This window comes from Aeromonas sp. 603079 (assembly GCF_049172135.1).
GTDB lineage: Bacteria > Pseudomonadota > Gammaproteobacteria > Enterobacterales > Aeromonadaceae > Aeromonas > Aeromonas veronii.
Map to the genome: position 1 here is coordinate 1 of NZ_JAAKPX010000013.1, position 57,250 is coordinate 57,250.

The 57,250-nt window shown below is 58.5% G+C and carries 50 protein-coding genes and 3 tRNA genes (1 of these 53 cut by a window edge); 22 read left to right on the forward strand and 31 right to left on the reverse strand.

Annotation, left to right across the window (positions count from 1 at the left end; all coding sequences use genetic code 11):
• Position 1 precedes the first annotated feature (1 nt).
• The 3 genes from G5287_RS11135 (at position 2) to G5287_RS11145 (ending at position 269) form a co-directional block, all read left to right on the forward strand.
• Positions 2–77 (forward strand) — tRNA-Val (locus tag G5287_RS11135).
• A gap of 23 nt (positions 78–100) precedes the next feature.
• Positions 101–176 (forward strand) — tRNA-Lys (locus G5287_RS11140).
• A 17-nt stretch (positions 177–193) separates the two neighbouring features.
• Positions 194–269 (forward strand) — tRNA-Val (locus tag G5287_RS11145).
• A 306-nt stretch (positions 270–575) separates the two neighbouring features.
• Here the strand turns inward: G5287_RS11145 and G5287_RS11150 are convergent.
• Complete coding sequence (locus G5287_RS11150) at positions 576–1,889, reverse strand: sodium-dependent transporter (protein WP_421206853.1); 1,314 nt, start codon at positions 1,887–1,889, stop codon at positions 576–578.
• Positions 1,890–2,320: 431 nt separating this feature from the next.
• Here G5287_RS11150 and G5287_RS11155 point away from each other — a divergent pair, with 431 nt between their 5' ends.
• Positions 2,321–3,040, forward strand: coding sequence for a substrate-binding periplasmic protein (locus G5287_RS11155; RefSeq protein ID WP_069529694.1), 720 nt, complete (start codon positions 2,321–2,323; stop codon positions 3,038–3,040).
• A 3-nt stretch (positions 3,041–3,043) separates the two neighbouring features.
• On the opposite strand, the gene G5287_RS11160 is transcribed toward G5287_RS11155, so the two are convergent.
• Complete coding sequence (locus tag G5287_RS11160; protein WP_421231284.1) at positions 3,044–4,357, reverse strand: sodium-dependent transporter; 1,314 nt, start codon at positions 4,355–4,357, stop codon at positions 3,044–3,046.
• Between the two features lie 212 nt (positions 4,358–4,569).
• The gene (locus G5287_RS11165) at positions 4,570–5,409 is read right to left on the reverse strand and encodes an isopenicillin N synthase family dioxygenase (RefSeq protein ID WP_216979488.1); all 840 of its coding nucleotides are present in this window, start codon (positions 5,407–5,409) and stop codon (positions 4,570–4,572) included.
• Between the two features lie 206 nt (positions 5,410–5,615).
• Here G5287_RS11165 and G5287_RS11170 point away from each other — a divergent pair, with 206 nt between their 5' ends.
• Positions 5,616–6,179 (forward strand): DUF2799 domain-containing protein, encoded by a 564-nt coding sequence (locus tag G5287_RS11170; RefSeq protein ID WP_245099133.1) that lies wholly within the window; start codon positions 5,616–5,618, stop codon positions 6,177–6,179.
• 51 nt (positions 6,180–6,230) lie between these two features.
• Here the strand turns inward: G5287_RS11170 and G5287_RS11175 are convergent, their stop codons facing one another.
• Positions 6,231–7,049: a Cof-type HAD-IIB family hydrolase gene (locus G5287_RS11175; RefSeq protein ID WP_421231285.1), complete on the reverse strand. Its 819-nt coding sequence runs from the start codon at positions 7,047–7,049 to the stop codon at positions 6,231–6,233.
• A 110-nt stretch (positions 7,050–7,159) separates the two neighbouring features.
• Positions 7,160–8,389 (reverse strand): MFS transporter, encoded by a 1,230-nt coding sequence (locus tag G5287_RS11180; protein ID WP_421231286.1) that lies wholly within the window; start codon positions 8,387–8,389, stop codon positions 7,160–7,162.
• Between the two features lie 106 nt (positions 8,390–8,495).
• Here G5287_RS11180 and G5287_RS11185 point away from each other — a divergent pair, with 106 nt between their 5' ends.
• Both G5287_RS11185 and G5287_RS11190 read left to right on the forward strand, forming a co-directional pair.
• Positions 8,496–9,119 carry a helix-turn-helix transcriptional regulator gene (locus tag G5287_RS11185; protein ID WP_040068240.1) on the forward strand — a complete coding sequence of 208 codons (624 nt, stop codon included), beginning with the start codon at positions 8,496–8,498 and terminating at the stop codon, positions 9,117–9,119.
• 311 nt (positions 9,120–9,430) lie between these two features.
• A complete protein-coding gene (locus G5287_RS11190; RefSeq protein WP_005304871.1) occupies positions 9,431–9,907 on the forward strand; it encodes an Lrp/AsnC family transcriptional regulator in 477 nt (158 codons plus the stop codon).
• A 130-nt stretch (positions 9,908–10,037) separates the two neighbouring features.
• Here the strand turns inward: G5287_RS11190 and G5287_RS11195 are convergent, their stop codons facing one another.
• A complete protein-coding gene (locus G5287_RS11195; RefSeq protein WP_005343224.1) occupies positions 10,038–10,355 on the reverse strand; it encodes a hypothetical protein in 318 nt (105 codons plus the stop codon).
• A 145-nt stretch (positions 10,356–10,500) separates the two neighbouring features.
• Positions 10,501–10,728 (reverse strand): hypothetical protein, encoded by a 228-nt coding sequence (locus tag G5287_RS11200; RefSeq protein WP_005335715.1) that lies wholly within the window; start codon positions 10,726–10,728, stop codon positions 10,501–10,503.
• Between the two features lie 207 nt (positions 10,729–10,935).
• Between G5287_RS11200 and G5287_RS11205 the strand changes: the two genes are divergently transcribed.
• A complete protein-coding gene (locus G5287_RS11205; protein ID WP_421231287.1) occupies positions 10,936–11,382 on the forward strand; it encodes a nucleotide triphosphate diphosphatase NUDT15 in 447 nt (148 codons plus the stop codon).
• A gap of 67 nt (positions 11,383–11,449) precedes the next feature.
• Positions 11,450–12,616 (forward strand): chromate efflux transporter, encoded by a 1,167-nt coding sequence (gene chrA / locus G5287_RS11210; protein WP_421231288.1) that lies wholly within the window; start codon positions 11,450–11,452, stop codon positions 12,614–12,616.
• Positions 12,617–12,690: 74 nt separating this feature from the next.
• On the opposite strand, the gene msrB is transcribed toward chrA, so the two are convergent.
• The 4 genes from msrB to malQ form a co-directional block, all read right to left on the reverse strand.
• A complete protein-coding gene (gene msrB, locus G5287_RS11215) occupies positions 12,691–13,077 on the reverse strand; it encodes a peptide-methionine (R)-S-oxide reductase MsrB (RefSeq protein WP_042079988.1) in 387 nt (128 codons plus the stop codon).
• A gap of 68 nt (positions 13,078–13,145) precedes the next feature.
• The gene (glgX, locus tag G5287_RS11220) at positions 13,146–15,302 is read right to left on the reverse strand and encodes a glycogen debranching protein GlgX (protein ID WP_421231289.1); all 2,157 of its coding nucleotides are present in this window, start codon (positions 15,300–15,302) and stop codon (positions 13,146–13,148) included.
• Complete coding sequence (gene glgB, locus G5287_RS11225) at positions 15,302–17,479, reverse strand: 1,4-alpha-glucan branching protein GlgB (protein ID WP_421231290.1); 2,178 nt, start codon at positions 17,477–17,479, stop codon at positions 15,302–15,304. Before glgB ends, glgX begins: the two co-directional genes overlap by 1 nt.
• A gap of 82 nt (positions 17,480–17,561) precedes the next feature.
• Positions 17,562–19,751: a 4-alpha-glucanotransferase gene (malQ, locus tag G5287_RS11230; protein WP_128816048.1), complete on the reverse strand. Its 2,190-nt coding sequence runs from the start codon at positions 19,749–19,751 to the stop codon at positions 17,562–17,564.
• A gap of 347 nt (positions 19,752–20,098) precedes the next feature.
• Here malQ and gap point away from each other — a divergent pair, with 347 nt between their 5' ends.
• On the forward strand, positions 20,099–21,094 hold the full coding sequence (gene gap / locus G5287_RS11235) for a type I glyceraldehyde-3-phosphate dehydrogenase (RefSeq protein ID WP_158112746.1): 996 nt from the start codon (positions 20,099–20,101) through the stop codon (positions 21,092–21,094).
• A gap of 86 nt (positions 21,095–21,180) precedes the next feature.
• Positions 21,181–22,047, forward strand: coding sequence for a D-hexose-6-phosphate mutarotase (locus tag G5287_RS11240; RefSeq protein WP_216979481.1), 867 nt, complete (start codon positions 21,181–21,183; stop codon positions 22,045–22,047).
• Positions 22,048–22,117: 70 nt separating this feature from the next.
• On the opposite strand, the gene nadA is transcribed toward G5287_RS11240, so the two are convergent.
• On the reverse strand, positions 22,118–23,191 hold the full coding sequence (gene nadA, locus G5287_RS11245) for a quinolinate synthase NadA (protein ID WP_005343233.1): 1,074 nt from the start codon (positions 23,189–23,191) through the stop codon (positions 22,118–22,120).
• A 140-nt stretch (positions 23,192–23,331) separates the two neighbouring features.
• Between nadA and G5287_RS11250 the strand changes: the two genes are divergently transcribed.
• Positions 23,332–25,437: a methyl-accepting chemotaxis protein gene (locus G5287_RS11250; protein WP_216979480.1), complete on the forward strand. Its 2,106-nt coding sequence runs from the start codon at positions 23,332–23,334 to the stop codon at positions 25,435–25,437.
• Between the two features lie 69 nt (positions 25,438–25,506).
• Here the strand turns inward: G5287_RS11250 and G5287_RS11255 are convergent, their stop codons facing one another.
• Positions 25,507–25,962, reverse strand: a complete 456-nt coding sequence (locus tag G5287_RS11255) for an NfeD family protein (protein ID WP_005335704.1) — start codon at positions 25,960–25,962, stop codon at positions 25,507–25,509.
• On the reverse strand, positions 25,959–26,882 hold the full coding sequence (locus G5287_RS11260) for an SPFH domain-containing protein (RefSeq protein WP_159164778.1): 924 nt from the start codon (positions 26,880–26,882) through the stop codon (positions 25,959–25,961). Before G5287_RS11260 ends, G5287_RS11255 begins: the two co-directional genes overlap by 4 nt.
• A gap of 197 nt (positions 26,883–27,079) precedes the next feature.
• On the opposite strand from G5287_RS11260, the gene cysG reads away from it, so the two are divergent.
• The 5 genes from cysG to cysC all read left to right on the forward strand — a co-directional run bounded on the left by cysG (position 27,080) and on the right by cysC (position 33,532).
• Positions 27,080–28,516, forward strand: a complete 1,437-nt coding sequence (gene cysG, locus G5287_RS11265; RefSeq protein ID WP_421231291.1) for a siroheme synthase CysG — start codon at positions 27,080–27,082, stop codon at positions 28,514–28,516.
• A gap of 72 nt (positions 28,517–28,588) precedes the next feature.
• Positions 28,589–29,521: a sulfate adenylyltransferase subunit CysD gene (cysD, locus tag G5287_RS11270; protein ID WP_323670614.1), complete on the forward strand. Its 933-nt coding sequence runs from the start codon at positions 28,589–28,591 to the stop codon at positions 29,519–29,521.
• Positions 29,522–29,533: 12 nt separating this feature from the next.
• On the forward strand, positions 29,534–30,961 hold the full coding sequence (gene cysN, locus G5287_RS11275; protein WP_421231292.1) for a sulfate adenylyltransferase subunit CysN: 1,428 nt from the start codon (positions 29,534–29,536) through the stop codon (positions 30,959–30,961).
• Between the two features lie 4 nt (positions 30,962–30,965).
• Positions 30,966–32,690 (forward strand): SLC13 family permease, encoded by a 1,725-nt coding sequence (locus tag G5287_RS11280; RefSeq protein ID WP_421231293.1) that lies wholly within the window; start codon positions 30,966–30,968, stop codon positions 32,688–32,690.
• 248 nt (positions 32,691–32,938) lie between these two features.
• Positions 32,939–33,532, forward strand: a complete 594-nt coding sequence (cysC, locus tag G5287_RS11285; RefSeq protein WP_421231294.1) for an adenylyl-sulfate kinase — start codon at positions 32,939–32,941, stop codon at positions 33,530–33,532.
• Positions 33,533–33,726: 194 nt separating this feature from the next.
• On the opposite strand, the gene G5287_RS11290 is transcribed toward cysC, so the two are convergent.
• From G5287_RS11290 to G5287_RS11340, 11 genes are all read right to left on the reverse strand, one after another.
• Positions 33,727–35,883, reverse strand: coding sequence for a DEAD/DEAH box helicase (locus tag G5287_RS11290; protein WP_236272266.1), 2,157 nt, complete (start codon positions 35,881–35,883; stop codon positions 33,727–33,729).
• A complete protein-coding gene (locus G5287_RS11295; RefSeq protein WP_421231295.1) occupies positions 35,880–37,526 on the reverse strand; it encodes a dsDNA nuclease domain-containing protein in 1,647 nt (548 codons plus the stop codon). Before G5287_RS11295 ends, G5287_RS11290 begins: the two co-directional genes overlap by 4 nt.
• Before the next feature lie 583 nt (positions 37,527–38,109).
• Entirely contained in the window at positions 38,110–39,747 is a 1,638-nt protein-coding gene (locus tag G5287_RS11300) for a PAS domain-containing methyl-accepting chemotaxis protein (RefSeq protein ID WP_421231296.1), read from the reverse strand.
• A 276-nt stretch (positions 39,748–40,023) separates the two neighbouring features.
• Positions 40,024–40,884 (reverse strand): TIGR03899 family protein, encoded by an 861-nt coding sequence (locus G5287_RS11305; RefSeq protein ID WP_421231297.1) that lies wholly within the window; start codon positions 40,882–40,884, stop codon positions 40,024–40,026.
• A gap of 104 nt (positions 40,885–40,988) precedes the next feature.
• Complete coding sequence (locus tag G5287_RS11310; protein ID WP_421231298.1) at positions 40,989–41,462, reverse strand: DUF3299 domain-containing protein; 474 nt, start codon at positions 41,460–41,462, stop codon at positions 40,989–40,991.
• Between the two features lie 32 nt (positions 41,463–41,494).
• Positions 41,495–42,742: an ABC transporter permease gene (locus tag G5287_RS11315; RefSeq protein ID WP_421231299.1), complete on the reverse strand. Its 1,248-nt coding sequence runs from the start codon at positions 42,740–42,742 to the stop codon at positions 41,495–41,497.
• Positions 42,736–43,425: an ABC transporter ATP-binding protein gene (locus tag G5287_RS11320; RefSeq protein ID WP_005335686.1), complete on the reverse strand. Its 690-nt coding sequence runs from the start codon at positions 43,423–43,425 to the stop codon at positions 42,736–42,738. The genes G5287_RS11315 and G5287_RS11320 overlap by 7 nt, the downstream gene beginning before the upstream one ends.
• A gap of 4 nt (positions 43,426–43,429) precedes the next feature.
• Entirely contained in the window at positions 43,430–44,026 is a 597-nt protein-coding gene (locus G5287_RS11325) for a DUF2796 domain-containing protein (protein WP_421231300.1), read from the reverse strand.
• A gap of 32 nt (positions 44,027–44,058) precedes the next feature.
• Positions 44,059–44,358 carry a hypothetical protein gene (locus tag G5287_RS11330; RefSeq protein WP_421231301.1) on the reverse strand — a complete coding sequence of 100 codons (300 nt, stop codon included), beginning with the start codon at positions 44,356–44,358 and terminating at the stop codon, positions 44,059–44,061.
• Between the two features lie 44 nt (positions 44,359–44,402).
• Positions 44,403–44,945 (reverse strand): YtfJ family protein, encoded by a 543-nt coding sequence (locus tag G5287_RS11335; protein WP_005343253.1) that lies wholly within the window; start codon positions 44,943–44,945, stop codon positions 44,403–44,405.
• Between the two features lie 220 nt (positions 44,946–45,165).
• Complete coding sequence (locus G5287_RS11340; RefSeq protein WP_167557564.1) at positions 45,166–46,056, reverse strand: hypothetical protein; 891 nt, start codon at positions 46,054–46,056, stop codon at positions 45,166–45,168.
• 139 nt (positions 46,057–46,195) lie between these two features.
• Here G5287_RS11340 and G5287_RS11345 point away from each other — a divergent pair, with 139 nt between their 5' ends.
• Positions 46,196–46,543: a hypothetical protein gene (locus G5287_RS11345; RefSeq protein ID WP_421231302.1), complete on the forward strand. Its 348-nt coding sequence runs from the start codon at positions 46,196–46,198 to the stop codon at positions 46,541–46,543.
• A 28-nt stretch (positions 46,544–46,571) separates the two neighbouring features.
• Here G5287_RS11345 and ppa read toward each other — a convergent pair whose 3' ends face one another.
• The 3 genes from ppa to G5287_RS11360 form a co-directional block, all read right to left on the reverse strand.
• Positions 46,572–47,102 (reverse strand): inorganic diphosphatase, encoded by a 531-nt coding sequence (gene ppa / locus G5287_RS11350; RefSeq protein WP_005335667.1) that lies wholly within the window; start codon positions 47,100–47,102, stop codon positions 46,572–46,574.
• A gap of 216 nt (positions 47,103–47,318) precedes the next feature.
• The gene (locus tag G5287_RS11355; protein ID WP_421206897.1) at positions 47,319–48,899 is read right to left on the reverse strand and encodes a DUF3369 domain-containing protein; all 1,581 of its coding nucleotides are present in this window, start codon (positions 48,897–48,899) and stop codon (positions 47,319–47,321) included.
• 110 nt (positions 48,900–49,009) lie between these two features.
• Entirely contained in the window at positions 49,010–49,891 is an 882-nt protein-coding gene (locus tag G5287_RS11360) for a LysR family transcriptional regulator (protein WP_216979467.1), read from the reverse strand.
• A gap of 158 nt (positions 49,892–50,049) precedes the next feature.
• Here G5287_RS11360 and G5287_RS11365 point away from each other — a divergent pair, with 158 nt between their 5' ends.
• Together G5287_RS11365 and G5287_RS11370 are read left to right on the forward strand one after the other, a co-directional pair.
• On the forward strand, positions 50,050–50,436 hold the full coding sequence (locus G5287_RS11365) for a DMT family transporter (RefSeq protein WP_179902532.1): 387 nt from the start codon (positions 50,050–50,052) through the stop codon (positions 50,434–50,436).
• Complete coding sequence (locus G5287_RS11370; RefSeq protein ID WP_005335659.1) at positions 50,433–50,753, forward strand: SMR family transporter; 321 nt, start codon at positions 50,433–50,435, stop codon at positions 50,751–50,753. Before G5287_RS11365 ends, G5287_RS11370 begins: the two co-directional genes overlap by 4 nt.
• Positions 50,754–50,832: 79 nt before the next feature.
• Here the strand turns inward: G5287_RS11370 and G5287_RS11375 are convergent, their stop codons facing one another.
• The 3 genes from G5287_RS11375 to hrpB form a co-directional block, all read right to left on the reverse strand.
• Positions 50,833–51,234: a VOC family protein gene (locus G5287_RS11375; RefSeq protein ID WP_421206899.1), complete on the reverse strand. Its 402-nt coding sequence runs from the start codon at positions 51,232–51,234 to the stop codon at positions 50,833–50,835.
• Positions 51,235–51,293: 59 nt separating this feature from the next.
• Positions 51,294–53,612, reverse strand: coding sequence for a penicillin-binding protein 1B (gene mrcB / locus G5287_RS11380; RefSeq protein ID WP_337073486.1), 2,319 nt, complete (start codon positions 53,610–53,612; stop codon positions 51,294–51,296).
• Positions 53,613–53,685: 73 nt separating this feature from the next.
• Complete coding sequence (gene hrpB, locus G5287_RS11385) at positions 53,686–56,133, reverse strand: ATP-dependent helicase HrpB (RefSeq protein ID WP_337073487.1); 2,448 nt, start codon at positions 56,131–56,133, stop codon at positions 53,686–53,688.
• A 178-nt stretch (positions 56,134–56,311) separates the two neighbouring features.
• Here hrpB and thpR point away from each other — a divergent pair, with 178 nt between their 5' ends.
• Together thpR and sfsA are read left to right on the forward strand one after the other, a co-directional pair.
• On the forward strand, positions 56,312–56,854 hold the full coding sequence (thpR, locus tag G5287_RS11390) for an RNA 2',3'-cyclic phosphodiesterase (protein ID WP_337073488.1): 543 nt from the start codon (positions 56,312–56,314) through the stop codon (positions 56,852–56,854).
• Positions 56,851–57,250, forward strand: partial view of a DNA/RNA nuclease SfsA gene (sfsA, locus tag G5287_RS11395; RefSeq protein ID WP_421231303.1) — the 5' portion only. The gene runs 344 nt beyond the window's last position; 400 of the gene's 744 nt are visible here — the first part of the coding sequence; its start codon is at positions 56,851–56,853; the stop codon falls past the right edge of the window. The genes thpR and sfsA overlap by 4 nt, the downstream gene beginning before the upstream one ends.

The following is a 57,250-nucleotide window of genomic DNA, read 5'->3' on the forward strand; positions in this document are numbered from 1 at the left end:
AGGTCGTTTAGCTCAGCTGGGAGAGCACCTCCCTTACAAGGAGGGGGTCACTGGTTCGATCCCAGTAACGACCACCAGTTTGTAGAAAAATGATTTAGATGGGTCGTTAGCTCAGTCGGTAGAGCAGTTGACTTTTAATCAATTGGTCGCTGGTTCGAATCCAGCACGACCCACCATCATTTCAAGAATCCCAGGTCGTTTAGCTCAGCTGGGAGAGCACCTCCCTTACAAGGAGGGGGTCACTGGTTCGATCCCAGTAACGACCACCATATTCGCAAGCGAGGCTGAGATATCAGCTGCGGTTGCAGAGAAAGTCCCCATTCAGATGGGGATTTTTTTGCCCGCAATTCAGTACTTCAACTTCTTCTGTTGCCGGTGTGGCGAGCCGAACGCCACCTCTTAATGTGCCACTCTGCCACTCCGATCCTTCTTCATCCTGCTCTTCCGAGATTGTTCGACGGCCACTGACTTCACTCCTGTCCATCGTGATGCTGCTTATATGAACGCCTGTAATAAAGCAAACGCCAGCAATAAAAAGGGCAGGCCAAGGCCTGCCCGCACGGATTCGCAAAGCGTTACATGATCCCGCGGATCAGGATCCCGCTGATCAGCAGCGGCGCCACCACGCGCCAGCACCAGAGCAGCGCCAGACGCAGGGCGGGTGACAGGCCCGCAGGCAATATGGCATGACCCAGTCGCCAGCCCAGCAGCAGGGTCAGCACCAGACCAAACAGCGGCATCATCAGGTTGGAGGTGAGATAGTCGAGCAGCTCGAAGATGGTCTTGCCAAACAGGGTCAGATCACTCCAGGGGCCGAACGACAGACTCACCGGAATGCCGGAGGCCATGATGAGCAGGGTCAACACCCGGCAGGCGCCACGACGCGACCAGCCCCACTCCTCGGTGGTAAAGCGCACCAGATGCTCAAGCATGGAGATAGAGGAGGAGAGGGCAGCGACCAGCAGCAATAGGAAGAAGACCACCCCCAGCCCCTGACCGAACGGCAGATGACTGAACACGGCAGGCATGGTCATAAAGGTGAGCCCGGGCCCTGCGGTAGGGTCGATACCGGTGGAGGCCAGCGCCGGGAAGATCATCAAGCCCGCCAGCACCGAGATCAGGCTTGCCAGGGTGACGACCCAGACCCCAGAGCGCAGTACCCCTTCGCTATTGGGCAGGTAGGCGCCATAGGTCGTGTGTACCCCTAGCCCGATGGAGAGGGAGAAGAAGGCCAGTCCCAGCGCGTCCAGCACGCTCTGGCCGGTCAGCATGGAGAAGTCCGGCAGCAGCAGCTGGCGTACACCCGCCATGGAGCCCGGCATGGAGAGACCGACCCCAACCAGCAGCAACATCATGATGAAGAGCGCGGGCATCATCCAGCGCAGTGCCCGCTCAACCCCTTTCTGAATACCCCCCTGCACGAACCACCAGGTCAGGCCTGCGAAAATCAGATGGGTCAGCACCGGCCACCAGGGGTTGCTGACATAGCCGTTGAACAGGGCGGTGAGGGCACTCCCCTCGCTCAGGTTGAGCTTGCCAGCCATCGCCAGCGCGGCGTAACCCACGGTCCAGCCGCCCACCACGCTGTAGAAGCTGTAGATAAAGAAGCCGCAGGCGATCCCCATATACCCCATCCAGCGCCAGTTCGGCCCCACCAGTTTGCGAAAAGCGCCGAGCACCCCGCGCTGGCTATGGCTGCCGAGCAGGGTTTCGCCGACCTGTACCGCTACCCCCAGGGTGAAGCTAAACAGCAGAAACACCAGCAGGAAGGCGCCACCGCCATTGGTGGCGGTCACATAGGGAAACTTCCAGATGGCACCAAGGCCAATCGCTGTGCCTGCTGCGGCCAGCACATGACCGAGACGGGAAGACCACTGAACCTGGCTCATACAACCTCCGGGTAACACGACATCGAAGCAATACTCCTCTGTAGCAATAAACGACAGACCATAAAAAAGGCCGCCTGAGGCGACCTTTGCAATGAACATTCAGAAAAACTGTGCGTGCAAGGTCACCTCTCTTGCGAGCTAAAAAATCGACCAAACAGCACGAGGATGGCAGACATGAGGTGGCAACCTGACTAATGAATGAGGGAACAGCCTAAACCATGGAAAGAATAATTGACACATAAAATCAAAAATTTTTTATGTGTGCCGCTGTCACCACTCTGACTGTACGTACAACTCAATGTGGGGAACCTCGCAGGGCAGCATCTTTTCTACCTTGTGGCTATTTACTGGGCGATAATCGACGTAGCTTCTTCTGGAACTAGTGACCGCGACATGGCACTGACGGGGACAACGATGAGACAGGATGTCGTATGAGATGGATGATGCTGCCCTGGTTACTGATCAGCCTGAGTGTGTCGGCGCAGCCCGGATTAACCCTGCTGAGTCACGATTTACCCCCCTTTACCGAATACCGCGACGGCAAGCTCGACGGATTTGCCATTCGCCTGATCGATGAGGTGCAGGAGGAGCTTGGCACCCGTTATCCGGTGCGGATTTACCCGCTCAAGCGGGCGCTGGCGTTGGCACGGGTCGAGCCCGGCTATGGACTGTTCGTGGTACAGCGGCTCCCGGAGCGGGAGTCCCATTTCAAATGGGTTGGCCCGCTCTTTATCAATCGGGTCTTTATCTATCAGGCGCCAGATAGTCGCCACCCGCTGACCTCGCTGGCACAGTTGCGAGATCTGCCCAGAGTGGGGGTCGTGCTGGGCAATGCCGATGATGTGCGGCTGACCCATGAGGGCTACACCAATCTGGTGCGCTACAAGACGGTCGGGGAGGCGATAGAGCGGCTGATGCTGGGCAAGATCGATGCCTTGCCGATGGCGGAGCTGGTGATGGAGGCCACCCTCGACAAGATGGGGTTATCCCGGCGCAGCATCGTCAGCAGTGGCGTGCTGCTCCATCAGGCCGGTCTCTATATCGTCTTCTCCAAGGGAACGGATGATGCCGAGATCACCCGCTGGCAACATGCCCTGGAGGCCGTCAGAGCCGCCCAGGGGCGGGCCGATGAGCCCACCCGCGAAGAGTAACCGTCACACCAGACCGCGAATCAAGATCCCGCCGATCAGCAAGGGGGCAATCCAGCGCCAGCAGTTCATCAGCAAGTGATGCCAGTGGCTGGCAATCCCCTGCGGCAGCGCCTTGCGTCCCAGCTTCCAGCCCAGCAGCAGCGTCAGCATCAGGCCGAACAGCGGCATCATCAGGTTGGAGGTGACAAAGTCCAGCAACTCGAAAATGGTTTTGCCAAACAGGGTGGCGTGTTGCAGCGAACCAAACGACAGGCTGACCGGAACACCGCTAACTATGACGAATCCAGTGATGGCGCTGCAGGCCGTGCGGCGTGACCAGCCCCAGGTCTCGCACAGGAAGCACTGCAAATGCTCCAGCAGGGAGATGGCCGAGGAGAGCGCCGCAAAGACCAGCAGGGCGAAGAAGATCACCTCAAGCACCTGACCGAAGGGCAGCAGCTGAAACACCGCCGGCATGGTCATAAAGGTGAGGCCGGGGCCGGAGGCCGGGTCGATACCGGTCGAGGCCAGCACCGGGAAAATCATCAAACCCGCCAGTACCGCCACCATGCTGGCCAGCAGCACCACCCAGAGGCTGGAGCGACCAACCCCTTCGCTGGTCGGCAGATAGGCGCCGTAGGTGGTGTGAATGCCCAGACCGATGGAGAGGGAGAAGAAGGCCAGCCCCATGGCATCGAGCACGCCGGACATCCCCAGCTTGCTGAAGTCGGGCATCAGGAAGTGACGTACTCCCGCCATCGCATTGGGCAGGGTGAGGCCAAAGGCGACCAGCATCAGGATCATCAGGAACAGGGCCGGCATCATCCAGCGCAAGGTGCGCTCCACTCCTTTCTGAATGCCGCCTTGCACCACTATCCAGGTGAGGGCGGCAAACAGCAGGTGAGTGAGGATTGGCCAGACGTCGCCGCTGACATAGTCATTGAAGCGGGCGGTGAGAGCAGCCGCATCCCCATGGTTGAGCTGACCGGAGAGGGCCATGCCGGTATAACCGAGCGTCCAGCCGCCCACCACGCTGTAGAAGCAGTAGATGAGCAGGGTAGAGATCACTCCCATTACCCCAACCCAGCGCCACTGTTTGCCGAGCAGATCGGAGAAGGCTCCGACTACCCCGCGGCGACTCATGCTGCCGAGCAGGGTTTCCCCCATCAGTACCGCCACCCCCAGGGTGAAGCTGAACAGCAGAAAGACCAGCAGGAAGGCGCCGCCGCCGTTGACGGCGGTGACATAGGGGAATTTCCAGATTGCGCCGATACCGACCGCGGAACCCGCTGCGGCGAGGATGTAGCCGAGTCGGGATGACCATTGGGACTGCTTCATAAGAACTCCAATCGAGCGCCCCTTGGCAGGGGCAGAATGGCGCTCATGTTACGGAGGTCACTGCGCAATCACTACGACGGTTATCAGGTGTAAATGCGATTTCTTGGCATGATTGGCTAATTTAATTCTGTTTTTAGCCCAATCCTGCCACCAAATAAAAAACCGGAGCGAGATTGCTCCGGTTTGGTCTCTGACAACTGCTCGTCGGCGGACTAGATCACCCCCAGCTCCCGCAGCCGCTCCATCAGGTAGCTGTGGGCGGTATGACGCTCGGAGAGCACTACATCCGGGCGCGGATGGAGGAACAGCGGCAGGGAGATACGCGACTTGGCGGCGCTGCCACCGGTCGGGTTGATGACGCGGTGAGTGGTGGAAGGGTAGTAGCCGCGAGAGGCCTCCTGCAGCATGTCACCGATGTTGATGATGAGGGTGCCAAAGTCGCACGGCACGTCCATCCATTCGCCATCGGAGCCCTTCACCTGCAGCCCCGGCTCGTTGGCGGCGGGCAGAATGGTGAGCAGGTTGATATCCTCGTGGGCGGCGGCGCGGATGGCGCCCGGCTCCTCGGTGCCATCGAACGGCGGATAGTGCAGCACCCGCAGCAGGGTCTTCTGGCTCTCTTCGATCATCGAGGAGAGCGGGCAGCTGTAGTTGGCGGCAATATCGGCCGGGGTGTACTGCTCGACCCAGCTCAGCAGCTCTGCGGCCAGACCGTTGGCGAGGCGATAGTACTCCATCGCCTGCTCTTTCAGCTCTTCCGGCATCTGGCCCCAGGGGTAGATGTGGAAGTACTCCTTGATGTCTTTCTGGCTATGGCCCTTGGCCACCTCGGAGACCGACGGCGGGAAGTAGCCATCCTGGGTTTCGCGGTTGAACAGGAAATCCTGCTTCTGCTCGCTCATGAAGAAGCGATACCAGTTGTCGTAGATGGACTGCACCAGCTCTTTCGGAATGGGGTGGTTGGTCAGCACGCCAAAGCCGGTGGTTCGCAGGGATTCGGTGAAGCGTTGGGCCGCATCGGGTGAGCGGTAATCGACGGTCAGGACTTTCATTGTTTTTGTTGCGCGCCAGTTAAAAGATGGCGCAGTTTACCTTGCACATGATAACAAGGAAAGCGGGTTGGCCGCCCGTCTGGCACGGCGCTGAATAGTGATAAAAACATCAAATAAACCGCGCCAGACCGCACGGGATCGCATCCCTTGTTATGGCCTTTTATCCTCTCTAGAATGCCGCTCACTATCTTTTCCGGAGTCTGTTCATGTCCCCCAAAATCCTGTTGCTGACCCTGCCGGTATTGCTGGCGGGATGCAGTGCCCTGTCAGAAGATGAGTGCCGCACCATGAGTTGGTACAACCTGGGTTATCAGGATGGATCGGAGGGCAAAACCCGTCAGGCGACCCGTGATTACGTTTCGTCTTGCAGCGAATATGGCCTCAAAGTGGATGAGGCCGAGTGGAAACGGGGCTACGACAAGGGGCTGGAGCTCTACTGCATTCCCGAGCTGGCTTACAGCAAGGGCAAGGAGGGGCAGGCCTATCTGGGGGTATGCCCCAATGACGCCAGCTTCCTCAAGCAGTATCAGCGCGGCTACGAAGAGTACAAACTGGCTGCCCGCCTGCGGGAGATCAGCGACGAGCTGGAGCGTACCGAGCGGGATATCGATATGCTGGAGCGCAGCATCCGCAACGAAACCAACACGGAACAGCGCGACTACTACCGCGCCAAGCGCGATCGGGCCATTCGCCACTACGAATCCCTGCGTCGGGAGTATAACCGTCTGCGTTATCCGGATCGGGTGATCCAGTTCTCCTTCGGCGGTTAATCCCTCTCTTCATGGCTAGCCCGCGTGCTGGCCATGTTGCATCTTGTCAGGTCAGGGCATTACCCAGCGTTGCAACGCCAGTGCGATACCATCTTCGTTGTGGTCGGCCGTGACCCGATGGGCATGGCTCTGGATCTGCGGGGCCGCATTGCCCATGGCCACCGCCAGCCCCACCTGCTCGAACATGCTGATGTCGTTGTTGTTGTCCCCAAACGCCACCACCTGCTCCATCGCAATCCCTTCGCTGGCAGCCCACTGGGCCAGCCGGTTGCCCTTGCTGCAACCGGGCTGTACCAGCTCCACCGCATAGGGGGCCGCCCAGTCACGGGTAAAGGGCATCTGTTCGACCACCTCGCCCATAAAGGTGTGTAGGCGTGCCGGATCCTGATTGAACAGCTCCAGTTTCCAGACCGGGTTGTCGAGCCAGCCTGCCAGCTCCTCAACCGAATGGATGGCGATCTTGAGGTGGTCCGGCTGATTGGCCGACCAGTGGCGGATGCGGGTGACATGCTCTTCACAGCCGATGTAGCCAATGCCCTCGCTCAGGTGGAACAGGGCGCCCATCTGCTGCGCCTCGACCGCGGCCAGCAGCTCGGTAAGCGGGGCAGCCGCCAGCGGGTCGCCGCTGATGATCCGGTTCTGCACCGGATCATAGAGATAGGCGCCATTGCTGCAGATGAGGGGGGTATCGAGGGCCAGCTCGTGGTGAAAGGGGCGCGCCGTCATGTAGTGGCGCCCCGTGACCAGCAGCACCTTGATGCCGTGGGCGCGGGCCTGCGCCAGGGCAGCCCGGGTGGCCGACGAGATCTTGTGATCCCGGGTCAGCAGGGTGCCATCCATATCGAGCGCGATGGCCTTGTACTCACTCATAGCTCCTCCAGCATCGAACAAATCCGCAAAGAGCTTTACCGTCCCAGACCCGGCGCCCCGATGCAAGTCTTGCCCGCGGCCGAAGCGCCGAACTGTGATCCCTTCGTGGCTCAGGTGCAGCTGGCCAGCTGTTGACGACGGTCGGCACGGCGGCGCAGCAGATAGAAACCGGCGGCACTGGCAAGGGAGCAGAGGGTGGCGAGATAGAAGGGCCACTCGGTACCGGCCAGCAGCACCAGACTGCCGAGCAGCACCGCCAGGATCTCGCTGCCCACGGCGAGGGCGCGGTAGAGCCCCATCGCCTGCCCCTGCTGCTCCGGGTGACTGCGGTTGGAGATCGCCACCGAGGTGGCCAGCTCCCCCAGACTCATGCCGATGCCAGCGGGAACGAAGGTAAGCGCCAGCCCCCACCAGTGCACGGGCAGGATAAAGAGCAGCATGCCGCTCGCCATCACCAGATGGCCGACAATCCCGAGGGAGCTGCCGCGCCAGTGGCGGGCGATGCGGGAGCCGAGCCAGGAGCCCGCCATCATGGGCAGGCTCACCAGCACCGCTGCCTGCGCCAGCTGGGCCGGATCCCAGGCCAGCCTCTCCACCAGCCAGATATTGAAGTAGGTGAAATAGAGCTGCACGGCGCCATAGCTGATCAGGGTGAGCGCGAAGTAGGGCAGCAGGGCCGGTTGCAACAACAGCTGGCGGCTGGAGAGAGTCGCGGCCTGAAGGGTGGCCGCCACCGGCGGACGATAGGGGATCAGCCAGTAGACCAGCAGCAGGTTGAGCAGGGTCATTCCTACCGCCAGCCAGGCGGCCAGACTGTAATCCCCCGAGATCACCGCGGCGTAGCCTCCGATCATCGGCCCCACGACCCAGCCCAGATTCATGCCGATGTTGATCCAGGCGAAGCTGCGGGCCTTGTGCTCCTTGCCGGCGAGATCCGCCGCCATCGCCTGCACGATGGCGATGTTGCCGTTGCACAGCCCCTCCACCACCCGGCTGAGCAGCAGCAGGGGGAGGGATCGCCAGGCGATACCGAGTGCCATCAGGGCATAGCCTGCCAGTACCCCCGCCAGCGAGAGCAACAGCAGTGGCTTGCGGCCATAGCGGTCGGAGAGGCGACCGAGCCAGGGGCTGCCCACCAGCTGGAACAGGGGATAGAGCCCCATGATGACCCCCAGCCACACCTTGCGGCTCCAGTCGGAGGCTTCCGGCGTCAGCATCCCCTGCGCCGGATCCAGCAGCAAAGGTGCCAACACCGGGGAGGGGAGACTGAAGCCTGCAACTGCCAGCGTGACCGTCATGACCAGCACCCAGAGGGGATTTTTGTGCTCGTGTTTCTCCATGTTGCACCCATTAAATAAAGTTATTGGTTTATTTATGCTGATTCATAGATAGGATTAAGTAAAGTGAATTGTTGATTTAATAAAGGGGGCTCCCCATAATGGGGTCATGAACGCAAGCACCGACAAGATCCTGTTTCTGCTCAAGAGCCATGGCCCGCAGAGCGCCGCCGCGCTGGGGGAGCAGTTGCAGATGACCTCCATGGGCGCCCGCCAGCACCTGCTCGCACTGGAGCAGGAGGGGTGGGTCACATTCAGCGACGAGGCGCGCGGGCGCGGTCGTCCCGTGCGGCTGTGGCAGCTCACCGAGCAGGCCTGGCAGCGCTTCCCCGATAGCCATAGCGACCTGACCGTGCAACTGATCGACAACGTGCGCGAGCTGTTTGGCGAGGAGGGGATGGAACGGCTGATCCAGCAGCGGGAGCAGCAGATGCTTGCTCGCTATCAGGAGGCGCTGGGGTCCCATGGCTTATCTGGCCGGCTGGCGGCGCTCAGGGAGCTGCGTACTCGCGAGGGCTATATGGCGGAGATCCGCCGCGAAGAGGATGGCAGCTGGCTGCTGTGGGAGAGCCACTGTCCCATCTGTGCGGCGGCGCGCACCTGCCGCGGTTTCTGTCGCAGCGAACTGGCGCTGTTTCGCCAGCTGCTGGCGCCGGCGACGGTGGAGCGGGAGCAATATCTGCTGGAGGGGGCGCATCGCTGCCTCTATCGCATCACGCCGCCCGCGCTCTGATTTCGTCAAACGCCCAAAAACAACAAAGCAGGCGCCGGGATGCCTGCTTTGTTGCCTTCGGGGAGGGGGTTCTCTCGTTCCAGCCCGTCGTTTCCCGATAAGGTAAGACGGCTGATGGGGCTCTTGACCCGGTAAGGTCCTTCACCGCAGAGACCCGGTCAGGTATCTGCTTTGCCACCGGAAGATGTAACCATAGTATCCCTCCCGTGCCGGTGAGTGGTTGCAAAGTAACCACTTATTTCGGTTGTTTTTGCAATAGTTCACCCTTAATCTAGGAAAAGTGGATTAGTCATTGCAACGAGGAAGGGTAAATGCTGAAACTTGATCGCATAGACAGACATATTCTCGAGCTGATGCAGGAGAATGGCCGCATCAGCAATCTGGAACTGGCCGAGCTGGTAGGGCTCTCCCCGTCACCCTGCTCCCGCCGGGTCAAGGCGCTGGAGGATGCCGGTCTCATCGACACCCACGTTACTCTGCTCAACGCCCGCCAGCTTGGCCTCACCCTCACCGCCTACATTCACATTTCCATGGACAGACACACGCCCGAGCGGTTCGAGAATTTCGATCGCGCCATCAGCGAACTGCCGGAAGTGCTGGAGTGTGACCTCATCACCGGCAATGATGCCGACTACCAGCTCAAGGTAGTGGTGCGCGACATGGAGCACTACCAGCACTTCCTGCTGGACAAGCTGACCCATATTCCGGGGGTGACCGGTGTGCGCTCCAGCTTCGTGCTGCGCCGCATCAAGCACAAGACGGCGCTGCCGCTCAACCATCTGGGTTGAGGCTGCGCAAACCGCTTATAGAAACAGAAAGAGGAGGCCAGTGGCCTCCTCTTGTGCTATTCGCTCTTGGTTATTCGGTCGTGGTTATCGGTCTGGATTAGCTGTCGCGGTGACGGGGCGACTGCGGTGGTCAGACGCTGACCTGGCTGATATCTTCCACCTGCAGCAGCCAGCCGCTCTGCTCCTGCTGCGGTTCGCCGCTGACCCGCAGCCGCTCGCCGGTCGGCACCCACTGCCCCTCGGGCAGGGATACCAGCAGGCTCTCGCTGCCGTTGTCGAACAGCCAGCGATCTTCGCCAAGCGATTCAATCAGATAACCTTCCATCTCCACTCTGGACTCGGCTTGCCAGGATGGCGCAACGGAATCACGGCTCTCGATGAAATCCCCCTGAACACCAAAACTGGCTAGCCCCCACAGAATGGAGAGCCCGACGATGGATGTTTGCATCTTGTCTCTCCTCTTTTGGAACTGTAGGGCCAGTATGGGAACAGAAAACTGAGCGCACCATGAACAAGGTGGCAAAGTGCTGGCGAGATCGCGAAAAAATCCGGCCAATTGGCCAGTAGAGTCATTTTATGGTGCCTGGATCACACTATTTGGCGGCTTCTTCTGCCATCCGTTCAGCTCTTGGCTTATTCGTCCACATGGCTACCCCGCGATGATCCCCACAGATCCCCTCTGCTACCACGGCGCGAACCCGGGTGCCATCTTTGCAAATGGCCTGCCAGGCGTCGGCATCATCGATGGCGAGCGAGTTGGGGGGCGGCGTGGTTTGGCAAGCCGTGAGCAGCAGAGCGCACAGGGGGAGCAATTTTTTCATGGCGGACTCCTCGGGGGTGATGGGGGACTGAGAGGATTGGGATGACCTCTCCATCCGGGCTTCACTCCCCAGCATCAGTGATAACCGGTTCAGGGGCAAGGGGAGGGGCCACCGACAGGCGCAGGTGCCGTGCAGCCGGGGCTTGCCCTGTGCCCTCCTTGGGCCTAAGGTGGGGCCGTTTTATTGCCTGATTGAAGGAACGTTTTCATGTCCACTCTCTATCCCCGCGTCGGGGTCGGCGTCATCCTGACCAACGCCCAAGGCCAGGTGCTGCTTGGCAAGCGCAAAGGGAGCCATGCCCCCTACTGGTCGATCCCGGGTGGTCATCTGGAGTTGGGGGAGAGCTTCGAGTCGGCGGCGATCCGCGAGGTGGCCGAGGAGACCGGACTTGGAATTCACGGGCCCGAGGTGGTGGCGGTGACCAACAATCTGGAGACCTGGCGCGAGAGCGGGTTGCACTATATCTCGGTGACGCTGCACGCTAAGGCCGATGGTGAGCCGCAACTGCTGGAGCCGGAGAAGTGCGAAGGCTGGTTCTGGTGCGATCCGCGCGCGTTGCCCGAGCCCCACTTCGATGCCAGCCGCCAATCCATCGCCTGCTGGCTGGCGGGACGCTGCTATCTGCCGAGTGATGCGCCAATGGTGTCGGCCTAATCAGTCTGATTGTCATAAAACGATCATCGCGCTGTCATAATATCCCCTCTCCATCGGGAGAAGAGGGATGAGGGAGGAGAGCGTGGGACAGGTATTTATTCAGTTTTTATGGCTGGGATGCATCAGTTTTGGTGGTCCGGCCGCTCATATCGGTTATTTCCAGCGCGCCTTCGTCCAGCGGCTCGGTTGGCTCACACAGGCCGAATTTGCCCGCTTGCTGGCGCTGTGCCAGCTGCTGCCGGGACCCGCCTCCAGCCAGCTTGGTTTCGCCATCGGTCGTCATCGCGCCGGTCTGGGCGGGGCGCTCTCAGCTTTTCTTGGCTTCACGCTGCCCTCATTTCTTCTGCTACTGGCGGCTGCGATCGGTATCGGTCAGCTGGGCAGCAATCTGTGGCTTGATGCGGCGCTGCACGGCCTCAAGCTGTTGGCGCTCATCGTGGTGGCCGATGCAGTGCTCACCATGAGTCGTCAGTTCTGTGCCACGGGAATGACCCAGGGGATCATGGTGGTGACCGCTGCTGCACTCTGGTGGCAGCCCGGTCTGCTGACTCAACTGTTGATGCTGGCGGGAGCGGCGCTGATCTGCGCCCGCAGCCAGTGCGGGGCGGGTAGTGTGCCGGCCTCCGCCGAGCAGCCTTCTGCCGCCAGCAGTCAGCCTCATTGGCCGACCCTGTTGCTGTTTGGCATCCTTTTTATCGGCCTGCCGCTGCTCGGCAGCCCGCTTGGCCAGCTGGTTGCCGACTTCTATCGCGCCGGTAGTCTGGTGTTTGGCGGTGGCCATGTGGTGTTGCCGCTACTGCAAGAGAGCGTGGGACACACTCTCAACGAGCAGCAGTTTCTGACCGGTTACAGCCTGGCCCAGTTGGTGCCGGGCCCCATGTTTACCCTTGCCACCTATCTTGGCGCCCAGCTGCAGCCCGAAATGCCGCTGATCGGGGCCCTGTTGGCGACCATGGCGCTGTTTGTGCCCGGTTTTCTGCTGCTCTGGGCGGTGGGCCCCTGCTGGCAACAGTGGCTGGCCCGGCCCCGTCTGGCGGGGGCCGTCACCGGAATCAACGCCGCCGTGGTGGGCTTGTTGTTGGCGGCCCTCTATCAGCCGGTGTGGCAGAGTGCGGTGCTGGCGCCGACCGATCTTGCGCTGGCGGCCATCGGCTTTTATCTGCTGCGGGTGTTGAAGTTGCCGGTGCCGGCCATCGCGGCCCTGTTGGTGATGGCTGCTATCCTGCTGGCGTGAAGCCGGTGAAATCCCGATAAAAAAACGGCGCCTCCATAACGGAGGCGCCGTTTTTATTGCAATGGGTAAACCGTTCAGACCTCGGGTTCGAAATCCAGACTCAGGCTGTTGACGCAGTAGCGCTGGCCGGTCTCGGTCGGTCCATCGGGGAAGACGTGACCGAGGTGAGAGCCGCACTGGCGGCAGGTGATCTCCACCCGCTTCATGCCGTGGCTGTTGTCCTCGGTGTACTCCACCGTCCCCTCGATGGCCTTGTCGAACGAGGGCCAGCCGCAGCCGGAGTCAAACTTGGCTCCTGAGTGAAACAGCACGCTCTTGCAGCAGACACAGAGGTAGTCGCCGCTCTTGCGATTGTGGAGCAGGGCGCCGCTGTAGGGGCGCTCGGTGCCCTTCTCCCAGCAGACGTGAAACTGCTCGGCGGTCAGTTTGCTGCGCCACTGTTCCGGATTGTTACTGCTCATACCGACTCCTTGCCATCCATACCGGAGCCCAGCATAGCGGCTCCGTAAAGCTGACTCCAGCATGCCTCTTATGCTTTGCCTGTATCTGTGATCGAGGTGGCAACCATCTCCTCACCGGATGCAGGGAGAATTTCCTGCTGCGGTGGCTGGGCATCCTCCGCCGTGCTGGCCAGCGCCACCCGCTCCAGCAGTTTGAGGGAGTGGGCCCGGCCGACCGCCACCTGCCGTTTGATGTCATCGGGCAGGAAGGGCAGCCCATCGTTGGTGGCGGTGTCGATAGTCTGGATCCACTCCAGCCCTTCCCCCGGAGGCGGCAGGCGGAACTGGATATCGTAGTCGCTGGCGTTGAACAACACGTACCAGCGCTCGCCAACACAGTTGATCATGCCGATATCCATGGCGAATGCCTGCCCCATGGGGGCGTGCCAATCCTGATCGGTGAGCTGGTGGCCGTCCGGGTGATACCAGTTGACCTGATGGCAGCTGGACGGGGTGCCATTCCAACTGTCGTCGCTCAGTTGCAGGTTGGAGAAGACGCAGGACTCCGCCCGCAGCGCCATCATCTGCTGGGTGAAGGCGAACAGCCGCTCATCCTCCGGTCGCCACTGCCAGTTGACCCAGCTGATCTGGTTGTCCTGACAGTAGGCGTTGTTGTTGCCAAGCTGGCTGCGGCCCATCTCGTCGCCGGCGAGGAAGTGGGGAGTGCCTTGGGAGAGCAGCAGAGTGGCAATCAGATTGCGCTTCTGCTGCTGGCGCAGGCTGTTGACCCGCGGATCCAGGGTCGGCCCCTCTACCCCGTGGTTATAGGAGAGGTTGTTGCCGTGGCCGTCCCGATTGTCTTCACCGTTTGCCTGATTGTGGCGCTGGTTGTAGGAGACCAGATCCTCCAGGGTGAAACCGTCGTGATAGCAGAGGTAGTTGACGCTGGTGTGGGGGGAGCGCCAGTTCTTCGGGAAGATATCCCGCGACCCCACCAGACGGGTGGCAAAGTCCCCCATCTTGCCCGCATCACCGCGCCAGAAGGCACGCACCGTGTCGCGGTAGCGGTCGTTGATCTCCTGCCACTGGCTCGGGAATTGACCCAGCCGGTAGCCGAAGGGGCCGATATCCCAGGGTTCGGCGATGAGCTTGACCTGTGACAGCACAGGGTCGGCCATCACGGCCTTGAAGAAGGCGCCCATGGGCTCGAACTCTCCCGCTTCCCGCGCCAGTGTCACCGCCAGATCGAAACGGAAGCCATCCACCTGCATCTCGGTGACCCAGTAGCGCAGGGCATCGAGCACCAGCCGCAGGGTATTGGGGTGATCCAGATTGACGCTGTTGCCACAACCGGTCACGTTGGCGTGACGGGTGTAGTCCGGGCCGTGGGGGCCCGCTTCGAAGGAGTAGTAACCGGCGTTGTCAAAGCCCTTGAACGAGAGGGTTGGGCCGTCGAAGCCCGAGGCGGCAGTGTGGTTGTAGACCACATCCAGAATCACCTCGAGCCCGGCCCGGTGCAGTTCGCGCACCATGGTCTTGAACTCGGTCACCGCCTCGTCGGTTCGGGTGCTGTAGCGCGGCTCCGGGGCGAAGAAGGCGATGGGGTTGTAGCCCCAGTAGTTGGTCAGTCCCAGCTGCTCCAGTCGCGGTTCCGACATGAAGGCGGCCACCGGCATCAGCTGCACTGAGGTGATCCCCAGACTCTTCATATGCTCGATGATCAGCGGATGGCTGATGCCAAGGTAGGTGCCTTGCAGCTCCTTGGGGATCCCTGGGTGCTGCTTGGTAAAGCCCTTGACGTGGGTCTCGTAGATAATAGTGCGGGCCGGACTGATCCCGGGTTTGCCAACCCCTTGCCAGTCAAAACTGTCATCCACTACCACCGACTTGGCAATCATCCCGGCACTGTCACCCTGATAGAGGGCTTCATCCCAGTAGGTGGGACGACTGAGCGCCTTGGCGTAAGGGTCGATGAGCAGTTTTTGCGGATCGAACAGCATCCCCTCCTGCGGGGTACCATAGACCCGATAGCCGTAGCGCTGACCGGCCTTTACACCGCGTACGTAGCCAAAGCGATACTGGCCACGGCGGCCGGGCAACTCCAGCCGCATCAGCTCCTGCTCCTGCTCGTCGTACAGGCAGATCTCCACCTTGTCCGACTGGGGGGCCCAGACGCAGAAGTGGCAACCGTTCTCGTCAAGGCGGGCCCCCAGCGGGTGGCCCACCCCTTTTTCCATTACAAGCATCAAGACTCCTGTTTGATAAACAAGGTCGCCAGCGGCGGCAGATCCAGCACTATGCTGTGTGCCATCCCCTGCCAGGGGGTCGGCTCGGCAGCGAACACCAGACCTACATCATAGTTACTGCCCCAGTAATACTCGCTGTCGGTGTTGAGCACCACCCGATAGTGGCCCGCCGCAGGGACGCCGATCCGATATTCGAGACGGGGCACCGGGGTGAAGTTGCAAGCCACTACAATAGCCTGCTTGCCCTCTTTGTCCGCCCGCAGCCAGGCAAAGATGCTGTTGTCGGCATCGTTATGATCCAGCCAGCGGAAGCCGGTCTGCTCATAATCGGCCTGATACAAGGCAGGCTCATGACGGTAGAGGTGGTTGAGATCGTGGATCAGTCGCTGTTGACCGGCATGCTTGGGATATTGCAGCAGATGCCACGGCAGTTGGGCGTCGTGGTTCCACTCGTTGCTCTGAGCGATTTCGGTGCCCATGAAGTTGAGCTTCTTGCCCGGGTGGGCGTACATGAAACCCATGTAGGCCCGCAGGTTGGCTGCTTGCTGCCACTCGTCGCCCGGCATCTTGTAGAGCATGGAGTGCTTGCCGTGCACCACCTCGTCGTGGGAGAGCGACAGGATGAAGTTCTCGTCATAGTGGTAAACCATGGAGAAGGTCATGTCGTTGTGGTGGTAGCGGCGGTGGATCGGCTCTTTCTGCATGTAGGTGAGGGTGTCGTGCATCCAGCCCATATTCCACTTGAAGCCAAAGCCGAGGCCGCCGAGGAAGGTGGGGCGGGAGACACCGGCAAAGGCGGTGGACTCTTCGGCGATGGTCATGGCGTGGGGATACTTGCCATAGACCTCCTCGTTGGTCCACTTGAGCAGGCTGATCGCCTCGTAGTTGTGGTTGCCGCCATCGACGTTCGGTACCCACTCACCGGCGTTGCGGGAGTAATCCAGATAGAGCATGGAGGCGACCGCATCCACCCGCAGTCCGTCGATGTGGAACTTGTCGAGCCAGAACAGGGCGCTCGCCACCAGGAACTGGCGCACTGTGTCGCGGCCAAAGTCGTAGATGTAGGAGTTCCAGTCCGGGTGCCAGCCACGGCGCGGATCTTCATATTCGTAGAGCGGGGTGCCATCGAAGCGGGCCAGGCCGTGGGCATCGGACGGGAAGTGGGCGGGCACCCAGTCCAGAATGATGCCGATGCCGGCCTGGTGGCACTGGTCGACGAAGTATTTGAAATCATCAGCGGTGCCGTAGCGGCTGGTAGGGGAGAACATGCCCACCGGCTGGTAGCCCCAGGAGCCGCTGAAGGGGTGCTCGGAGACCGGCAGCAGCTCGATGTGGGTGTACTCCATCTCCTTGACGTAGGCGACCAGCTCCACTGCCAGCTCGCGCCAGCTCAGGCTGTCGCCGTTGGGGTGGCGCTTCCAGGAGCCGACGTGCAGCTCATAGATGGAGAGCGGCTGCTCGCGTTTGTCGTTGTGCTGGTTGGCAATCCACTCGGCATCCTGCCACTGGTACTGGGCGTGGTCATAGACCACGGAGGCGAATGACGGATACTGCTCGCAATAGAAGCCGACAGGATCGCTCTTGTGGGGCAGCCGGTTGCCCATGGGGTCCTTGAGCTCGAACTTGTAGCGATCCCCGGCCTTGAGGCCCGGCACAAACAGCACCCAGTGACCGCACAGGCTGCGCTGCATCGGGTGGCGGCGGCCATCCCAGAAGTTGAAATCGCCGATGAGGCTCACGGCGGTGGCGCTCGGCGCATAGACCGCAAAACGCACCCCTTCCACCTGCTGGCCAAGATGCTCCACGGTGCGCAGCTGGGCGCCAAGGGTGTGGTAGAGGTTTTCCGGCTGGGCGGTCAGTTCGGCCAGGCCTGCCCAGGCGGCATCCTGAAACTGATAGGGGTCGATGACCTCGGTGGTGGCATCTTGGTAGCTGGCGATCAGCTGATAGGGGAAGGAGTTTTTGCGGCGGGTGAAAACAGTTTCAAAAAGACCCGATTCATCGGTGGGCGCCAGGGTGGCAACGACTTTGCCCGACTTGAGATCCTTGACGCGGACTTCGAGGGCATCAGGCAACCAGGCGGTCAGTTTGAGGCCGGGCCCATCCGGATTGGCCTGCAGGCCTAAGTGAGAGAAGGGATCGGAACAGCGGGCAGCAACCAAACGTTCAACGAGCATCGAGATTTCCTTTCATGACAGAGCATCCACTCCGGCCGAAGCCGGAGTGGATTTAGGTGAGAGCGCTGTGGGAGACAGCGTCTCAACGACTGGCCTCATCACGGGCTTGGCTCATCTTGCCAGCCAGTGCCTTGAGTGCCTCATTGGCAAAAATATCTTCCAGATCAGCGGAAAGCTTGCGGCGCCAGTTGGGGTATTCGTAACTGGTGCCCGGTACGTTGACCGGCTTGTCCATCTCCAGCCAGTCTTCCAGCTGGGTACTGAACAGGGCGCAGCTGCCGCGGGACATGTGGATCTGCAGACCGTGGTTGAGTTCGGTGTTCATGCCGACCCAGTTGACGTCATGACTGATGTTGTCAGAGATGACCTTGTGGGCATGCAGGCTGTCGAGGATCCGCTGTTTGGCCTGGTGACGATCAGCATACAGAGTCTTCAATACATCTTCATCCGGATACAGACCCAGTTGACGGCCGAGCGCCAAGTCATCGCAGTGCCAGAAGCCTTTGAGGGTCGGCATGTCGTGGGTGGTCAGGGCCGACATCGCCTGCTCGGTGTAGTGCGCCGGGGAGATAAAGCCACCATCTTCCTTGGAGCGTTCGAAGAAGAACACCTTGTAGGAGTGAACGCCGTTCTCTTTCAGGGTCACGTCGATCCCCTCCGGCACGGTGCCCAGATCCTCGCCGATCAGCAGGCACTGATTGCGGTGGGATTCGAGTGCCAGAATACCCAGCAGATCGTTGACCGGATAGTAGATGTAGGCGCCCTTGGCGGCGGACGCTCCGGGCGGTACCCACCACAGGCGCAGCAGTGCCATCACGTGGTCGATGCGCAGTGCGCCGCAGGAGCGCATGTTGGCACGGAACAAGTCCACCATCGGCTGATAGGCCGCTTCGAACAGCTTGTTCGGGTTCATCGGGGGCAGGCCCCAGTTCTGACCGAGCGGGCCGAGGATATCGGGCGGCGCACCGACCGAGGCTTTCGGGCAGTAGAGATCCTGGTTCGCCCAGATCTCGGTAGATCCTTCGGAGACGCCCACCGCCAGATCCCGATAGATCCCCATCACCATGCCGGCAGCCTTGGCGCGGGCATCGGCTTGCGCCAGTTGTTCGTCAGCCAGGAACTGCAGATAGAGGTAGAAGTTGACATCTTGCGGGTGCTCGGCCATCCAGGCGGCAACGGCAGGGTTGTGGTAATCGCGCAGCTCCTGCGGCCATACCGGCCAGCCCCAGGCATTTTCGCCTTTGGCATAGAAGTGGGCCTGCAGGGCATCAAATGCTGCCTGCTGTTGCAGGCTGTCGCCACCGGCGGCCACGAAGGCATCAAAGGCGGCCTGACGCTCGGCGCTCAGGGTGGCTTCATCGAACACCTGACGCAGCATGCCGAGTTTGGTCTGGATCACGCCGGTGTAATCGACGTTCTCTTTGGCGCGCAGATCGGCCAGATGTTGCTGGAAGGCAGGGCTCGCCACTTCCGCTTTCAGGCGATCGCTCTGCTGGAATTCGGGCACCGCTTCCACATTGATATAGGCCACGTTGAGCCAGCGACGGGAAGAGGGGCTGTAGGGACTGGCGCTCTCCGGATTGGCCGGATAGAGGGCGTGGATAGGGTTGAGACCGACGAAGTGGGCACCCCAGGCGGCAGCTTTCTCGACCAGCTGGCCCAGATCGCTGAAATCACCGATACCCCAGTTATGGCGGCTGCGCAGGCAGTAGAGCTGCACGCTCGGACCCCATACCTTGCGGCCATCGGCAATTGGAGCCTGCTTGTAGCAGGCCTTGGGGGCAACGATGAGGCGCATGGTGGCCAGCGGCTCGTCATTGCCCTCTTCCAGCAGCACCAGCTGGTGATAACCCAGCTCCGGGGCCATATCCAGAGTGACGCGATAGGCCTGGCACTCCATCTCTTCAAATTCGGCCACGCCGACCAGCTCACCCTCGATGGGGGTGAATTGACCGGACAGCACAGCACCCTGCTCCTGCTGGAGCTGCCAGGTGAGGGCGTCGTTGACGAATTCGATGGGGAGGCGAACCTCAAGGGTAACGGCGTCGCCGGTGCGAACCACCATCACAGGATCCAGCGCCCGCAGCCAGTGCTGGCGATGCTCCTCTTCCAGCTGCTGCACCAGTGCGGCCTCGTCATCGACGCGGTAGCCCATGGCGCCCAGCATGGCGGCCTTGCTCTCTTCTGATACCTGGGCCGGGTGGCCCCAGGCATCGACATACTCGCTGGCGATACCTTTTGCGGCAGCCAGCTGTTCAATCAGGGTGGTCATAGTTTGAGAATTCCCGCTGTGGATTCTATCTATACTATTTTGTTTGATTTTTATGGGGTGGTACTTGAACAGTGGCTCTTTGGCCATGCTAAACCGCGCACATTTTTACATATCTCTGTGAATGGTTGTGTGACCGAGTAGGCACTATTGTTGATATCTGCGCGATGCCACGATCTGGCACTTTTTTCGTCAAAACGTGGTAATCAGTTACATAAACAGAAAATTAATTTCACAGTTTTTCATGATATAGCGCAATTTCAGACAGAATGTTGGTTGACTCACCGGAGAGTTCTAGTAAATTTACAAGCGGAATTTTCTTTGACTACTGAACAGTTAGGTAACTAAATATGACTATCAAAGTAGGTATTAACGGTTTTGGCCGTATCGGTCGTTTCGTATTCCGTCTGGCTTGCGAGCGTGCAGACATCGAAGTTGTTGGTATCAACGACCTGATCGATGTTGACTACATGGCTTACATGCTGAAGTACGATTCAACTCACGGTCGTTTCAACGGTACCGTTGAAGTTAAAGACGGCAACCTGGTTGTAAACGGCAAAACCGTACGTGTTACCGCTGAGCGTGACCCGGCCAACCTGAAGTGGGGCGAAATCGGTGTTGACGTTGTTGCTGAAGCTACCGGTCTGTTCCTGACCGACGAGACTGCTCGTAAGCACATCGCTGCTGGTGCCAAGAAAGTTGTTCTGACTGGCCCGTCCAAAGACGCCACCCCGATGTTCGTAATGGGTGTTAACGACTCTACCTACGCTGGCCAGGACATCGTTTCCAACGCTTCCTGCACCACCAACTGCCTGGCACCGATCGCCAAGGTTCTGAACGATACCTTCGGTATCGAGTCTGGCCTGATGACCACCGTTCACGCTACCACTGCTACCCAGAAGACCGTTGATGGTCCGTCTGCCAAAGACTGGCGCGGTGGCCGCGGTGCGGCTCAGAACATCATCCCGTCCTCTACCGGTGCAGCCAAAGCTGTTGGCGTAGTTATCCCGGAACTGAAAGGCAAGCTGACCGGTATGGCTTTCCGTGTTCCGACTCCGGACGTGTCTGTTGTTGACCTGACCGTTAACCTGAAGAAAGCTGCCACCTACGCAGAAATCTGCGAAGCGATGAAAGCTGCTTCCGAAGGCGCTATGAAAGGCGTTCTGGGCTACACCGAAGACGAAGTTGTATCTACCGACTTCCTGGGTGAGCGTCAGACCTCCGTATTCGACGCCAAGGCTGGTATCCAGCTGAACGACAAATTCGTTAAAGTTGTATCCTGGTACGACAACGAAATGGGCTACTCCAGCAAAGTTCTGGACCTGATCGCTCACATCTCCAAGTAATTTGGGATGCGCAATCGCGTAGCTTGAAAAAGGCGGCCATTGGCCGCCTTTTTGTTTTTCGGTTTCCCCTGATGACAGGAGTCCACATGCAATCCATTCGTCCCCTGACAGCCAATTGCAAGCTTGCCAACAATGCGGCCGGTCTGCCGGTTCTCACCATCAACAACGACTATGCCAAGGCCGAGATCAGCCTGTTTGGCGCCCATGTGCTGAGCTATCAGCGTCATGGCGAGTCGGCCTCTATCTGGCTGAGCGACAAAGCGGTGCTGGATGGCAGCAAGCCTGTTCGTGGTGGTATCCCGATCTGCTGGCCCTGGTTTGGCCCGGCGCCCGCCCGCGTCGGTAGCGGCAAGCCCTCCCACGGTTTTGCCCGTACCACCCTCTGGATGCTGGACGGGGTCTCCGATCACGCTGACGGCACGCTTGTTCATCTTTCCCTGCGCGACAGCGATGCAACCCGCGCCCTGTGGGATCACCCCTTCGAGCTGGAACTGGACGTGCTGGTGGGCAAAGAGCTTTCGCTGGTGCTGACCACTCGCAACACAGGTGCTCAGCCATTGACCTATAGCGGTGCGCTGCACACCTATTTGCAGATCAGCGCACCAGAGGCGGTAAGCGTCACCGGCCTGGGCGAGCCCTATGCCGACAAGCTGACCGGACAGGATGCCAAGCAGCAGGGGGCATTGACCCTGAGCGGGCCGCTGGATCGGGTCTACTGGCAGCCAGAGGCGCTGGTGAGCGTGCAGGATGGTGAGCGCGAGATCCGGGTTGTCAGTGGCAACCACGACAGCGTGGTGGTCTGGACCCCCTGGCTGGAAGGGGCCACCGCCATGGCCGACATGAGCGACGATGGCTATCGCACCATGCTCTGCGTCGAAGCAGCAATCGCTGGCGAGGCGGGTGTGACCGTTGCGCCGGATGAAGAGCACAGCCTCTCCACCGTGATCATCTGAGCAGGATGAGGTTCAGATAAATAAAGAGGGCTCCCGCGGGAGCCCTCTTTGCATCTCGTGACGGTAGCAATCAGGCGTTGCCCTGGGTCTTGAGCTTGAGTTCGGCTGCGAAATTGAGCATTCGGTCGAGCGGAATGAGGGCCTTTACCCGCAGCGCTTCATCGACATGGATCTCGTGGCGCTCGGCACCGTCGGTGAGCGCCTCCTTGATCGCCACCAGACCGTTCATCGCCATCCAGGGGCAGTGGGCGCAGCTGCGGCAGGTAGCGCCATCGCCACCGGTCGGTGCTTCCACCATCTCTTTCTCCGGACAGGCCTGCTGCATCTTGTAGAAGATGCCCCGATCGGTCGCCACGATCAGCTTCTGCTGGGGCAGCTCTTTGGCCGCCTTGATCAGCTGGCTAGTGGAGCCCACCGCATCGGCCAGCTCGATCACCGAGGCGGGGGATTCCGGATGAACCAGCACGGCGGCGTCCGGATTCTGCTCTTTCAGCTCGCGCAGGGCGCGGGCCTTGAACTCGTCGTGGACGATGCAGTGGCCCTGCCAGCGCAGCATCTGCGCCCCGGTCTTCTTCTCGATATAGGCGCCCAGATGGCGATCCGGGCCCCAGATGATCTTGTGACCCAGACTGTCGAGGTGTTCGACGATCTCCAGCGCAATGCTGGAGGTCACCACCCAGTCAGCCCGCGCTTTGACCGCAGCCGATGTATTGGCGTAGACCACCACGGTATGGTCGGGATTGGCATCGCAGAAGGCGGAGAACTGTTCGATGGGACAGCCCAGATCGAGGGAGCATTCGGCCTCCAGAGTCGGCATCAGCACCCGCTTGTGGGGGCTCAGGATCTTGGAGGTCTCGCCCATGAAACGTACCCCGGCGACGATCAGGGTCTGCGCCTCGTGATCGCGACCAAAGCGGGCCATCTCCAGCGAGTCACCGACGAAACCGCCGGTGGCTTCGGCCAGCGCCTGGATCTCGGGATCCGTGTAGTAGTGGGCGACCAGTACCGCTTTGCGCTCCTTGAGCAGCGCCTTGATTTCTGTGGTCAAGGTCGTTCTCTGCTCGGCACTCAGGGGAAGAGGTTTGGCCGGAAAGGGGTAGTCCATCGCGACTACCGGCGGGACACTGCTCAGTGCATTGCTCATTGCGACTGTTCCATCAACGCTCGGGAAGGCAAAAATTATAACCAGAAGCCTGCCACAAACCCATCAACAAATCGGGTGAAGCGCAAGTGGGCGAATATACTCAAGTAATTCGTTGTTATTCTGCCATAAGGAGTTGTCGCATGAAGCAACGTTCCCTCAAGTTCAAGTTGTTGTGCCTTACCATGGGGCTCTTTCTGCTGACCGGGCTGGCCATGACCCTGTTGCAATCGGCCTCTTTCAGCTCCCTTCGCAACATGGTGATGACCCAGACCAGCGATGCACTGGAAGAGGAGGTCTCCCGCAGCCTGCAGTATCAGGCAGAGCGCTATGCCATCCAGATTGCCTCGCTGATGCAGAACTCCTACCAAATCCCCCTGACCGTGACCGCCCAGATTGAAGCCGGGATGGTCAAACCGGAACTGCGCTTGTCGCGGCCCCAAGTGGAGTCTCTGCTCGGCAGCAGCCTGCAGCAGGCGAGCGGGATCAGCTCCATTTATGCCCAGTTTGAACCGGATGGCTATGATGGCGAGGATGGCAACTGGCTGGGCGGGGCCAGCCACTCGGTGGCAAGCAAGGGGAGTCTGGAGGTCTATTTCACCAAGGATCAGGGAGGGGCCGTCGCCCAGCAAGCGGTGGACGCCGCTGCCAGCGAGGCCAAGTTTGATACCTCCCTCAACGAGTTCGGCATTCGCAACAGCGAGTGGTATCTCTGTGGCCGCGATACCCGCCAGCCCTGCCTGATGGAGCCCTACCTCTACGAAATCAGCCCGGGCAACAAGATGCTGATGACCAGCCTGACGGTGCCCGTGCTGCGTGACGGCAAGTTTGTCGGGCTGGCCGGAGTGGATATGAACCTGCCCATCTTCCAGCAACTAGCTGAAAACCTTGGCAAGAGCCTCTATGACAACAAGGCGGATGTGACTCTGGTCAGCAAGATGGGGCTGATTGTGGGCAGCAACCGCTATGCCGACAAGCTGGGCCGTCCACTCAAGGAGGTGGGCCTGACCCTGCCTGACGGTCAGCCGGTCAGCAGCGACAGTGACTTCATTCTTCATCAGCCCATCCGGGTTGAGGCAGCCAATACCCAGTGGTGGTTGATGATCAAGGTGCCCAAGGCGCTGGCGCTCGGCAAGGCGCACGCCATCAGCAATGAACTGGGCACCCTGCTGGTGGATGCCCAGCGGCAGCAGATCATCGCCATGGGCGGGATTACCCTGTTGGTGCTGGGGCTGCTGGTCTGGTTTATCCAGACCATCACAGCGCCACTTTCTCTTATCAGCCGCCATGTGGGCCATCTCTCCAGCAACGAGGGGGACCTGACCCAGCAGATGGAGATCGACACCCATCAGGAGCTGATCGATCTGGGTTCTCAGCTCAATGCCTTCCTCGGCAAGCTGCGGGGCATGGTGCAAATGAGCAAGGGGATTGGTCAGCAGGTCTACCAGCAGGCGCGGGAGATGAAACATACCGCCGACACCATGCGCAGTAGTCTGGACGAGCAGAATCTGGAGCTGGAGAGCGTGGTGAGCGCCATGCATCAGATGAGCACCACGGCAGTCAGCGTGGCGGGTTATGCCGAGCAGGCGGCGCAGGAGTCGGAAGCGGCGACCCACCACATCAATACCGCCCAGCAGACCCTCAGCAATGCTCGCAACGAGATCCATACTCTGGTCGGCGATATGCATGAGGCGGATAAAGCGGTGGCGCTGGTGGCCCAGCGCAGCACCAATATCAGCCGGATCCTCGATGTGATCCGTGCCATTGCCGAGCAGACCAATCTGCTGGCCCTCAATGCCGCCATCGAAGCGGCACGTGCGGGTGATATGGGCCGTGGCTTTGCTGTGGTGGCGGATGAGGTAAGGGCGCTGGCCAACAAGACCCGTGAATCGACCGACGAGATCGGCCAGCTGATTGGTAGCCTGCAAACAGAGGTGAGCAGCAGTCAACGTCTGATGAATACCGGCATCGAGCGCTCCACCACCACGGTGCAGGGCACCGAGCAGGCGTTCGAGGCGCTCAATCGGGTAGTGGCCCAGATCCAGCAGATCCACGACCACATCAGTCAGGTGGCTACCGCCGCCGAGCAGCAGAGCGCCGTCAGTGACGATATCAACAAGAATTTGATGCGGATTGGTGATACCGCCAACGTGATCGGGCAGGAGGCCAGCTCCAGCCATCAACTGAGCGAGGCGCTGGAGCAAGCGGCCACGGCGCTCGCCAGTCAGCTCGATCGGCTGCGTACCTGAGTGGCAGCCAGAGAGACAAAAGCCCGCGAGCGATCGCGGGCTTTTTTATGACTCGACGGCAGAGTTGCGTCAGTTGCGGGGTTCAACCAGCAGGATGTGGGAGTCGGCCCCCACTACCCTGACCTTGCTGCCCGCAGGCAGCGACTCGTCACAGCGCACCGTCCAGACTGTATCGTCCAGATGCACCCGACTGGTACCTTGGGTGACGTCATCCAGCAGGGTCAGCTCGCGGCCCATATAGCTCTGCATCCGCTCGTTGATGGTGCTGGCGGCATCCTGACCCGAGTTGTCGCGCTGGTGCTGCCAGCGCCACCAGGCCCAGGTGGTGAGCAGGGATTGCACCGCAAACAGCAGCAACTGCGCCTGCCAGCCGAAGGGCCAGATCAGCAGCAGTAGCCCCACTTCCAGCGCAGCGATGCCGGTCCAGAGCAAAAAGCCCACAGAGCCGAGCACCTCGATGGCCAGCAGAATGAAGCCGAGTCCCAGCCAGTGCCAGTGGGTCAGCCCCTCTAACAGGGCTGTCATGACTTGCTGCCCTTGCCATCTTTGTTGAACAGCTCGGCCATGCCAGCCACAGAGCCAATCAGGCTGCCCGCTTCCAGCGGCATCATGATGATCTTGCTGTTGGGGCCTTCACCGATGCGGGCCAGTGCCTCGGTATATTTCTGGGCCACGAAGTAGTTGATGGCCTGCAGATCTCCGGCGGCGATGGCTTGAGAGACCATATGGGTCGCCTTGGCTTCCGCCTCGGCAGCCCGCTCCCGCGCTTCTGCGGCGAGGAAGGCGGCCTGACGCTCACCTTCGGCTTTGAGGATCTGGGACTGCTTCTCGCCTTCCGCTTTCAGGATTTTGGACTGGCGCACCCCTTCGGCTTCCAGTACCTCGGCCCGCTTCTGGCGCTCGGCCTTCATCTGGGCGTTCATCGCTTCGACCAGTGCCAGCGGCGGGCGCACATCTTTAATCTCGATGCGGGTCACCTTGATACCCCAGGGGGCGGTGGCGGCATCCATGGTGCGCAGCAGTTTCTCGTTGATGGTGTCGCGCTGGGAGAGCATCTCGTCCAGCTCCATGGCGCCGAGCACGGTCCGCATATTGGTCATGGTGAGATTGCGGATGGCGCTGGTGAGATCGTTGACCTCATAACCCGCTTTGCGGGCATCCACCACCTGCACAAAGCTGATGGCGTCGATGGTGACGTTGGCGTTGTCGCGGGAGATCACCTCTTGTGCCGGGATGTCCAGCACCTGCTCCATCATGATGATCTTGTGGCCGACCCGATCCACGTAGGGGATCAGCAGGTTGAGACCCGGGGTCAGGGTGCGGGTGTAGCGGCCGAAGCGCTCCACCGTCCAGTTGTAGCCCTGGGGCACTATCTTGATGCCCGCACTCAGGGTGGCGAGCACCAGGAACACGAAAATCCCTAGCACAATCAATGATTCATTCATCATTTAGCTCCTTATGAAACACAGTCCCTAGCCTATGGTGTGGCGTCAGGTACCACAAGTGACTTTGTACGCCTTTGTCATGAATTGGCTTTTCTAATTACAAAAACGCATTAAAAAGCATTTTTTATTATTTTGAGGGATAAGCTGCCCTGCCTATAGTCGCCCCATATTAGTCGTGTTCCGAGGGATGGGCCGAAATGGATTATTTACCTATGTTTGCCAAGTTGGAAGGCCGCCCGGTACTGCTGGTGGGCGGGGGCGAGGTTGCCCTGCGCAAGGCGCGCCTGCTGCTGGCGGCCGGTGCCCGGCTGACCCTGGTCTCCCCGGAGCTTGAACCGGAATTTGCGGAATTCACCGGTCGTTTCACCCATCTTGCGGAGCGCTTCACCCCGGCCCATCTGGCAGGCCAGATTTTGGTAGTGGCGGCGACCGACAACCTCGAAGTCAACGCACTGGTTTATCAAAGTGCCAACCAGCTGGGGCTGTTCGTCAACGTGGTGGATGACCCCAAACGCTCCAGCTTTATCTTCCCCTCGATCATTGATCGCTCGCCGCTGATGGTGGCGGTCTCCAGCGGCGGCAAGGCGCCGGTGCTGGTACGCCTGCTGCGCGAACGGCTGGAGAGCCTGCTGCCGCGCCATCTTGGCGGGCTGACCGAGCTCTCCGGCCGGGTGCGTGACAAGGCCAAGCGGGTGCTCTCCTCGATTTCCGATCGTCGCCGCTTCTGGGAGCGGGCCTTTGCCTCCAACACCCTCGCCAGTCTGATTGAAAAAGAGGATTGGCAAGGTGCCGAACAGTGGCTGAGCGATGGCCTCGACCATGCGAAAAGCGAAGTGGGCGAGGTGGTGCTGGTCGGCGCGGGCCCCGGCGATCCGGGCCTGTTGACCCTCAAGGCGCTGCAACAGATTCAACAGGCTGAAGTGGTGCTCTACGACCAGCTGGTCTCCGCCGAGATCCTCGATCTGGTGCGCCGCGATGCCACTCTGGTGTCGGTCGGCAAGAAGGCGGGTGCCCACAGCGTGCCGCAGGAGGAGACCAATCGCCTGCTGGTGGAATACGCCAAGGCGGGCAACCGGGTAGTGCGGCTGAAAGGGGGCGATCCCTTTATGTTTGGCCGGGGTGGCGAGGAGCTGGAAGTGCTGGCCGATGAAGGTATCCCCTTCTCGGTGGTGCCCGGCATCACGGCCGCTGCCGGTGCCACCGCCTATGCAGGTATTCCGCTGACTCACCGTGATTACGCCCAGAGCGCCGTCTTCATTACCGGCCACTGTCAGAAAGAGGGCAAGGAGCCCGACTGGCAGCAGCTCGCCGCTACCAGCCAGACCCTGGTCATCTACATGGGGCTGATGCGCTCCGAGCATATCCAGCAGCAGTTGATGGATCACGGCCGCAGCCAAGCCACCCCCATCGCCATCATCGAGCGCGGCACCACATCCCGTCAGCGGGTGCTGACCGGCACGCTGGCCGACTTGGCGGAGCTGGCCAAACAGGCGGTGAGCCCTTCGCTTATCGTCATCGGCGAAGTGGTTGCCCTGCGCGATCGGCTCGCCTGGTTTGGAGAAAAGGGCTGCGAGCAGCAGCGCGCTAACCCGGATCTCGATGGCTGTGACCTCAAGCTGGTGCAGCTGGCCTGACCGAGAAAGAGATATTTGATGCGGCTGCTGGTGCGGCCGCGCACTGAACCACCCAGCGCCCCGAGCAGGCGCATAAGCAATGACCCGAGGACCAACATGGACCGTGAAAGATTGACCCACTTGCAGCAGCTGGAAGCCGAGAGCATCCATATCATCCGCGAGGTGGCTGCCGAATTTGAAAACCCGGTGATGATGTACTCCATCGGCAAGGACTCCTCCGTCATGCTGCACCTTGCCCGCAAGGCCTTCTATCCGGGCAAGATCCCGTTCCCCTTGCTCCACGTCGACACCGACTGGAAGTTCAAGGAGATGATCAAGTTCCGCGACGAGACCGCCAAAAAGTACGGGCTGGATCTGATCGTCCACAAGAACCCAGAAGGGCTCGCCATGGGCATCAACCCCTTCGTCCACGGCAGCGGCAAGCACACCGACATCATGAAGACCGAGGCGCTCAAGCAGGCGCTCAACAAATATGGCTTCGATGCCGCCTTCGGCGGTGCCCGCCGCGACGAAGAGAAGTCCCGTGCCAAGGAGCGGGTCTACTCCTTCCGTGACAAGTCTCACCGCTGGGATCCGAAGAACCAGCGCCCCGAGCTGTGGCGCGTCTACAACAGCCAGGTCAACAAGGGGGAGAGCATTCGGGTGTTCCCGCTCTCCAACTGGACCGAGCTGGATATCTGGCAATACATCTATCTCGAGAACATCGACATAGTGCCGCTCTACTTCGCCGCTTACCGTCCGGTGGTGGAGCGCAACGGCATCAAGATCATGGTGGATGACGAGCGCATGCCGCTGACCGCCGAGGATGAGGTGAAGCAGGAGCTGGTGCGTTTCCGTACCCTCGGCTGCTACCCGCTCACCGGGGCCATCGAATCCGATGCCACCACCTTGCCGGAAATTATTGAAGAGATGCTGCTCACCACCTCGAGCGAGCGGCAAGGGCGGCTGATTGACCACGATCAGGCCGGCTCCATGGAGCAGAAGAAGCGTCAGGGATATTTCTAAGGAGTCGTCAGCATGAACAGCCATATTCAGACCGCCATCACCGAACAGGGCATTGAAGCCTATCTGCACGCCCAGCAGCACAAGAGTCTGCTGCGTTTTCTCACCTGCGGCAGCGTGGATGACGGCAAGAGCACCCTTATCGGTCGCCTGCTGCACGACTCCCAGCAGATTTATGAAGATCAGCTCAAAGCGCTGGAGTCCGACAGCCAGAAGCTCGGCACCACCGGCGAGAAGCTGGACCTGGCACTGCTGGTGGATGGCCTGCAGGCGGAGCGCGAGCAGGGCATCACCATCGACGTGGCCTACCGCTACTTCTCCACTGCCAAGCGCAAATTTATCATCTCGGATACCCCAGGCCACGAGCAGTACACCCGCAACATGGCCACCGGCGCTTCCACCTGCGATCTGGCCATCATTCTGATCGACGCCCGCAAAGGGGTGCTGGATCAGACCCGCCGCCACAGCTTTATCGCGAGCCTGCTCGGCATAAAGCAGTTCGTGGTGGCGGTCAACAAGATGGATCTGGTGGAGTTCAGCCAGGAGGTGTTCGAGCGCATCAGCGCCGATTACCGCGAGTTCGCCAAGAAGCTCAGCGTCGACACCATTCATATCGTGCCGGTCTCGGCGCTGGACGGTGACAACGTGGTCAACCCGAGCGACAAGCTGGCCTGGTATCAGGGCGAAACCCTGCTCTCCCTGCTGGAGTCTGCGGAAGTGGAGCGCGAGCTGGAGCGCCACCCGGTGCGCCTGCCGGTGCAGTATGTGAACCGCCCCAACCTCGATTTTCGCGGCTTCGCGGGGACGCTGGCCTCCGGCATCCTGCGGGTGGGCGACAAGCTGGCGGTGCTGCCGTCGGGTAAGGAGAGCACAGTCACCCGCATCGTCACCTTCGACGGGGATCTGGAGTACGCCCTGCCGGGTCAGGCCATCACAGTCACCTTCGCCGACGAGATCGACATCAGCCGCGGCGACCTGCTGGTGGATGCCGCCAACCGTCCGCAAGTGACCCAGAATGTGCTGGCCCATATCGTCTGGATGGGGGAGGAGTCCCTGCAACCGGGTCGGGTCTACGACGTCAAACTGGCCACCAAGAAGAGTCGCGGTCAGGTGGAGGCCATCCGCCACCGCATCGAGATCAACAAGCTGGACGAGCTGCCCGCCAGCGAGCTCAAGCTCAACGAGATCGGCCTGTGCGAGCTGAGCCTCACCGACCCGGTGGCGTTCGACCCGTATCAGGAGATCCGCGACACCGGCAGCTTTATCCTGATCGACCGGCTGACCAACGTCACCGTCGGCGCCGGCATGATAGTGGGAGGCTTGGCCGCGAAAGTGGCAAAAGGGCACTACAGCGAGTTCGAAATCGAGCTCAACGCGCTGGTGCGCAAGCACTTCCCGCACTGGCAAGCCCTTGCCATCGGTAACGACACAAGCAAGGAGTAAGCCCATGACCTGGCAACAATTCCTGGTGCTGGGTCTGCTGGCTGCTCTCGTGGCCCTGCTGATCCAGGGCAAACTCCGCCCGGCGCTGCTCTTCTCGGGCGCCGTGCTCATCACCTACCTGAGCGGGCTGGCGGATATCAACGCCGTGGCGGCGGGCTACACCAACAGTGCCCTGCTGACCCTGGTGCTGTTGCTGCTGGTGTCGCTGGCGGTGGAGAAGACCCGCATCATGAGCTGGTTCGCCAATCTGGTGGGCACGGGTTCATTCAACAAGGTGCTGGTGAAGGTGTGGTTCTCCACCGCCTTCCTGTCTGCCTTCGTCAACAACACCGCCGTGGTGGCCTCCATGCTGGGAGCGGTCAAACGCAACCCCAACCATGCGCCGTCACGGCTGCTGCTGCCCATGTGCTTCGCGGCCACCTTCGGCGGGGTGCTGACCCTGATCGGCACCTCCACCAACCTGATCGTCAACAGCTTCCTCATCAAGATGGGGGCGCCGCCGCTCGGCATGTTCGACTTCTTTATGGTGGGGGCGGGCACCCTGCTGACCGGTCTGATGGCCGTGCTGCTGTTTGCCCGCCACCTGCCGGTGCAGGATACCGAGATGAGCCGCGAATCCGGCTACTTTCTCGAAGCCAAGGTGGGCGCCGGTTCGCCGCTGGCGGGGCGCAGCGTCAAGGAGAACGGCCTGCGCAGCCTGAAAAGCCTCTATCTGGCGGAAATCATTCGCGGCGATCAGGTGATCTGCCCGGTGCAGCCGGAACACGAGCTGCACGAAGGGGACGTACTGCTCTTTTGCGGCGATGTGGAGAGCGTCGGTGTATTGCAGGAGATGAAGGGGCTGGATCTCTACGGCCAGCACCGCCTCAACGGCCAGCATCTGGTGGAGGTGATCGTCAGCCACAGCTCGCGGCTGGTGGGTCAGACCATCAAGGATGCCGAATTTCGCACCCACTTCGATGCGGTGGTGCTGGCGGTGCGCCGTGGCGAAACCCAGCTCACCGGTGGCCTTGGCCAGATTGAGCTGCATGCCGGTGATACCCTGCTGCTGGCCCCCGGCCCCCAGTTTGCCCGCAACAAATCGCTGGGGCGGGAGTTTGTGCTGGTGAGCGGGCTGGAAGCCTCCACCCGCCTCGATGGCAAGCGCAGCGCCGCCGTGGTGCTGGGGTTTCTCGGGGTGCTGGCGCTCTCGGTGTTTGATCTGGTGCCGCTGTTCAAGGGCTTGCTGTTGATGCTGGTGGCGCTGCTGCTCACCCGCATTCTGACTCTGGATGAGATCCGCCGCCGCTTTCCGCTGGATATCTGGCTGGTGGTGGGTGGGGCACTCGCCATCGCCGATCAGCTGGAAAAGAGCGGACTGGCCAAGCTTATCGCCGACTGGCTGATGGGGGAGTTCAACGGTGCCAGCCCCATCATCGCCTTTATCGGTATCTATGTTTTTACCCTGGTGCTGACCGAACTGATGAGCAACAACGCGGCGGCCGCGCTGGCCTTCCCTATGGGTTACCAGCTGGCGCTCAGCATGGATGTCTCGACCATGCCGTTTATTCTTGCGGTGCTGTTCGGGGCCAGCTCCAGCTTTATCCTGCCCTACGGCTACCAGACCAACCTGATGGTCTATGCCGCGGGCAACTACAAGATGCCGGACTACCTCAAGCTGGCCCTGCCGGTCTCGCTGGCCTATAGCCTCGGGGTGATTGTGATGGTGCCCCTGCTGTTTCCGTTTTAAGGCGTGAGCGCCAATCAAGGCGTGTTGGGTGAGCAATACCATGGCATCAGCACGTTGTCGGCGGATAGTCCGAGGCGGCTCCCAGTGATGCCGGACCGTTTAAGTTTTGAGGCGTAAGTGCCAAGCAAGGAGTGTTGGATGAGCAATGCCATGGCACCAGCACGTTGTCGGCTGATAGTCCGAGGCGGCTCCCAGTGGTGCCGGACAGTTTAAGTTTTGAGGCATAAGTGCCAATCAAGGAGTGTGGGATGAGCAATATCGTGTGGCACAAGCATGCCGTCGACAAACAGAGCCGGGCCGAGCTTAAAGGGCAAAAACCGCTGGTGATCTGGTTTACCGGGCTCTCGGGGGCAGGCAAATCCACCCTGGCGGGGGCGCTGGAACAGGCGCTGGCCGCTGAGGGCAAGCACACCTATCTGCTGGATGGGGATAATGTGCGCCACGGCCTCTGTGGCGATCTCGGTTTCGATGATGCAGCCCGTCAGGAGAATATCCGCCGGGTCGGCGAGGTGGCAAAACTGATGGTGGATGCGGGCCTTATCGTACTCACCGCCTTTATCTCGCCATTTCGTGCCGAGCGGGCGCTGGTGCGCAGTCTCTTGGGTGAAGGGGAGTTTGTCGAAGTCTTTGTCGATGCGCCGCTTGCCATCTGTGAAGAGCGTGACCCCAAGGGGCTCTATAAAAAAGCGCGGGCAGGGGAAATTCGCAACTTTACCGGTATCGACTCCGCCTACGAGGCACCGGAAAGTCCGGAAATTCATCTGCTTAACGCCGGTAAACCGGTGGCGGAGCTGGTGGAGGAGTTGTTGGCTGCATTGAGGTTACGAGAGTTAATAGATTGAGGTTTATTGTCTGGTCCGAATATTGATAAACAAGGGGGGCATTGCCCTCCCTTGTTTAGTTCAGCTATTTATATTGATTATGACAAGCGTTTGAAATATAGATAGAATATCAGTAAATCATTGTACCGCTCACCATGCACAGACCTTATATTTCAGTTGTTATGCATTTTTGAAATAGAATGGTCGAGTTAGCTTCAACTTAATGCTTTTCTTATGAAGTAGCAATCAACAGAGTTAAACGATTTGTAAGTCTTAGCTAGTTTTTTCATCTCTAGGCATAAGTCTTCTATTTCCAGCTCAGACAGCTGTAAAGTTTTAACCTTATCAAGAGTTTCAATAGGCACGCCCATTTCCTCTAATGCGGTGAAGTTTGTTGGTAGGTTTGAGTTTTCAAACTTATGGATTAAATATCCATAATCAGCTTCCTTAGCTATTCCTAAAGAATATAATTCGAAGTTTATTAAATCTTGATACAATGAAAGGGCTCTAGGTATATTGTGCTTGAATATATTCCTGCATATCTTTAGCTCTATATCTATTTTTTTAGATTGCATATCTTCATAGACATTCTTACTTATATAGTCAATTCTTTTTTCTATGTATTCAGAGTGGCTGTTTGCAAAGACATACCACATAATTCTATTCTTTAAGTCATCGTTATCATCATAGTGAAGATTAAGTCTCATTAATGAGTGATATTCTACCTTTTTAATTAACTTTGTTATTAAGTCAAAGAAAACTGAATTTGATTTAGCTGGATTTGTCAGTATCCCTAGTTCTTGAGCGGATAGTTCGTTAAGAGCCTCATAGGCTTTTTCAATAACTTCAATGTCATATGATGTATGTGATCTTATGATTTCCATAGGGATATCTGACTTTACAGCATATAAACGTATTCGTTCTTCCGCTATAGAAGATAGGTGTTCATCTTGAATGCCAGCTAGAAGGTTTATTGGAGTGTTATCATCCATATTACCAAGAGGGAGATCTACAATTTTGGGATCGTTTTCATCTTTTGGTAAAGCCTCCAAGCAAAAAACATTACCTATCAAGTGTTGATTCATTCTACCAGCACGACCAGAAATGTTTTTATGTGTAAAATTATCAACAAGGTACTTAGAACGCTTGTTGTCATAAATAATTACATTCTGAGCAACAGTATTTACACCTTCTATAATTGTACTTGTGCAAAGCAAAATTGATATTTTACCTGAGTTAAATAAGTCCAAACTCAACTGTTGTAATGCTCTGGGTAATGTCCCGTGATGTATAGCAATCCCCCGTCTTAGCGCCTTAAAATAAATCCAGTTTTTACTATAGTTTGACTTTATCCACTCGACAATATCTGAAACTACATCCTCGGAAACATAGTAAAATAAATTTTCTATCTCAAGCAATTTTTCGGCAAGATCACTTATGGAGTTCTGAGACATACAATATATAATGGTTTGCCCTTTATATTTCTTAATTATGTCAGTTGTCTTATCTATCTTTTCATCTATGTTTGTTGGTTTTATATTGAAGCAATATAGATTCACAGCCACCGTTTTAAAATCCGTTGGAATGAATATAAAGTCCTTTGAAATGTTTTCTAGACCCCTAACTTCATCAATGTATGGCCCAATTAAATAGAATTGCTTTGAGTTTGTTAGAAGTTTACTCATTGCAATATTAAGTGCTATAGAACGGTTTTTTTCCTCTTTGCCAAATGCAAGCTTGTAAAACTCATCTATGACAAAAAGATCTATGTTCTTTATATCATTCCTCTCATTAACTCGCTCCTGAGTCAATACATATACAGCTTTATTTGAAGAAAGTTCTTGGGTGTTGTGATATATTATTTGATAAGTGTCTTTGAATTTATGTTGAATTCGTCTTCTGGTTTCGTCTATTAGTGCTATTGTAGGGACAACGATAACTATCTTATTAAATTTGCCGGTATATAATATTGAGTCTATGATCGCACTTTTACCCATGCTGGTCGGTGCACTCAATACAACATTCCTCTTTTCAAGAAGATAGTTAAAAACTCTTGCTTGTAATGTATGGAATATAAATCCATCACCATCTTTACTCTTATAAAGATTAATGGCTAGCTCAGTATTTGAATCTATTTTTTTAAAGTATTTGTTGATATAAGGATATAGCCCAGATTTCCTTACCATTTCTAATAATAATTTTTCTCGGTCTGAGAATAAATGTTTTTTGTCCAGAGCTCGTATCACCAATTCACGCCCTAAACTATTGCTTATTGGGTTGGATAGATATTCATTGGTTTTTTTTAAATATCCGAAAGGGGATATTTCATTATTTTCAACCTTGTCAATCAGGGTTGCTATATTTGTATTCATTTCCCCTCCAAGCAGCAGCTGACGGAGTCTATCAATCTTTCTATTTTGGGTACTGGATATAAATAAACTTCGATATTCATTTTTGAATAAAAGGAATTTTGTTCCAATAGTGTTTCAATCAAATCGATGAATTTATTTTTTATTTCAGCGTTCAGTTCATGCTCATACCCATCATCCATATTTGATTTATTACATGTTAAATTGTGTGAGTTAAATCCGATAAAAAATATAAACTTAATTCTATCTAAATGTTCATCCAATGAACTATTAGCATCTAGAATCTCATCTATATCATGAGTAATAAGATATGAATCATCTTTGATTTCTAGGATTTTGTCCTTTTTGGTATCGAAAGACTCTTGTTCTAAAAGAGTTTCGAATTCACTTACTATCCTGTCAATGTCTGCTTTTTCTAATTTTGGTATGAAATAATTAAATCCCATTACTAAAATGTCTGGTGAATGACGATTGATAACGATATGTACATTTGAGAATGTTGTATTTTCATCATCATCTATATGCAAGTGCGCTGGAATTGGTTGACTTTCATATGTAGTACGAATAATTGAGTGTAAGAGAACCTGTGGAATTAATGAAATAAGTTCTTTGCTGCTTTGCAACTTCATTTTTGAGTAGGATGCCAGTTTCTGCTCAAGGTTTGTTGCAGTGTTATCTGCGAGCTCTCTCGGCCGTAAAAGAACCTCTGGTAGCCATTTTTTAATTCCTTTTGCGATCTTGTCATATGTATACATTTGAAGGTGATATTTTCCTTCAACTCCTACACATAACTTTTCTTGGTCATGAGCTCGATAATCTTCTTTCGACTCAAAAAACTTTGAGAGGATAGGGGATTCATTTTGTTTGTAAACCTTGGAGAAATTATAGCTTTCCTTCGAGTAGAAATTTAGCTGTTTTTCAAACCAATCAAGGAAGTCTTCTCTGAAGTACGTCTTTTTATCAGCAGAAGACAACACAATTGATGTTGCACTTTTCTCGATTAAGGCAACAAGTAAATCATTTAATATCTTCTCTGGGTCTGAAGAAGGATTTATTTGTAAACGAAAATCATCAAACGCACTTCTAATGATCATGAGTTTGCATTCTGACTTTATATATTCAACTTGTGCAATATACATCCAAGTCGTGTTATCTAACCAGTATTCGACATCCCTACCATTCGGACTATGAAAATCTTTAACCCTTTTTTTTAGTGATATCAGTAAAGAATTTCTTTTATCTTCATCCTCTCGGTCTTCAAAAGAAATGGTAAGATATTTTAGAGTGCTGTTAACATCTATCGGTGTAACAATTCTAAATCTCGGAGATAAAATATTGGTGTCACAGCTAATAGATTTGTGTAGTATTGAATCTGTATTTTTTATCTGCCTGGTCTTTCCTGTCACTGACTGTTTAGTTACTTTCGTAAGTTCATCTAAGTTCCACTTATTAGTAACATTAGTTGTTTTTACTTGGATATATTCAATGTAGTTTGAATATATAAGATCAATATCATCGCTAACTTCACAGCGAACGGCCTTTAGGTGTTTATCTTTGAGCATGTGTAGAGCTAGGTATGCGGCGATATAATCCTGATAAAGAAAGCCCTTCTTAGCGCCGATACCACCACTGTCATTCTTTTTCATTTTTGTCTCTTTTGATAACTAAATCACTGAGGTATATTTTAGAGGGCATACGATAAACTATGTCACGTTTCAGAATAACTAATAGATAAATGTTGTTGTGTTAATGCTTATAATAAGTCAGCATATTCAAACAATGATAGCAACTAATTTTCATGCTTTATGAATAAGTCAAGAATAAATAATGTTGTGATAGTCATCATTTTTAATAGCGCACGACAGTCTTAACTTGATTATATATATTCAGATAACGCTACCGCCCCTGAATTACAGCTTCCAGTCTGCTGCTTGTTACCTGCGTTTTGGCACTAGCTTGGCTCATGGCTGACTCCTGCAAGAGGTTGCCAAGCGGCTATGTTACCGAACGGGGCTCAGGTGAAAAGCGCAAGCGGGCCGTTTCCTGAGCAAGATCAATAAATTAATCATTAATGGGTTTAAATGTGGTCACCCAACCGCTTGGGCCCATTAGCGCAGAGGGAAATCGGACAGTGAAGCGGGAGTGTCGCCATCTTGTTGGCGGGCATTAAAAAACCCTATGGGCCCAAAGGCCCATAGGGTTTTTCTGCGGTGATTGTTTGGGTAGTGGTTATCTGGCTTGGCGTACCGGCACGGCGCGGGTGGTGGCCACTTCGTAGCGGCTCTGGGTTGCCGGAGCCCCTTTCTGGAACTGGCGAACCAGCCGGTCGAGATCGCTTAACTGGTTTACCAGCTGGGTGATACCGTGCACGGCGTGCTGGCTGCCAACGCTGGAGTCATCGGCCAGGGTCTTGATGCTGAGCACGTTGCGGTTGATCTCGGCGGTAACGTGGGACTGCTCCTGCACCGCCTGGGCAATCTGGCTGCTGCCGGAGGCGACCTGCTGCAGCATATCGTTGATCTGCTGGAGTATGGTGCCGGTCGCGGTGGCCTTCTGCTGGCAACTGTCGGCAAGTTGGCAGCCCTTCTCCATCGCTTGCTCAGCCTCGCCAGAGCTGTTTTGCAGCTCGGTGATCATCTTCTGGATTTCGCTGGTCGAGGATTGGGTCTTGATGGCGAGCGAGCGGATCTCGTCGGCGACCACCGAGAAGCCGCGGCCCGCTTCGCCAGCCCGTGCCGCTTCGATGGCAGCGTTGAGGGCCAGCAGGTTGGTCTGGTTGGCGATGTTGTTGATCACATCGAGGATGCCGTCGATATCGCGGCAGTGGCCGACCAGCGCACTGATCACGCTCTTGGAGGTGGTCAGCTCGCTGTTCATGCCCGCCACGGCAGCCACGGTTTCGGCCACGCTACTGTTGCCGCTCTTGAACAGCACGGCCGTTTCATCCAGCAGGCTGGAGGAGTCAGTCGAGCTTTGTGACACCTCGCGAATGGATTCCGACATTTCGGTCACGGCGGTCGCTACCTGATTGGTTTCGGCCTGCTGCTGTTGCAGGTTGTCGGTGATGGATTCGGCGTTGCGCAGATCCCCTTCGGCGGCCTGCAGGATCTTGCTGCAAGTCTGCTGGGTGCGGGCCAGCACGGCGTTGAACTCGGCCTGATTCATCACCATCGAGAGTTCGATGGCGGCGATGTTGTCCACCTTGTTGGTGTAGAGCAGCTGCATCAGCGGGTTGTCAAAGCGGCTGCGGGCCATCTTGTTGAGCTTGCCGAGGCGGCGGGAGAGGGCATTCAGGGTGATGGCCGCTATCGCCAGCGGCAGGGCGACCAGCGCCAGTTGCCAGTTCATGTCGTGGTTGTAGCCCAGGGCAAACATGGCGAGCAGGCTCAGCAGCAGACAGAGGTTGATGGTCAGGGTATGGGAGAAGGTGGGCAACTTGAGCGCCAGCGGCAGCTTGTTGTTGCGAAGGTCGGCATAGACCTTCTCGGCCCGCTGTTTGATCTCCTCGCTCGGGGCGGTGCGCACCGACTGATACTCCACGACCCGGCCGCTGGCATCCTTGATGGGGGTGACAAAGGCGCTGACCCAGTAGTGATCGCCACTCTTGCAGCGATTTTTCACCGGCCCCATCCAGCTCTTGCCTTCGCGGATATGGTTCCACAGATCGGCAAAGGCCTGTTTCGGCATATCCGGGTGGCGCACCAGATTGTGGTGTTCTCCCTTCAGCTCGTCGAGCGAGAAGCCTGCAATATCGCAGAACTCATCGTTGGCGTAGGTGATGCGGCTCTCCAGATCAGTGGTGGAGATGAGGCTCTGGTGGTCTGGATAGAGACGTTCTCTTTGGGTAACCGGTTGATTGATTCTCATGGCCTTACTCCCGAGCTGTGATGGTCAGATTTTGATCTGCATCAAGACATCTGCAAGGGGTGGGCCAGCTGGCAAAAGCTAATGATTGATATGTTATTAGTGCCATTTTGGCAGGAAAAGATCGTTGCTGTTTGCAATATGCAACGGAGCAGACGGGGTGTGCCTCTGCGGCATCTGCAATTTGCAACCTATTCTGGTCAAGCCCATGAGCTGGGAGTCAGAAGCTGGATGCGAAGGATCCATGAACCGACGGGGCATCCGCTGCCCCGCCAGAGATCAGGGGAGAGGGTCGGGAGCGGGTGAGGAGGGGGCGCTGACGAGCTGCATCACTTCAATCAGGATACCCTGCACCAGCACGGTTTTCAGATCCTGCAGGTACTCCTCCAGCGGCGACTCTTGCAGCAACTGGGCGAGCTCGTTGCCCACCGGGGTGAGGCGGTAGTAGAGCAGGGTGATGTTGTTCTGCTTGCACTGCAGCCGCCAGCGCTGGTTGCCGAACTCCAGCTCGACCCCATCGGCGGGCAGCGGGCCTGACTCCAGCTCGGCGCGATGCAGCAGCCCCAGCTCGAACAGTTGCAGCAGGGCGTTGTAGGGCAGTCGGTATTTGCCAAGACCAAGGCGCGTTGCTTTGGCGCGACTCAGCAGGGTGGCCCCCTTGTGCAGCCCCAGCAGCAGTCGCTGCTCGTCGCTGCCGGTGTAGTGGCAAGTCAGTGAACAGATGCGCTGAAACAGCTGTGCCTCGCGCTGGGTCATCTCTTTGAGGGTGGCGAGCGCCCGGATGGAGAAGCGGCCCGGGGTGGCTACTTCCAGCGCGAAGATCCGCCCCCACAGCTGCTGCATCGGCACCATGCTGATATCTTCCGCCAGTTGCAGAAAGCGGGTCAGCCAGTCGCTGTCCATCTCGCCGCCAGCTGCGGTCTCTTCGCAGTGACGGGAGGCCATCACCATGATGGCTTCCAGATTGCGCTGGCGGGCGGCCTGATCCGCCAGATGACGAAAGGTGGCGCGCTGTTCGAAGGTGCTGTCTGTGTTGCGGGTGAGCATGCCGTCGATGCCGCGACTGCGGGCCAGACGAAGGGTCTGCTCCTGGCTGCTCAGGATCGAACTCTCTTTTTTCGGGGGGGGGAGGTCTGCCATGCTGACTCCATTCGCACAGGTTCTGGAGCTGAATGTTACTCCAACCGGGATGCCAAGATAACAAAGCGGCCTCCGTGGAGGCCGCTTTTTTTGCAACGGGAGGATTACTCCTCGTAGACGCTCACCTCGACCGCTTCCATCGAATAGGAGGCGGTGGCCATCTCGTGGCTGGAGCTGACCGTGCGCATCTTGCCCTTCACCCAGATGGCATCCCACAGGTCATCCACCGGCGCACCCTTGGGGTAGCTCACATAGATCACCTGATTGGTGGGGGGCGGCGGCACATGGATGCAGGCGCCGAAGTAGGGCACCAGCAGGAAGGCGGTGATCTTCTTGGCATCCCCTTCCAGCGGCACCACGAAGCCCGGAATGCGCACATCCTCGTTGTCCAGCTTCTTGTTCACCCCGCCCACCGGTTGCGGCACCGACATGGGATCTTCGTGATTGACCTGAGGCGGTGGTAGCAGTTTCTCTCCTTCCGGGATGAGCACATCCCAGTCGATGGTCTTGTAATCGGCGGCCAGGGCGGGCAGCACCAGCAGGCTGGCGAGCAGCGCCACAATTTTCCACTTCATCATCTGTCCTTCTGTTTCTATTTTTGGGCGTCTCGCTAGACGCGAATGCTCATGCCATCGCTCAGGCTGTAGCGGTAAGCGCGGGCAGCAGGGAGCAGGCCAATCACCATGCCTGCCAGCCACACTACCCCCAGCAACTGCCACTCGTAGGTGCTCGGCAGCCCCAGACTCAGTTGCAGGCCATAGTGGCTGAGCAGCCAGGGCGAGGCAAGCCCCTGCCCCAGATAGAGCACGGCGACCCCGAGAGCGATGCCAACCGTGGTCAGCGCCATGGCTTCCAGCGCCAGCAGCAGGAACAGGTGGGCAGGGCCCGCGCCGAGGGATCGCAAAATAGCGAGCTCCCGGCGCCGCTCGTTAAGTCCCGCCAGCAGGGTAGTCAGCATGCCGATCAGGCCCGCGACTACCACGAAACCGGCGATCACCGAGAGGGCGGTTTCCGCCACGCTCATCAGGCTCCACAGCTCCTGCAGGGCGGCGCCCGGCAGGATCGCCATCAGCGGCTCTTTGGGATAGGTGTTGACGCTGCGTTGCAGCTGGAACGCCAGGATCCGGTTGCTCAGCCCCACCATAAAGGCGGTGATGGTTTTCGGGGTGAGATCCTGCGCCAGTGCCTGCTCCGGCGTCACGTTCTTGCTGTGGCGGCCGGTATCCCACCCAAGATGGATCGCCTCTATCCCCGCCAGCGGCACATGGATGGTGCGATCAATGGGCGTGCCGGTCGGCGCCAGAATGCCCACCACCTTGAACGGCAGATTGTCGTGCTGGCTGAACGAGGTGTTGCCAGCGCCGTGGGCGATGACGATGGATTGGTCAAGGTGATAGCCGAGCTTCTCGGCCACCTGAGCGCCGAGCACCGCTTCAAACGGCGTCTCGAATGGCCGCCCCTCGCGCAGTTGTAGCGACTGCTGCTGACCGTACTTCAGGTGGGTGAAGTAGTCGCCATTGGTGCCGAGCACCCGAAATCCCTTGTGGGAGTCACCAAGGGAAAGCGGGATGATCCAGGCGACGCCCGGTTTCTGTTTGATGGCCTGATAGGAGTCCCACCCCACGTTGTTGGTGGGGTTGCCGATGCGAAACACCGAGTAGAGCAGCAGGTTAACCTGACCGGAGCGGGCGCCAACGATGAGATCGGTGCCCGAGACGGTGTTGGAGAAGCTTTCGCGGGCCTGGGTGCGCACCCGCTCCACCCCGAGTAGCAGGGTGACGCTGATGGCGACAGCCAGCAGGGTGAGCCCGGCGGTGAGGCGGCGGGCCCAGAGACTTTGCAGGGCGAGTTTTAGCATGATGCCCTCCGGTTGAGCTGTTGCAGATTTTCGACCCGCGGGAACAGGGGTTCGAGATAAGGGTCGTGACTGACGAAGATCAGGGTCGAGCCCTGCTTGTCGCACTCCTCGAACAACAGCTTGATAAAGGCGGCCCGGTTGTCGGTGTCGAGGGCCGAGGTGGGTTCGTCGGCGATCACCAATGGCGGCGAACCGATCAGCGCCCGCGCGGCGGCAACCCGCTGTTGCTGGCCAATGCTGAGGGCATGCACGGGGCGATGCAGTGCGTCGTCCGGCAGTTGCAGCTCCGCCAGCAGACGGCGCGCCTCCTGCTCCGGACTCCCTTGCAGGCGGGCCCGTTTGGCGGGCGAGAAGGTGAGGGCAGCAGTCACGTTGTCCTGCACCGAGAGAAAGGGCAGCAGATTGAACTGCTGAAAGATATAACCCAGATTGGCCGCCCGGAAGTGGTCACGGGCACGGCCAGAGAGCCGGGCCAATGGTTGGCCCAGCACCTCCAGGGTGCCGTGGTTGGCGGTCTGGATCCCGGCCAGCAACCCGAGCAGGGTCGATTTGCCGGAGCCCGACGGGCCCTTGATAAAGACCCGCTCACCCTCGCGGATGGTGAGGGCGGGCAGATCGAGTACGGCGTCGCCACCTGGCCAGGCAAAGGCCAGATCGCGGATCTCAACCACGGCTTTTTTCATGGCGTTACCAGCTCAGCTTGTTGGCGGACGGGGTCAGCTCGCCCGCGGTCTGGCCGGTGGGCAGGATCCCCTGCACGCTCAGCTTCTCAAGGCTCGGATAGACGCTGAACAGGGTTGCCTCAAGGCCGGTCAGTTTGGCTGGCGTTGCGCAGGTGTAGGTGTACATGGCGCCCATATCGGCGTGACCCGCTTCGTCATGATTATGCTGGTCTTCATGTTTGTCGCTGGCAGCCTTGTCATGGTCATGGTCATGGTCATGGTCATGGTCGTGATCATGCTCTTCTTTGGCGGCTTGCAGCTCCTGCTGGGTCAGTTTGCAGCCCGCGGCCGGGTCGAAGCGGAACAGGGTGTCAGGCTGCTGGAGGCGGGCGACCGCCTTGGCATACTGCGCCTTCTCTTCATCGCTCTTGGCGACGTGCTCGAAGCCCACCAGATCGGCAGCAGGGGCCTGCAGTTCGATCATCAGCTGGTCGCCATCGACCACCAGATTGAGGTGGCCGTGGCCATGCTCGTGGGCGCCGTGGCTGTGGCTCTCGTGTTCGTCGTGATTTGCGTGTGCGGCAAAGGTGGCTACCGCCAGCAACAGAGTAACTGCTTTCATCTTTAATCCTTTTTTCAAAACAAATAGTGAGCTTAAACAAATGGATAGATAAAAACAGAGGCGGGCGGCGCACGGATGGCATAGCTGTGAAGCGTGGCGGTATCCGCCGAGCCCTGCATGGTTGCAACGACGGGCAGAACAGAGTTTGAACCGGGGAAACAATAGGGGGTAGCCGTGATGACCTGCTTGCCATCCAGATGGAGGGCACAGACCAGGCAGTGATGGTCGTCGTGGCCGGGCAGGACAGATTCAAACTGGTGCCGGGCAAGGGCAGGCTGCAGCCATAACCAGCCCAGCAGCAAGATCCAGATTTTCAGCTTGATACGACCCATAGACCCTTATGGAAAGGGCGCCATCAGCGCCCTTTCTCTCTGACTTAGAGATGGGACTTGATGAGCCCCATCACGGTAGCAATGTTGTTGGCGTCGAGCTGGCCATCTTTGGCAAACAGCACCTTGCCCTCTTTATCCAGCAGAATGATCGCCGAGCTTTCCGGCGTCAGATCCCAGGCGTTGCGCGCCATGCCCTTGGCATCCAGCACCATGGCGGACCAGGGGAACTCTTTCTTGCTGTCCTCGGCACTGCTCTTCACGAAGCCGGAGGTGCCCCAGATGGCGTCATTGCTGTTGATGACGGTAACGGTCTGGTACTTGTCTTGCGGCAGCTTGGCGGCCTTGATCGCCTCGATCATCGGGGCGTTCAGCTCCTTGGCACTGGAGCGACCGGCAATATGCTGGATCAGGAACACCTTGCCGGTGAGCGAGGTGCTCTGCCACGGCTGGTAGCCGATATCCTTGCCATTCAGTACCAGCTCCCCCTTGTCGCTGACATTGACCAGCGGCACCGGGTTGCCATCCTTGAAGTTGTGAGCAAAGACCAGAGATGGCAGCAGCGCCAAAGTAAGTACGAGATGTTTCATCCTGATGACACTCCATTTGTTATGTTATAACGAGTTTCGGATTGAGGGAATGGGCGAGCTTCATCCTAAACTGATCGGATCTGTTTAAAAAGTGTTAAATAAGATCGCAATTCAGAAGCGTCGGCGCCCCGCCAGTCAGGTGGTTGGCTGGCAAGGGCGGCTAGGATGGCATGACATCGATAAAAATCAATGAATTGGCTGCTGGTCTGAGCTGTCTGCGTCAGTAGAGCGACTCGCTGATGAGGGGGATCTTGGCCATGGTCATCTGCTGGGCCAGCAGGGACGAGCCGGTCAGCAGCACATGGCGCTGATTGTTGATCACCACCACATCACCGGGTACGCCACTGTCTGCCGTAATGGCCAGCCAGGCAGGGGAGACGCTGCCGATGCTGATATCCGGATAGATGATGCTGAGCACATATTGCGGGGCCAGCTCCGCCAGCAGACTGGCCATCAGCAGCGCCTTCTCGTCGCTGTCGGCCTTGTTATCCTGCAACGCCTGCAGCGGCGGCGCGAAGTGATCCAGCTGCTCCGGCTGGGTGGGGATGGCGTTTAGCCACTCTTGCATCAGGCTGACGCTGGTGGCGAGATCCTTGGCGGCAAACTGCTGCGCCAGTGGCTTGAGGTGCCCTTTGAAGTGGTAGAAGAGCTGGGAGTAATCGGGGCGTACGCAAGGCAGTTTGCGATTGGCAGGATGGACGCAGGGTATCACCCTCATCTGGTAGAAGGCATCCTCCTGATACTGTTGGTAGGCTTGCCAGAATAGCAGCGACTCCATGCTGTCGTCCCGCAGGGTGAAGGCCTGCTCCAGATTGCGAAACTTGGTAGCTGTCTCGGGGCTGCTCTGATTGATCAGGTTGATGCTGTTGTAGAGCCGTGGGCTGATATAGGCGTAAAGGGTCTCCAGCGGATTGGTGAGAGAGGCCTTCAGCAGGCTCATCTCGTGGCGACTGGCGGCCATCACCTGATCGTCGGTGGTCAGCTGGAAGTGCTTGCGCTGGCCATCGGTGGATTGCCACTGCCAGCTCATGTTGATCTCGCTGGCGTTGCTTGTGGCGCCAAGGGTGGTGTAGAGAGTGAGGCTGAGCAACAGCGCGGGGGTCAGCTTCATGGTGGTGCTTCCTGCCGTGGACGATAATTAACAACTAGGTGAGCCGGCACCACTTTGGTGATGTTTCGTTTTGTGATCTGGATAACAGATTGATGTGACTTTTAATTTAATTGTGAAATTAAGTCACTCTGGAGGGGTTATGAAGCCTTGGATCATAGTGCTGTTTGGGCTGCTCAGCCTGCCAGCCATGGCGGGTCAGGTGATCGTCAACAAGGGGATGTCCGTTGCGGATATCTTTGCCCTGCGTGACCAGCTGGCGCGCGAACACGAATGGCAGGAGTGGCTGCGCTACCAGCAGGCCATCAAGTGGCTGGAGGTGTTGCCGGTCAACTGCGAGCTGATGAGCCAGCCGGGCGGCGGCTATCGCTGTGGCGGTGATTACTATCGTCCCTACCAGAAAGATGGCCGTGAAATATACATTCAGGGCAATCCTGCCGAAGAGGCGGCCGGTCTGCTGCCGCAAACACCGACAAAAAAGGCGCCATAAGGCGCCTTTTTTACAAACCGAGTGATGCTTACTTGGCAGCGTAACGCTCGGCAGAGGTTTTGATCTCGGCTTCGGCAGCGGCCTTGTCGCCCCAACCTTCCACCTTGACCCATTTGCCCGCTTCCAGCTCTTTGTAGCGCTCGAAGAAGTGCTGGATCTGGGCTTTCAGCAGTTCCGGCAGATCGTTCACATCCTGGATGTGGTCGTACTGCTTGGTCAGCTTGGAGTGTGGTACTGCAACGATCTTGGCATCTTCGCCAGATTCGTCGGTCATCTTCAGCACGCCAACCGGGCGGCAGCGAATGACGGAACCGGCCAACAGCGGGTAGGGGGTCGGAACCAGTACGTCGACGGGGTCACCATCCAGAGAGAGGGTCGCGTTCACGTAGCCGTAGTTGCACGGATAGAACATCGGGGTAGACATGAAGCGATCGACGAAAATAGCACCGCTGTCCTTGTCGACTTCGTATTTGATCGGGTCGGCATTCTGCGGGATTTCGATGATGACATAGATATCGTCGGGCAGGCTCTTGCCGGCCGGTACCAGGTTCAGGCTCATGATAATTCCTTCGTTGTTAGTATCAGGTTTGCAGGCCGATATTATAGCGATGTGATGTTAAATGACCATATTTCAGCGGCTATCGCTAACAAAGAAGGGGGATGTTTCCTGTTTGCGGCGCGTTGATGTGTGCGGGATGCAACAAAACGGCTGTTTTGATGCCCTGCCGCTGACCTTGGTCACCGGCAGGGCATGTGGAGTTGCGAGCAACGAGGGTCAGAGCGAGTAGGGGAGTCTCGATTCGTTGACCAGTCGCGACAGGGCTGTCACTACATGAGGGTCAAACTGGGTGCCGGAGCGGGACTGGATATACTCCATGGTTTGCGCCAGCGTCCAGGGTTCTTTGTAGGGGCGCTTGCTGAGCAGGGCATCGAATACATCGACCACCGCCACAATCCTCGCCGACAGGGGGATCTGCTGGCCTGCCAGCTGCTGCGGGTAGCCTTTACCATCGAAGTGCTCATGGTGGCCCCGGGCGATCTCTGCCCCCAGCGAGAGGTAGCTGGTTCCCTCCACCATTTCGCCCGCCTTGTGCAGGATATTGGCGCCGATACCGGCGTGCTGCTCCATGATGGCCCGTTCTTCCGGGTCGAAACGTCCGGGCTTGTGCAGGATATGATCCGGGGTGCCCACCTTGCCCACATCGTGCAGGATGGAAGCCATACCGATCATTTCGACAAACTCCGGAGTCAGTTGCTCCGGGTAGACCGCCATCTGCTTCAATTCGGCCACGATGGCATCCGAGAGTTTCTGCACCCGCAAGACATGCTCGCCGGTATCGGAGTCGCGAAACTCTGCCAGCGCCGCCAGCGCCACCACGGTGGCCTCCTGGGCGCGCAGCAGCTGATTGTAGAGATAGAGATTGTCGTAGGCCGCCGAGATGCGCTGACAGAAGACATCCAGCAGGTCGCACTCGAGAGGATCCAGAGGCTGGGTCGGGGTGAAGCTCAACACGAACTCGCGGCCATTCTGGGCGGCGATATAGAGGGAATCCTGAGGGTGTTCAAAGCGGTTGCAGCGCTCGTTTAACGCCTTCATGACCGACTCTTTCAGGGCAGAAAATTCATCAAGGCTCTTCTCCTCCAGCAGCGCCTCGTAGTCTCCGGTTGCCGCCAGGATCTCAAGCCCATGTTCTCCTGGGCGGCGTTCGGCACAGATGGCCCCTTCGGTGCCCACATCGAGAATGGCGCTGATCTGTTTGAGCACGCCGGAAGCAAACTCCTTGAGTGAATGGAGATGGTAGAGATCGCCCGCGCCCTCCAGAATTTTGCCGAGTCCCTGTCGGCTCTTGTCGATGGCGCTGAGGGTTTCGTAGGAGCGAAGGGAGGCGATGACGGTGGTGAAGAGTTTTTGTACCGTCAACTCGGTCTTGGTTTTGTAGTCGTTAATATCGTAATCGAGGATCACCCTTTGTTCCGGTGCCTGACCGGGCTGGCCGGTACGCAGCACGATCCGCACCAGCGAGTTGCGCATCTCGTTGCGGATCCGGTGCACCAGCCGCAAACCGGCATCTTCGGTCTCCATCACCACATCGAGCAGGATCAGGGCAATCCTGGGATTGGCCTCCAGCATGGTGGCGGCTTCAGCACCGCTGTAGGCGTTGAGCAGCTCCAGCGGGCGAGATTTGTACTGAATATTGGAGAGGGCAAGCCGGGTGGCGTGATGAATATCCGGCTCATCATCCACGATCAGCACTTGCCAGGGATTGAGTGCCTTGGGGACCACGACCTCTTCATCATCGAGTTCGATGATGTCGTCATCCAGCCAGATATCGTCCTTGTCTTGGGCACTGCTCATATCGGTTACGCCTCCGGCGCTCAATGAGTATGTGAAGAGTATGCACGATCACCTCTGTCAGGATCATCAGGATAAGCAGATATCGTGAGCTGGCACCGCCTCTTTCATCTTTACTCGAAAGGCTCAAGATAACTCTGGATCGATTTTTTCAACCAGGCCAATACTTTGCCGTGATAGGCATTTTCTGCCAGATAGACGCCATAGTCTCGCCACTGCAGGCTGAACTTGTGCTTCAGGGTCAGCAGGGTGCCTTGTCGCAGCTGGCTCTGGATAAGTGGCGAGGGGAGCACCGCCCAGCCCAGCCCATCGAGGACCGCGTTACGCATCAACTCGAAGCTGGAGAGACCTATATGCTGGCCTCCCACAGGTAGCAGGCTTTTTACAGAAAATTCATCTACATACGAGAGAGTTACCTGGGTGTGATCGGTCAGATCCTGCTGTTTGACCCGCTTCAGTCCGGCCAGCGGATGGCTGGGCGCCACCACCATCAGGGTGCGGATCGGGTTGAGCAGATCGATGTTGAGGCCGCTGCGCTCCTGATCCTCGGTAATAAGGCCAAATGCGGCATCGACGAACCCCTCTTCAACCAGCGCTGGCAGTTCAGGCGGAGAGGCAAGCACCAGCGAGATACTGGTGCCGGGAAACTGGTTGTGCAGGCTGGCCAGCATCTCGCGCCACACTTGCTCGGGGATGGCGTCATCGCGGGCAACCCGCAGCGCCACTTCGGCACCCGAGGCGTAATGTTTGCACTTCTGCTGCAAGCTGTTGGCCGCCTGTAGCAGGCGAGTGCAATCATCAAGTACCAGCTCGCCGATCTCGGTCAGGCGACTCTGATTGGCTCCTCGTTCGAAAAGTTCGACGCCAAGCTCAACTTCCAGTGCTGCGATGGAGGTGCTGACAGCGCTGCGGCTTTTGCCGAGACGACGGGCGGTGTTGGCTATAGAGCCGCTATTGGCTGACTCTACAAAGAGTTCTATCTGATATAGCTTCATGTTTTACAGACCATGGCGGAGTTTTTCACCATCACCTTAGCGTGCCGAACCAAGGCAAGGCAAACCTGTGGCGTCGGAATAATCGACGCTGAGCGATTGTCGCGAGTTGCTTCTCCCCGTTTACCATCTCTCCCGTCGAAGCAACAAAGGCATCCTATATGTTATTAAGTCGTATGTTTCTGGCCCGGCTGTTTTTGACCGGCGCCATCGTGACCGAGGTCGCCGGCACCTCCAGCATGACCATGATCCCCGAGCAGGGGGCTGGCTGGATGAATTACATCCCGATGTGGCTGTTGATCGGTTTCTCGTACTGGTTGCTGGCGAAAGCCGCCAAAACAATCTCCATTGGTATTGCGTTTGCGCTCTGGGAAGGGCTCGGGATCACCCTGATCACCATAGTGTCGGTCATGTTCCTCGGTTACGATGTGACCGTTCAGGAGCTGATTGGCCTGGCTCTCGCGATAGTGGGGATTGTTATGGTGACCATGGGGGAGACCCATGATGAGCCTGCAGACAAGTCAGTAGAAGCGGAGGCCACAGCATGAGTCCGTTTGTGATTGTATTGGGTGCCGCACTGATCGATATCGGCGCCAACATGGCCATCAACCGCTCCAAGGGTTTTCGTTACAAGGGGTGGGGCTTCCTGGGGATCATGCTGGTACTCGGCGCCTTTACCCTGCTCTCGGAAGCGGTAAGTGGTGGCCAGATTGACCTGGCTGTTGCCTACGCCACCTGGGGGGCTATCGGCATCGTCGGTACGGCGCTGGGCGGTTTGCTCTTCTTCGGTGAGCGGCTCAAGCCCATCGGCTGGGCTGGCATGATGGTGATGGCGCTGGCTGTCGTTATGCTGACTACCGCCTGATAACCTGAAGCAATAACAAAAGCCGCCCGGTTGCAACCGAGCGGCTTTTTGTTTGGCCGACAGTTTGACCGACTCAGGCTCAGCGCGGCGCTTCGTAGAGCTCCAGCGGCAGGCCGTCGGGGTCGGCGAAGAAGGTAAAGCGCTTGCCGGTCAGCTCGTCCACCCGCACTGGCTCAACATCGACTCGATGGGCATGCAGATGGGCGATGACCCGGTCAAGATCGCTGACCCGAAAGGCGAGATGGCGCAGGCCGCACGCCTCGGGGCGGGAGGGGCGCTCGGGAGGCGAGGGGAAGCTGAACAGCTCCAGCTGGCCGCCGTCCGGCAGGGCCAGATCCAGTTTCCACGACTGGCGCGCCTCGCGCAGGGTCTCGGCGATGATGGGCAGCCCCAGCACCTCGTGATAGAAGTGGCGCGATCGCTGGTAATCGCTGGCGATAATGGCAATGTGGTGAATAGCCTCAAACAACGGCTGGCTCATGATGACTCCTTGTAAGCAGGCTGGGGAGAGGGGCCGCCCGTGCAGCCCCTCTCGCGATGTCAGTTGAAGAATCCACCGAACCACTCATCCAGGGCACTGCGTGGCGTCGTACTGCCGGCACAGCTGGTCGGGGAGCCCATAGTCGAGGTCTTGGCCGGTACCTGCAGGCTGCCCGGGCAGTCGCTGGTGACGCGGGTGCCGCTGGCACGGGAGAAGTTGGCCCAGGTGATCCCCTCCGGGATCTGCAGGCTCAGGCTGTTGACGCCTCGCTGGCTCATGTAGCCGCTAAAGAGCTGCAGTGCCCCGCTTGCGCCGGTCAAGCCCGCCGGGGTGTTGTCGTCGCGCCCGACCCAGATACTGACCAGCTCGTTGTTGTCCATCCCGGTAAACCAGGAGTCGCGCAGCTCGTTGGTGGTGCCGGTCTTGGCTGCCATGGTGGCGCCGGGGAACTTGGCACTGAGGGCGCGGGCCGTGCCCTGACTCACCGTCTTGGTCATGGCGAACAGGGTCAGCCAGCTTGCTTGCTGGTCGGTGACCCGCTTGGCGGTCTGATCATGCTGATAGAGCAGGCTGCCATCCCCGTTGACTACGGCGCGAATGGCCGACAGCGGCTGGGTCAGTCCCTGATTGGCGATGGGCAGATACATCTGGTTCACCTCCAGCGGCGAGAGGGCCACTGCCCCCAGCACCAGCGACGGATAGGGCTGGATCTCCTGCTGGACTCCCAGCTTGTGCAGGGTGTCGACTACCTTCTCCAGCCCGACTTGCAGACCCAGATTGACGGTCGGTACGTTGAGGGAGCTGGCCAGCGCATCCATCAGCGGCACGCTCTGGCGGAACTTGCGATCGTAGTTCTGTGGCGTCCAGACCTGACCATCCTGACCGCGAATGCGGATCGGCTGATCTTTGAGCGGGGTCGCCAGGGTCAGACCGTTTGAGAGACCGGTGAGGTAGACCGCCGGTTTCACCAGCGAGCCGATCTGGCGGCGGGCATCCAGTGCCCGGTTGAACCCGGCGTAGCGGGGATCGCGGCCACCCACCAGCGCGACCACTTCGCCCTTGTGCCAGTCGGAGACCACCATGGCCGCCTCCAGCTTCTTCTTGCCGCGCAGTTTTTCGATATCGGCGAGGCCCGATTCGACCGCTCGCTCGGCCGCGTGCTGGGCGATGGGGTCGAGGCTGGTGAAGATCTTGAGGCCGGACTGCTTGAGCAGATCGGCGCCGAAGCGGCTCTGGATTTCCCGCTTGAGCAGTCCCATAAAGGCCGGGGTGCGGCCATAACTCATCTGGCCACGGGTGATGATGCCGAGGGGTTGGCGGCTGGCCAGTTCATACTCTGCCTGGGTCAGGCTGCCGTGATCCATCAGCAGCTTCAGCACCAGATCACGGCGGGTCTTGGCCCGCTCCGGGAAGCGCCATGGGTCGTAATAGGAGGGGCCTTTCACCAGACCGACCAGCAGGGCGACCTGATCGATATCCAGCTCGTTGACCGGAATGCCGAAGTAGAAGTAGGAGGCGAGGCCGAAACCATAGACCCCTTGCGAGAAGTTCTGCCCAAGATAGACCTCGTTGAGGTAGGACTCCAGGATCTCGTCCTTGCTGTAGCGATAGTCGATCAGCACCGCCATATAGGCTTCCTGCAGTTTTCGCCACAGGCTGCGTTCACGGGTCAGGAAGAAGTTTTTGGCCAGCTGCTGGGTCAGGGTACTGCCCCCCTGCACGGTACGACCCGCGATCAGGTTGGCGAACATGGCCCGCATGATGGCCACCGGCGAGACGCCGCCATGCTGGTAGAAGTCGCGATCTTCGGTGGTGAGCAGGGTCACCAGCAGGCTGTCGGGCACTTCGGCGATACGCACCAGCAGGCGATCTTCCCGATCTTCGGTATTGAGGCGATCGAGCAGCACCGGGTCCATCTGGGCGTAACCGAGCTGGCGCTGGTTCTCCAGCGACTGGATCCCCTCAAGGCGCGGGCCGTTGAAGGTGAGGCGCAGGCCGCGGGCTCCGTCGGCGCCGTCATAGAACTCGAACGGGCGGCGAATAAGCTCGATGCGGTTGCCGTTGATGGTGTATTCACCCGGCGTGTGAGGCTGGCGCACCTGCTTGTAGCTCAGCATGTTGAGCTCGCGCAGCATCTGGTCCCGCGACAGGCGCTGGCTGGGGTAGAGCTCCAGTGGACGGCTGTAGACCATCACCGGCAGCTGCCACTTCTCGCCATCGAAGCGCTCGCGCACCTTGGTATCGAGGTAGATGCCAAACACCACCATAAAGGCCGCCACCACCAGGGAGAGCTTGAAGCCAAGCCAGAACAGCTTGCGCCAGATGGTGCGTTTGGGCGCTGCCTTCTTGGGGGCACGCTTGCGTCGTTGGGTTGCCATAAATCCTCTTTGCTTTCCTTTCTACTTGTTATGTCGCATTCGCGAACGTCCGAGCGGGATTAACCCGTCGAACCTAGATGCCCATCTTCTTTTTGGTGACTTTGGTCGGCATCGCCTCCAGCGGATTATCCGGCCAGTAGTGGCGGGGATAGCGTCCCTTCATCTCTTTCTTCACCTGTTCGTAGGATCCTGCCCAGAAAGCGGCCAGATCGGCAGTGATCTGCAGCGGTCGCTGGGCGGGGGAGAGCAGCTCAACTACCAGCGGTACCCGGCCATCGGCCACGCAGGGGGTTGAGCCTTGCCCGAACATCTCCTGAATGCGCACCGGGATCACCGGTGCTTGCCCTGGCTGATAGCGGATCCGCACCCGGCTGCCGGTGGGCGCTGCAAAGTAACTCGGCAGCGCCTCGTCCAGCCGTTTGGGCAACGGCCAGGGCAGGGATTGGCGCAGGATGTCGCCGAGGTTGAGCTTTTTCAACTGCTCCAACCGGGTCATGCCGCTCACCGCTGGCAGCAGCCACTGTTCCAGCGTGGCCAGCAAATTTTCCTCATCCATCGCGGGCCACCCCTCATCGGGCAGCCAGTCGCGGGCGCAGCGCAGACGGGCCAGCAGCCCTTCGCTGCTCTCGTCCCACGGCAGCACATGCAGCCCCTTGCGGCGAATGCCTTGCAGCAGGCAGCGCCCTTTCTGCTCGTCAGAGAGTTCGGTCAGTGGTCGCTGGCTTAGCACCAGCTCGCCGAGCACCTGCTGGCGTTCGGCGCGCACCCGCTCTTCCCGTTCATCCCAGTCGAACCACTGGCGCTCGCTTACCAGTTCCGGCAGCAGGCGTACCAGCTCGTCCAGATCGACCGGTTCGGCGATAAAGATGCGGCTGCCGCGATCGTTTTGCCCCATCTCGATGGCGATAAGGGCCCCTTGTCCCTGACAGGGATGACCTTCTACCAGATCGCAGCTCACCCCACCACTGAGTTGATAGCGACTGCCGCTGCGCAGCTTGCCGATGCGATCCGGCCAGGCGAGGGCGCAGAGTAGCCCCAGCCACTGACCCTGCGCACTGGCAGGGCGCACACCAAGCCGTTCAAACCAGCGGGCCGCGCTCTGGCGCAGGGCACTTTGACGGCGGTGAAACAGCACAGAGAGGCGCTCCGATCCTCGCAGATCTTCTTCCTGCAACGCCACCAGATAAGCGGCATCGGCGACAATCCCTGTCAGACCTTCAGCTTCCAGCTCGCGGGCGCGCAGCAGCATGCGGGCGAGACGAGGGTGGGTACCGAAGGCCGCCATGGCACGACCAGCGGGAGTGAGTTGTTGCTCACCCTCCGGCTTCATGGCGCCAAGAGCCACCAGCAGCCGCTGGGCGCTGGCCACCGCAGCGGCGGGAGGCATATCGAGAAGCGGCAGATCTTCCACCTTTGCCCCCCACTGGGCGGCGTCCAGCAGCAGGCCGGTCAGCTCCTGAGTGAGGATGTCTGGCGGGCTCTGCTCGGCGAGCCGCTCCTGCACCTCGCTGCTCCAGAGCCGGTAGCAGATACCGGGGCCGAGGCGACCGGCGCGGCCTGCCCGCTGGGTGGCGGAGGATTTGGCTATCTGGCGGGTTTCCAGTCGGGTGACACCGCTTTTCAGATCAAAGGAGGCCCGTCGTTCCAACCCGCTGTCGATCACCACCGAAATCCCCTCAATGGTGAGGGAGGTCTCCGCCACATTGGTGGTGAGCACCAGCTTACGGCGGCCCGCAGGCGCTGGTTCGATGGCTGCCTGCTGCGCCGCCATGTCGAGGCGGCCGTAGAGTGGGGCGAGGGTCACGTCGTCCGGCAGTTTGTCTGCCAACCATTGCGCCAGTCGCTCGATCTCACCCTGTCCCGGCAGAAAGACCAGCAGGCTGCCATCTTGCTCGGCCAGCGCTTCGAGCACCACGGCGCCGACTTGCGGCTCCAGCCACTGCTGGCGATTGGCGGGGCGGTAGTGGTAGTCGATGGGGAAACCGCGCCCTTCCGAGCGAACCACAGGGGCATCCGGCAACAAGGTCTCGAGTGCCATGCCATCCAGGGTTGCGGACATCACCAGTAGCTTGAGGTCATCGCGTAATCCCTGCTGGCTCTCGATGGCGAAGGCCAATGCGGTATCGGCGTGCAGGCTGCGTTCATGGAACTCATCGAAGATGACCAGCGAAACGCCAGTAAGCTCAGGGTCTTGCTGCAACATCCGGGTCAGCACCCCTTCGGTGACGATCTCGAGCCGGGTCGCTGAGCTGGTGCGGCTCTCGCCACGCACTCGCAGGCCGATGCGCTCGCCCACCTTCTCCCCCAGCTGGCGCGCCAGAAAAGTGGCGATATTGCGCGCAGCCAGGCGCCTTGGTTCCAGCATGATGATGCGGCCGGGCAGCCGGTTCTGACGCACCAGCTCCAGCGGCAGCAGGGTCGATTTGCCTGCGCCGGGAGGCGCCTGCAGGATCACGCTGGTGTGGCTGTCGAGGGCGGCAAAGAGTTCGGGTAATACCGAAACGATGGGGAGCTGGGACAAAGCGATGAGCACCTTTTGTGGCAACCGGTAAAACGGCGCCTATTCTGCCACAGCCACCCGCACCACCGTGAGTGGATGTGCGGAGATGGTCACTCGGGCGGGAGGGTGGCGAGACATGGCCGGATGGCTGCCATAGAATGGGCCCATCCAATGAGCGTGAAAAAGGCATTATCACCACATGGCCAAACTTTTTTTTGCCCTGCCCGTCAAGGAGCTCGCCCCCGAGCTCATCGCCTGGCGCGATAAGCTGCCCTGGCCCGGTCAGCCGGTGCCACAAGCCAACCTCCACCTGACCCTGGCTTTTCTGGGTGAGGCGGACGAGTTGACCACCCGCCGCCTGATCGCCGCCGTAGAGCGTCAGCACTGTCCGCCGCTCTCCATCAGGCTGGATGAGATCGGCTGGTTCAGCCGGGCAAAGGCTGCCTGGATTGGCCCGAAGGAGTGGCCCAACGAGCTGACCGTGCTGGCTAAGGCGCTGCGCCGCCACGGCGAGAAGCTGCGCCTTGGCAATGGCGAGCAGGGTTATCGCCCCCATGTCACCCTGTCGCGCAAGGCGGGTGAGGCTCCGGCCATCCTGCCTGCCCCAAATTTTCTGCTGCAGGCCGATGAGTTCTGCCTCTATCAATCCATCTCGACTCCGGACGGGGTGCGCTACGAGCCGCTTGCCTGCTGGCCGCTGCGCGCCCGGGTAAAAGAAGACGCGCGGAGGGCTAACCCGTGATCTTTGATCCCCCCCTGCAATCGGGCCAGCTGGTGGCCCGCTACAAGCGCTTTCTGACCGATGTGCAACTCGATAACGGCGAGGTCATCACTATCCACTGCGCCAATACCGGTGCCATGACCGGTTGTGCCGATCCGGGCACCCGGGTCTGGTACTCCACCTCCGATAACCCCAAGCGCAAGCTGCCCAACAGCTGGGAGATCGCCGAGAGCCCGGCGGGCCACTTTATCTGCGTCAACACGGCGCGCGCCAATCAGATCGCCCGGGAGTTGATCGAGCAGGAGGCTATCGCTCCGCTGGCGGGGTACAGCCGGTTGCGCACCGAGGTGAAGTATGGCGAAGAGAACAGTCGCATCGATCTGTTGCTGGAAGATGACGAAAAGGGCAATTGTTACA

Bases quoted from the DNA above. Each gene is read 5' to 3' on its own strand.
- G5287_RS11150 (WP_421206853.1), bottom strand. From the start codon at position 1,889: ATGAGCCAGGTTCAGTGGTCTTCCCGTCTCGGTCATGTGCTGGCCGCA.
- G5287_RS11155 (WP_069529694.1), top strand. From the start codon at position 2,321: ATGAGATGGATGATGCTGCCCTGGTTACTGATCAGCCTGAGTGTGTCG.
- G5287_RS11160 (WP_421231284.1), bottom strand. From the start codon at position 4,357: ATGAAGCAGTCCCAATGGTCATCCCGACTCGGCTACATCCTCGCCGCA.
- G5287_RS11165 (WP_216979488.1), bottom strand. From the start codon at position 5,409: ATGAAAGTCCTGACCGTCGATTACCGCTCACCCGATGCGGCCCAACGC.
- G5287_RS11170 (WP_245099133.1), top strand. From the start codon at position 5,616: ATGTCCCCCAAAATCCTGTTGCTGACCCTGCCGGTATTGCTGGCGGGA.
- G5287_RS11175 (WP_421231285.1), bottom strand. From the start codon at position 7,049: ATGAGTGAGTACAAGGCCATCGCGCTCGATATGGATGGCACCCTGCTG.
- G5287_RS11180 (WP_421231286.1), bottom strand. From the start codon at position 8,389: ATGGAGAAACACGAGCACAAAAATCCCCTCTGGGTGCTGGTCATGACG.
- G5287_RS11185 (WP_040068240.1), top strand. From the start codon at position 8,496: ATGAACGCAAGCACCGACAAGATCCTGTTTCTGCTCAAGAGCCATGGC.
- G5287_RS11190 (WP_005304871.1), top strand. From the start codon at position 9,431: ATGCTGAAACTTGATCGCATAGACAGACATATTCTCGAGCTGATGCAG.
- G5287_RS11195 (WP_005343224.1), bottom strand. From the start codon at position 10,355: ATGCAAACATCCATCGTCGGGCTCTCCATTCTGTGGGGGCTAGCCAGT.
- G5287_RS11200 (WP_005335715.1), bottom strand. From the start codon at position 10,728: ATGAAAAAATTGCTCCCCCTGTGCGCTCTGCTGCTCACGGCTTGCCAA.
- G5287_RS11205 (WP_421231287.1), top strand. From the start codon at position 10,936: ATGTCCACTCTCTATCCCCGCGTCGGGGTCGGCGTCATCCTGACCAAC.
- chrA (WP_421231288.1), top strand. From the start codon at position 11,450: ATGAGGGAGGAGAGCGTGGGACAGGTATTTATTCAGTTTTTATGGCTG.
- msrB (WP_042079988.1), bottom strand. From the start codon at position 13,077: ATGAGCAGTAACAATCCGGAACAGTGGCGCAGCAAACTGACCGCCGAG.
- glgX (WP_421231289.1), bottom strand. From the start codon at position 15,302: ATGCTTGTAATGGAAAAAGGGGTGGGCCACCCGCTGGGGGCCCGCCTT.
- glgB (WP_421231290.1), bottom strand. From the start codon at position 17,479: ATGCTCGTTGAACGTTTGGTTGCTGCCCGCTGTTCCGATCCCTTCTCT.
- malQ (WP_128816048.1), bottom strand. From the start codon at position 19,751: ATGACCACCCTGATTGAACAGCTGGCTGCCGCAAAAGGTATCGCCAGC.
- gap (WP_158112746.1), top strand. From the start codon at position 20,099: ATGACTATCAAAGTAGGTATTAACGGTTTTGGCCGTATCGGTCGTTTC.
- G5287_RS11240 (WP_216979481.1), top strand. From the start codon at position 21,181: ATGCAATCCATTCGTCCCCTGACAGCCAATTGCAAGCTTGCCAACAAT.
- nadA (WP_005343233.1), bottom strand. From the start codon at position 23,191: ATGAGCAATGCACTGAGCAGTGTCCCGCCGGTAGTCGCGATGGACTAC.
- G5287_RS11250 (WP_216979480.1), top strand. From the start codon at position 23,332: ATGAAGCAACGTTCCCTCAAGTTCAAGTTGTTGTGCCTTACCATGGGG.
- G5287_RS11255 (WP_005335704.1), bottom strand. From the start codon at position 25,962: ATGACAGCCCTGTTAGAGGGGCTGACCCACTGGCACTGGCTGGGACTC.
- G5287_RS11260 (WP_159164778.1), bottom strand. From the start codon at position 26,882: ATGAATGAATCATTGATTGTGCTAGGGATTTTCGTGTTCCTGGTGCTC.
- cysG (WP_421231291.1), top strand. From the start codon at position 27,080: ATGGATTATTTACCTATGTTTGCCAAGTTGGAAGGCCGCCCGGTACTG.
- cysN (WP_421231292.1), top strand. From the start codon at position 29,534: ATGAACAGCCATATTCAGACCGCCATCACCGAACAGGGCATTGAAGCC.
- G5287_RS11280 (WP_421231293.1), top strand. From the start codon at position 30,966: ATGACCTGGCAACAATTCCTGGTGCTGGGTCTGCTGGCTGCTCTCGTG.
- cysC (WP_421231294.1), top strand. From the start codon at position 32,939: ATGAGCAATATCGTGTGGCACAAGCATGCCGTCGACAAACAGAGCCGG.
- G5287_RS11290 (WP_236272266.1), bottom strand. From the start codon at position 35,883: ATGAATACAAATATAGCAACCCTGATTGACAAGGTTGAAAATAATGAA.
- G5287_RS11295 (WP_421231295.1), bottom strand. From the start codon at position 37,526: ATGAAAAAGAATGACAGTGGTGGTATCGGCGCTAAGAAGGGCTTTCTT.
- G5287_RS11300 (WP_421231296.1), bottom strand. From the start codon at position 39,747: ATGAGAATCAATCAACCGGTTACCCAAAGAGAACGTCTCTATCCAGAC.
- G5287_RS11305 (WP_421231297.1), bottom strand. From the start codon at position 40,884: ATGGCAGACCTCCCCCCCCCGAAAAAAGAGAGTTCGATCCTGAGCAGC.
- G5287_RS11310 (WP_421231298.1), bottom strand. From the start codon at position 41,462: ATGATGAAGTGGAAAATTGTGGCGCTGCTCGCCAGCCTGCTGGTGCTG.
- G5287_RS11315 (WP_421231299.1), bottom strand. From the start codon at position 42,742: ATGCTAAAACTCGCCCTGCAAAGTCTCTGGGCCCGCCGCCTCACCGCC.
- G5287_RS11320 (WP_005335686.1), bottom strand. From the start codon at position 43,425: ATGAAAAAAGCCGTGGTTGAGATCCGCGATCTGGCCTTTGCCTGGCCA.
- G5287_RS11325 (WP_421231300.1), bottom strand. From the start codon at position 44,026: ATGAAAGCAGTTACTCTGTTGCTGGCGGTAGCCACCTTTGCCGCACAC.
- G5287_RS11330 (WP_421231301.1), bottom strand. From the start codon at position 44,358: ATGGGTCGTATCAAGCTGAAAATCTGGATCTTGCTGCTGGGCTGGTTA.
- G5287_RS11335 (WP_005343253.1), bottom strand. From the start codon at position 44,945: ATGAAACATCTCGTACTTACTTTGGCGCTGCTGCCATCTCTGGTCTTT.
- G5287_RS11340 (WP_167557564.1), bottom strand. From the start codon at position 46,056: ATGAAGCTGACCCCCGCGCTGTTGCTCAGCCTCACTCTCTACACCACC.
- G5287_RS11345 (WP_421231302.1), top strand. From the start codon at position 46,196: ATGAAGCCTTGGATCATAGTGCTGTTTGGGCTGCTCAGCCTGCCAGCC.
- ppa (WP_005335667.1), bottom strand. From the start codon at position 47,102: ATGAGCCTGAACCTGGTACCGGCCGGCAAGAGCCTGCCCGACGATATC.
- G5287_RS11355 (WP_421206897.1), bottom strand. From the start codon at position 48,899: ATGAGCAGTGCCCAAGACAAGGACGATATCTGGCTGGATGACGACATC.
- G5287_RS11360 (WP_216979467.1), bottom strand. From the start codon at position 49,891: ATGAAGCTATATCAGATAGAACTCTTTGTAGAGTCAGCCAATAGCGGC.
- G5287_RS11365 (WP_179902532.1), top strand. From the start codon at position 50,050: ATGTTATTAAGTCGTATGTTTCTGGCCCGGCTGTTTTTGACCGGCGCC.
- G5287_RS11370 (WP_005335659.1), top strand. From the start codon at position 50,433: ATGAGTCCGTTTGTGATTGTATTGGGTGCCGCACTGATCGATATCGGC.
- G5287_RS11375 (WP_421206899.1), bottom strand. From the start codon at position 51,234: ATGAGCCAGCCGTTGTTTGAGGCTATTCACCACATTGCCATTATCGCC.
- mrcB (WP_337073486.1), bottom strand. From the start codon at position 53,612: ATGGCAACCCAACGACGCAAGCGTGCCCCCAAGAAGGCAGCGCCCAAA.
- thpR (WP_337073488.1), top strand. From the start codon at position 56,312: ATGGCCAAACTTTTTTTTGCCCTGCCCGTCAAGGAGCTCGCCCCCGAG.